The sequence below is a fragment of the Kitasatospora sp. NPDC002543 genome, from assembly GCF_053594915.1.
Map to the genome: position 1 here is coordinate 51,180 of NZ_JBSFWR010000022.1, position 46,611 is coordinate 97,790.

37 protein-coding genes (1 of these 37 cut by a window edge) are annotated in these 46,611 nt (G+C 74.0%); 18 read left to right on the forward strand and 19 right to left on the reverse strand.

Features of this window, described 5'->3' with window-relative positions; all coding sequences use genetic code 11:
- The 4 genes from ACWD4P_RS12920 to ACWD4P_RS12935 form a co-directional block, all read right to left on the reverse strand.
- On the reverse strand, window positions 1-153 hold the 5' portion of the coding sequence (locus ACWD4P_RS12920) for a hypothetical protein (RefSeq protein ID WP_449779608.1). 51 nt of this gene lie to the left of the window's left edge; only the first 153 of its 204 coding nucleotides appear in the window; the start codon lies at window positions 151-153; its stop codon lies off the left edge, out of view.
- Window positions 102-287: a hypothetical protein gene (locus ACWD4P_RS12925; protein WP_449779609.1), complete on the reverse strand. Its 186-nt coding sequence runs from the start codon at window positions 285-287 to the stop codon at window positions 102-104. Before ACWD4P_RS12925 ends, ACWD4P_RS12920 begins: the two co-directional genes overlap by 52 nt.
- Before the next feature lie 50 nt (window positions 288-337).
- Complete coding sequence (locus ACWD4P_RS12930; RefSeq protein ID WP_449779610.1) at window positions 338-1,111, reverse strand: methyltransferase domain-containing protein; 774 nt, start codon at window positions 1,109-1,111, stop codon at window positions 338-340.
- Between the two features lie 436 nt (window positions 1,112-1,547).
- Complete coding sequence (locus ACWD4P_RS12935; RefSeq protein WP_449779611.1) at window positions 1,548-5,420, reverse strand: ricin-type beta-trefoil lectin domain protein; 3,873 nt, start codon at window positions 5,418-5,420, stop codon at window positions 1,548-1,550.
- Window positions 5,421-5,764: 344 nt separating this feature from the next.
- Between ACWD4P_RS12935 and ACWD4P_RS12940 the strand changes: the two genes are divergently transcribed.
- Entirely contained in the window at window positions 5,765-12,490 is a 6,726-nt protein-coding gene (locus ACWD4P_RS12940; RefSeq protein WP_449779612.1) for an RHS repeat-associated core domain-containing protein, read from the forward strand.
- Between the two features lie 178 nt (window positions 12,491-12,668).
- On the opposite strand, the gene ACWD4P_RS12945 is transcribed toward ACWD4P_RS12940, so the two are convergent.
- The 3 genes from ACWD4P_RS12945 to ACWD4P_RS12955 all read right to left on the reverse strand — a co-directional run bounded on the left by ACWD4P_RS12945 (window position 12,669) and on the right by ACWD4P_RS12955 (window position 15,873).
- The gene (locus tag ACWD4P_RS12945) at window positions 12,669-13,334 is read right to left on the reverse strand and encodes a hypothetical protein (RefSeq protein ID WP_449779613.1); all 666 of its coding nucleotides are present in this window, start codon (window positions 13,332-13,334) and stop codon (window positions 12,669-12,671) included.
- A gap of 26 nt (window positions 13,335-13,360) precedes the next feature.
- Window positions 13,361-14,002 (reverse strand): hypothetical protein, encoded by a 642-nt coding sequence (locus tag ACWD4P_RS12950; protein ID WP_449779614.1) that lies wholly within the window; start codon window positions 14,000-14,002, stop codon window positions 13,361-13,363.
- A gap of 269 nt (window positions 14,003-14,271) precedes the next feature.
- Complete coding sequence (locus ACWD4P_RS12955) at window positions 14,272-15,873, reverse strand: ABC-F family ATP-binding cassette domain-containing protein (protein WP_449779615.1); 1,602 nt, start codon at window positions 15,871-15,873, stop codon at window positions 14,272-14,274.
- Window positions 15,874-16,123: 250 nt separating this feature from the next.
- On the opposite strand from ACWD4P_RS12955, the gene ACWD4P_RS12960 reads away from it, so the two are divergent.
- The gene (locus ACWD4P_RS12960) at window positions 16,124-17,059 is read left to right on the forward strand and encodes an ATP-grasp domain-containing protein (RefSeq protein WP_449779616.1); all 936 of its coding nucleotides are present in this window, start codon (window positions 16,124-16,126) and stop codon (window positions 17,057-17,059) included.
- 13 nt (window positions 17,060-17,072) lie between these two features.
- On the opposite strand, the gene ACWD4P_RS12965 is transcribed toward ACWD4P_RS12960, so the two are convergent.
- The gene (locus ACWD4P_RS12965; RefSeq protein ID WP_449779617.1) at window positions 17,073-18,407 is read right to left on the reverse strand and encodes an NAD(P)/FAD-dependent oxidoreductase; all 1,335 of its coding nucleotides are present in this window, start codon (window positions 18,405-18,407) and stop codon (window positions 17,073-17,075) included.
- Window positions 18,408-18,923: 516 nt separating this feature from the next.
- Between ACWD4P_RS12965 and ACWD4P_RS12970 the strand changes: the two genes are divergently transcribed.
- Window positions 18,924-20,087: a magnesium and cobalt transport protein CorA gene (locus tag ACWD4P_RS12970; RefSeq protein WP_359825075.1), complete on the forward strand. Its 1,164-nt coding sequence runs from the start codon at window positions 18,924-18,926 to the stop codon at window positions 20,085-20,087.
- 92 nt (window positions 20,088-20,179) lie between these two features.
- Here ACWD4P_RS12970 and ACWD4P_RS12975 read toward each other — a convergent pair whose 3' ends face one another.
- A complete protein-coding gene (locus ACWD4P_RS12975) occupies window positions 20,180-20,578 on the reverse strand; it encodes a hypothetical protein (protein WP_449779618.1) in 399 nt (132 codons plus the stop codon).
- A gap of 108 nt (window positions 20,579-20,686) precedes the next feature.
- On the opposite strand from ACWD4P_RS12975, the gene ACWD4P_RS12980 reads away from it, so the two are divergent.
- From ACWD4P_RS12980 to ACWD4P_RS12995, 4 genes are all read left to right on the forward strand, one after another.
- Window positions 20,687-21,283, forward strand: coding sequence for a helix-turn-helix domain-containing protein (locus ACWD4P_RS12980; RefSeq protein WP_359825081.1), 597 nt, complete (start codon window positions 20,687-20,689; stop codon window positions 21,281-21,283).
- 62 nt (window positions 21,284-21,345) lie between these two features.
- Window positions 21,346-22,344, forward strand: a complete 999-nt coding sequence (gene lepB / locus ACWD4P_RS12985) for a signal peptidase I (protein WP_449779619.1) — start codon at window positions 21,346-21,348, stop codon at window positions 22,342-22,344.
- 201 nt (window positions 22,345-22,545) lie between these two features.
- Entirely contained in the window at window positions 22,546-22,809 is a 264-nt protein-coding gene (locus ACWD4P_RS12990) for a hypothetical protein (protein ID WP_359825086.1), read from the forward strand.
- Window positions 22,810-22,904: 95 nt separating this feature from the next.
- A complete protein-coding gene (locus ACWD4P_RS12995; RefSeq protein WP_359825088.1) occupies window positions 22,905-23,564 on the forward strand; it encodes a double zinc ribbon domain-containing protein in 660 nt (219 codons plus the stop codon).
- Between the two features lie 85 nt (window positions 23,565-23,649).
- On the opposite strand, the gene ACWD4P_RS13000 is transcribed toward ACWD4P_RS12995, so the two are convergent.
- Complete coding sequence (locus tag ACWD4P_RS13000) at window positions 23,650-25,134, reverse strand: LCP family protein (RefSeq protein ID WP_449779620.1); 1,485 nt, start codon at window positions 25,132-25,134, stop codon at window positions 23,650-23,652.
- A 393-nt stretch (window positions 25,135-25,527) separates the two neighbouring features.
- Here ACWD4P_RS13000 and ACWD4P_RS13005 point away from each other — a divergent pair, with 393 nt between their 5' ends.
- Window positions 25,528-25,926, forward strand: a complete 399-nt coding sequence (locus tag ACWD4P_RS13005) for a hypothetical protein (RefSeq protein ID WP_449779621.1) — start codon at window positions 25,528-25,530, stop codon at window positions 25,924-25,926.
- Between the two features lie 184 nt (window positions 25,927-26,110).
- Complete coding sequence (locus ACWD4P_RS13010; protein ID WP_359831893.1) at window positions 26,111-27,355, forward strand: trans-sulfuration enzyme family protein; 1,245 nt, start codon at window positions 26,111-26,113, stop codon at window positions 27,353-27,355.
- 82 nt (window positions 27,356-27,437) lie between these two features.
- Here the strand turns inward: ACWD4P_RS13010 and ACWD4P_RS13015 are convergent, their stop codons facing one another.
- Window positions 27,438-29,192, reverse strand: a complete 1,755-nt coding sequence (locus ACWD4P_RS13015) for a SpoIIE family protein phosphatase (protein WP_449779622.1) — start codon at window positions 29,190-29,192, stop codon at window positions 27,438-27,440.
- A 317-nt stretch (window positions 29,193-29,509) separates the two neighbouring features.
- Here ACWD4P_RS13015 and ACWD4P_RS13020 point away from each other — a divergent pair, with 317 nt between their 5' ends.
- Window positions 29,510-30,736, forward strand: coding sequence for an ROK family protein (locus ACWD4P_RS13020; RefSeq protein WP_449779623.1), 1,227 nt, complete (start codon window positions 29,510-29,512; stop codon window positions 30,734-30,736).
- Between the two features lie 106 nt (window positions 30,737-30,842).
- Here the strand turns inward: ACWD4P_RS13020 and ACWD4P_RS13025 are convergent, their stop codons facing one another.
- Entirely contained in the window at window positions 30,843-32,015 is a 1,173-nt protein-coding gene (locus ACWD4P_RS13025) for a S1 family peptidase (protein WP_449779624.1), read from the reverse strand.
- A 275-nt stretch (window positions 32,016-32,290) separates the two neighbouring features.
- Here ACWD4P_RS13025 and ACWD4P_RS13030 point away from each other — a divergent pair, with 275 nt between their 5' ends.
- Window positions 32,291-32,767: a hypothetical protein gene (locus ACWD4P_RS13030; protein ID WP_449779625.1), complete on the forward strand. Its 477-nt coding sequence runs from the start codon at window positions 32,291-32,293 to the stop codon at window positions 32,765-32,767.
- A 168-nt stretch (window positions 32,768-32,935) separates the two neighbouring features.
- On the opposite strand, the gene ACWD4P_RS13035 is transcribed toward ACWD4P_RS13030, so the two are convergent.
- The 4 genes from ACWD4P_RS13035 to ACWD4P_RS13050 form a co-directional block, all read right to left on the reverse strand.
- Window positions 32,936-33,595, reverse strand: coding sequence for a thiaminase II/PqqC family protein (locus ACWD4P_RS13035; protein WP_449779626.1), 660 nt, complete (start codon window positions 33,593-33,595; stop codon window positions 32,936-32,938).
- A gap of 192 nt (window positions 33,596-33,787) precedes the next feature.
- Complete coding sequence (locus tag ACWD4P_RS13040) at window positions 33,788-34,183, reverse strand: hypothetical protein (protein ID WP_449779627.1); 396 nt, start codon at window positions 34,181-34,183, stop codon at window positions 33,788-33,790.
- 132 nt (window positions 34,184-34,315) lie between these two features.
- Window positions 34,316-35,221: a ketopantoate reductase family protein gene (locus ACWD4P_RS13045; protein WP_449779628.1), complete on the reverse strand. Its 906-nt coding sequence runs from the start codon at window positions 35,219-35,221 to the stop codon at window positions 34,316-34,318.
- A 183-nt stretch (window positions 35,222-35,404) separates the two neighbouring features.
- Window positions 35,405-35,953 (reverse strand): hypothetical protein, encoded by a 549-nt coding sequence (locus ACWD4P_RS13050; protein ID WP_449779629.1) that lies wholly within the window; start codon window positions 35,951-35,953, stop codon window positions 35,405-35,407.
- Between the two features lie 206 nt (window positions 35,954-36,159).
- Here ACWD4P_RS13050 and ACWD4P_RS13055 point away from each other — a divergent pair, with 206 nt between their 5' ends.
- From ACWD4P_RS13055 to ACWD4P_RS13065, 3 genes are all read left to right on the forward strand, one after another.
- The gene (locus ACWD4P_RS13055; protein WP_449779638.1) at window positions 36,160-36,924 is read left to right on the forward strand and encodes an ABC transporter ATP-binding protein; all 765 of its coding nucleotides are present in this window, start codon (window positions 36,160-36,162) and stop codon (window positions 36,922-36,924) included.
- A gap of 5 nt (window positions 36,925-36,929) precedes the next feature.
- Window positions 36,930-38,321, forward strand: a complete 1,392-nt coding sequence (locus ACWD4P_RS13060) for an FtsX-like permease family protein (RefSeq protein WP_449779630.1) — start codon at window positions 36,930-36,932, stop codon at window positions 38,319-38,321.
- 143 nt (window positions 38,322-38,464) lie between these two features.
- Entirely contained in the window at window positions 38,465-39,763 is a 1,299-nt protein-coding gene (locus ACWD4P_RS13065) for a sensor histidine kinase (protein ID WP_449779631.1), read from the forward strand.
- A 77-nt stretch (window positions 39,764-39,840) separates the two neighbouring features.
- On the opposite strand, the gene ACWD4P_RS13070 is transcribed toward ACWD4P_RS13065, so the two are convergent.
- A complete protein-coding gene (locus tag ACWD4P_RS13070) occupies window positions 39,841-40,509 on the reverse strand; it encodes a response regulator (RefSeq protein ID WP_449779632.1) in 669 nt (222 codons plus the stop codon).
- A gap of 83 nt (window positions 40,510-40,592) precedes the next feature.
- Between ACWD4P_RS13070 and ACWD4P_RS13075 the strand changes: the two genes are divergently transcribed.
- Window positions 40,593-41,153: a MarR family winged helix-turn-helix transcriptional regulator gene (locus tag ACWD4P_RS13075; protein ID WP_449779633.1), complete on the forward strand. Its 561-nt coding sequence runs from the start codon at window positions 40,593-40,595 to the stop codon at window positions 41,151-41,153.
- Window positions 41,150-42,682, forward strand: a complete 1,533-nt coding sequence (locus ACWD4P_RS13080) for an MFS transporter (protein ID WP_449779634.1) — start codon at window positions 41,150-41,152, stop codon at window positions 42,680-42,682. Before ACWD4P_RS13075 ends, ACWD4P_RS13080 begins: the two co-directional genes overlap by 4 nt.
- Window positions 42,683-42,689: 7 nt before the next feature.
- Here ACWD4P_RS13080 and ACWD4P_RS13085 read toward each other — a convergent pair whose 3' ends face one another.
- Together ACWD4P_RS13085 and ACWD4P_RS13090 are read right to left on the reverse strand one after the other, a co-directional pair.
- Window positions 42,690-43,256 (reverse strand): DUF5959 family protein, encoded by a 567-nt coding sequence (locus ACWD4P_RS13085; RefSeq protein WP_359827172.1) that lies wholly within the window; start codon window positions 43,254-43,256, stop codon window positions 42,690-42,692.
- A 357-nt stretch (window positions 43,257-43,613) separates the two neighbouring features.
- A complete protein-coding gene (locus tag ACWD4P_RS13090; RefSeq protein WP_359827175.1) occupies window positions 43,614-44,612 on the reverse strand; it encodes a ScbA/BarX family gamma-butyrolactone biosynthesis protein in 999 nt (332 codons plus the stop codon).
- Between the two features lie 457 nt (window positions 44,613-45,069).
- Between ACWD4P_RS13090 and ACWD4P_RS13095 the strand changes: the two genes are divergently transcribed.
- On the forward strand, window positions 45,070-45,774 hold the full coding sequence (locus ACWD4P_RS13095; RefSeq protein ID WP_449779635.1) for a ScbR family autoregulator-binding transcription factor: 705 nt from the start codon (window positions 45,070-45,072) through the stop codon (window positions 45,772-45,774).
- A gap of 254 nt (window positions 45,775-46,028) precedes the next feature.
- A partial coding sequence (locus ACWD4P_RS13100) for an AfsR/SARP family transcriptional regulator (protein WP_449779639.1) occupies window positions 46,029-46,611 on the forward strand: 583 nt, incomplete at its 3' end.

Sequence of the window (46,611 nt, forward strand, 5' to 3'; positions counted from 1 at the left end):
CGGAGCGGCGATCACCGGCAGGCTCAGGTTCATGGCCGCCGGGGCGGCGTCGACGGGAAGGAGGTATGCGAAGGAGACGGCGAGCGGGAGGAGGAGATTGATCAGCAGGGGTAACAGGACGGCGGCTCGGCGAGGGGAGGCGTGAAGGGGCACTTGGTCTCCTCGTTCCTGCTCGCGAAGGCGAACAGGGTGACCGGCTCAGGCCCGTAGGCGCGGGCGTCGAAGTCGTCCCCGGCGGACAGCCGGTTGGCGGCCGCATCGATCGCGGCGCGGATCGCCGTGGCCATAGCCAGGCCGTCAGCCGGTGTGTTCGTCAGCCGGCCGGGCCGTCAACCGGTCAGGCCCTGCGGGCGATCAGGACGGGCTGGAAGAAGCCGGTGTCGACGGGCTGCTCCCAGCGGGTGCCGGTCAGGCCCGCCTCGGCGGCGAAGGCGCTCAGCTGGTCCCGGGTGAGCGCCCAGTAGGTGGCGCGCCGGACGGCGACGTCCCACTGCCCGGCCTCGTCCGGCAGGAGTCGGAAAAGCTCCAGGTCGTACCGTTCCCCGTCCTCGTGCCACTGCCAGAGCTGGAAGAGGACGGACCGCCGGCCGCCGTGTTCGGCGGTCTGCGGCAGAGTGGAGGCGGGGCGGGTGCGGAGCAGTTCGTCGTACGGGCGGGTGGTGACCAGCAGCAGTCCACCGGGGCGCAGGACCCGTCGCATCTCGCCGAGTGCGGCGCGGACGTCCTCGGCCGTGAGCAGGTGGGGTAGCGCGTTGTCGGCGCAGACGACGACGTCGAAGTGCCTGTCAGGGAAGGGGAGTCCACGCATGTCGGCGGCGGTGACGGGCAGCCGGAGCCCGCGCGAGGCGGCCTCGGCGGCGGCGCGGGCGGCGGAGGCCGGACTCAGGTCGGTGCCGGTGACGCGGTGCCCGAGCGCGGTCAGACCGATCGCTTGGGTGCCGATGCCGCAGGCGCAGTCCAGCACCTCGGCGGGGCGGTCGCCGAGGCCGGCGCGGATCAGGGTGTCCAGCGCGGCGCCCTGGCGGGCGAGCGAGGCGTTCCAGTCGGGGTAGAGGAGGTGGTAGTCGTCGGCGAAATCGTCGTAGAAGCGGCCGAGTGCGGACTGGCTCATGGCGGCAGGGTCTCCTCGGGGGTCTGAGCAGCTGAGGGGGGTGCCGACCGGACCTGGGAATCGGCGGGCGGGCCAGGCGTTCCAGTCGGGGCGGGCAGGCGGGGCGGGCGAAGGCCGGCGGATCGCCGGACCGTCCGTCACAGCGCCATCCTCGCCCGCGGGTGCCACCGCGGAGTACCGGTTTTCGGGGCCGGGCCCCGCGGCCCGTTTCGCGGACCGGCGGCGCGGACGGGGATGCCGTCGCGACCGGGCAGCGTCGGAGTGCCGGCGCGCGATCGTGCCCGGGGACCGAGGGACGGAGGGGCCGGAAGACCGCTGCGGCCGAGGGCCGAGGGGTCGAGGGGTCGAGGGACCGGATGGTGCCGGGAAACGCGGTCGGGCCCGGGCGTGATGCCCGGGCCCGACGTTCAGCAACCCCTGGGGTTCCGGTGACGCGTCAGGGGGTGCGTTCCGGGTTGATGGTCCACTGCTGGTTGGCCTGCAAGCCGGGGCAGTTCCAGATGCCCAGGCGGGTGCCCTGGTCCGTCGCCCAGGCGGGCAGCTCCAGGCACCGGCCTCCGGGGTTCCCGGCGTCGACCGTTGCGGGCAGGTAGATGCGGCCGTCGGGTCGAACGCTCCACTTCTGGCCGGTGGCGCCCGTGCACGTCGAGAGGACGACGCGGGTTCCGTTGCCGAGGCCGTTGTCCTGGGTGGAGAGGCAGTAGCTGCCGGCGCGGACCGAGCCGTCGGTGGCGAAGTTGAAGCGCTGGTTGACCGAGTTCCAGCAGCCGTAGATGGCGACCTCGGCGCCGTTGCGGGGGCCGTTGACGGCGTCCATGCACTGCCAGCTCACGCTGTTGGGGTGGACGGAGACGCTGGCGTCTGCGTAGCCGAGGGATTGCCAGGCGTCGAACCCGTCGACCTTGCTCTTCGCGCCCGTGCCGCTCTTGCCGGGGAAGGCGGTGATGGCGTTGCTGTTGTTGATGGCCCAGAGGTCCGGGTAGCCGTCGTTGTTGAGGTCCGCCGCTCCGACGCGCGGCTGGGCCGAGACGGTCCAGTCGGCTCCGGTGAGGATGGGGACTCCGCTGCCCGGCTTGGTGAGGGCCGTGTAGTCGACGGTCGGGACGCCGTACTCGTCCTTCTTCCAGGTGATCGGGTAGGCGTAGATGTTGCCGTTGGTGCGGTGCCGGGCCCAGACGGTGGCCTGGTAGGTGGTGTCGGTGGTGCCGGGAACCGTGGTGGCGCCGTTGGCCGCTCCGGGGTTCAGGATCTCGTAGTCGGCCCAGGAGGCGCCGTCGACGGTGGGGATCAGTTTGGCGGTGTCGTCGACGTCGTCGGCGAGGCCCGGGGTGAGGAGGTACAGGCTGGTTCCGGAGGCGGTGGTCTCGACCGACAGGATGGAGGTGCGGGTCATCATGACGGTCTTGGAGGTGTCGACCGGGTCCTTCCCGACGGCCTGTCCCTCGGGGGTGCCGATGGCCACGGTCTGGACGGCGTTGGCCCAGTTGCCGTTGGCCTGCCAGTTCGGGCACGCGGCGTGGGTGTCGATGGTCTCGCACGTGCTGGGCCGGGTGACGACGCCCGGGGTGATGGTGTCGTAGCGTCCGGTGCCGTCGTTGGTGACGACGTAGAGGTACTTCTTGAGCTCCTGGTTCGTGGTGTTGTGCGCGATGATCTGGTCGACGGCCTGGCCGTCGCGCAGGGTGCCGTGGTGGCTGATCTGGTAGTCGGACCAGGTGACGCCGAACTCGCGGTTGCGGGGGGCGGCGGCGGCCGGTGCGGCGAGGGACGTGGACGGGTCCACGGTGCCGCCGATGATGCGCAGGTCGCCGTTCCGGTCGGGGGTGACGAGGTCGGGCTTCTGGTCGTTGTCCACGTCACCGAAGAGGGGCTGGGTGCCGGGCTTCCACGGGACGTAGAAGTTGTAGACGGCCGGCTGGCTGTAGTTGCCGGCGTTGTCCATGGCCCAGGCGTAGAGCGTGTTGGTGCCCCACTGGCGCGGCTGGAAGCCGTACGGCTGGCCGGGGGAGGAGGTTCCGCTCTGGCCGCAGCGCCAGCCGACGACCGGGGTCGGGTCGGTGCTCACCCGGACGCAGGCGATGCCCGAGGCCTGGAGGCCGGGGCCCGGTGCGGGGTCCTCGGCGTTGATGGAGAAGCTGCCCCAGTCGTTCATGTACTTGGCCGGGCTGGGGTTGGGGGTGCCGGAGGGCGGGAAGTCGGTCGAGCTGATGCTGACCCGCGGGTTGGTCTTGTCGACGCGGAAGTAGCACCAGGCGCTGTCGGGCGAGGTGAGGATCTCGTCCGTCGCGCGGGCGACCCAGCCGTACTGGTGGCCGTCGGACAGCGAGCCGACGCTGACCGACGGGCCGGGGTCGTTGTAGGTCCCTCCCCAGGAGCCCGGCACCGCACTGAAGTTGGGGTCGTTGTCGTCCCACATGTGGTAGCCGGTGTAGAGGTTCTGGCCGGCGGGGGACCAGCTGTTGGCGGTCAGCCAGATGGTCTGGTTGCTTCCGACCCAACCGGGGTTGTCCCAGGGGTGGGCGCCTCCGCTGCTGCACTCGGCGGTGCTGCCGTTGGCGGCGAAGCCCGGTGCGGGGCTGGTGCGCGGGTACCAGACGGTGGGGGTGATGTCGTAGGTGGTGGTGATGCTCGGGTTGTTGCCGATGTTGTGGCGGTAGCTCTTGTCCCACTCACTGCTCTGCGGGGCGATGCCGACGGTCCACCAGGGCCAGTGCTCGGCCGCCGCCTGCTTCATCATGCCGGTGACGTCGATGGCGAGCGGGCCGGTGCCGGTGAGCCACTGACCGTTGACCGCCGGGCAGTTCTCCATGACGAGGTTGCCGTTGGTGCCGCAGGGCTGGTCGTTCCAGCTGGTGTGCTCGTGGATGGGCCTGGGGGCCGAGTACACGACGAAGGGCGTGTTGGTGCCGGGGCTGGAGGCGCTGGTGACCTGGGCGTTGAGGACGGAGCTGGAGATCGTCGGAGGGCTCTGGGCGCCGTTCGGCACGGTGTAGAGGGCGGGGTTGATGCCGAACTGGAAGTAGGCGCGCTGGCGGCCCTCGGAGCCGCAGTCCAGGTTCGGGTCACTGCTGTGGTAGCCGCAGTACCCGGTGGCCAGGTTGGACTTCTTGTTGAAGTTCTCGGCCGTCTTGTGGTTCTCCTGGACCTCGACCGATCCCTGCACCGAGCTGGTGGCGGCGATCAGTGACGGATCCAGGTACCACGGTCCGCTGCCCGAGCCGAGGGAGTCCTGGTCCGGGGTCAGTTCGATGGCCGAGGCGGTGACCTTGGTGGCCATGGCCGCGACGTTCGCGCCGTCGCCCGGTTCTTCGGCGCTGGACGGGATGCCGGACGGTCCGCCCGCCGGTGCGGAGGAGGCCGCGGAAGGAGCGGCGGAAGGAACGGCCGAAGTTACGGCGGAAGGAACGGCGGAAGGAGCCGCGGCCAGGGCGGTGCGGGGCGTCGAGCGGGAAGAGCGTTCCGCCGGAGCGGCCGTCCCGGAGGCGGGCTTGCTGGAGTCCCACTGGAGCGGCGCCGGCGCGCGGAACCGTGCGGTGCCGCTCTCGTCGGCGACGGTGATGGCACCGCTCGCGTCGGAGGTCACGGTGAGGCCGTGCGCGGAGAGCGGGAACGTCAGGGACTTCAGGGCCGGGCTCTCGGCGGCCGCGCGGGTGCGGACGACGATTACGTCGCGCCAGCCGCCCTGGGGCAGTGAGGTCAGCTGGAGGTCGACGTCCGGCAGGACGTCGCGGTAGGTGGCGGTCGCCCCGTCGAGGACGGGCTTGGGCAGCGGGAACGGGGCGCCGATCGCCAGGCTCTTGCCGTCGTCGGTGGCCACGGTGGCCATCGGCCCGTCGCCTCCGCCCGAGAACGTCAGCTTGGTGCCGGCGACTGCCGGGCTGAGCGTGCCGTCGCCGTTCGGCCGCAGGGTGGGGTCCAGGTCGGCCCATGCGCCGTTCTGCCTGGTCCGTACCGCCTGGGCGTTGTCGGTGCTGGTCAACGTGCCGTCAGGGTTGGCCGTCGTCCTGGACGTCCCGGTGGTGAGGGCGTCGACGACGACCGGCTTGCGGGTGCTCTTCGCCTGGGCCCGGGCGTTGAGCACGGCCTGCTGTTCGTGGGTGCGGGCGGGGTCCGGGCCGTTGGGGACGACGGGCTTGATCCCGCCCGACGGGCCGTGGGGCGGTGTCGGGTCGGCTGCGGTGGCGGCGGGAGCGCCGAGCGACGCCAGGCCGAGGACGGTGGTGAGGGCGAACGTCGCGAGGCGTGCGGGAGCGCGCCGGGGCCTTCGGGCGCGTGTGCCGCCCGGTCGCCGTGACGAGGTGGAGTTCATGGGGGTGGTGCTGTTCCTTCGAGATGTCCGCTCCATGCGCGAGCGGTGTTCGGGACGGAACGATGCGCCGTGACCTGCGAAAACGTCAAACGCCGGGCGCCGTCGGTCCCATGTGCCCGAATTAAACCTATCTTAATGTAAGGATTTTATAAAGATCGCCCCAGTTGATGGGTGATCTGGTAAGAGCCCCCTCCGGCCGCCCTCTAGTGTCGCGCTCGAACCATGGCGTGGCCATGTCCGCATGACGTTGTGTCGATGAACTGAGAGGACCTCCTGTGGGGGTTTGGCCTGCCCGGATACGGGCCGCAAGAGAACGAGCGGGGGGCCGGTGGCACGCACCCGCGGTGGCGGCACTCCTCGCCCTGGCGATGACGGGAGCAGCGGTCCCGCCCGCGGCCGCGTGGACGTTCCCCACGCCGGAGGGCGAGGTCTGGACGCCTCCGACGACGCCGCTGGGCGAGAAGACGCCCACCGTCACCGGGCACGACGTGCGGCCGCCGGCCGCCACCCCGGCGAGCCGGCCCGAGGACTGGAAGCCGCAGCCGGCCCAGCCCGTGGTGACCGGCACCACGACGGTCACGGTCGGAGCCGACAGCGCCGAGGCGGAGGCCGCACGGAAGGCGACCGGCGGCGGGTCGCCCGCTTCCGGCGGGGCGACCGGCTCGAAGGCCGGCGACCTCGCGGTGACGGTCGCACCCGGAACCGGACACGGCGAGAGCGTGCACACCGTCACCGTCCAGGTCACCGACGCCGACAAGGGCCGGAAGGCCGGGAGCCCCGGCCCGCTGGTCGCACTGACCGATGCCGGGGGCCCGGCGGGCGGCGAGGGCCGCACGGCGAAGGTGACGCTCGACCTCAAGGCGCTCCAGGGCGCCGGATGGTCGGACCGGGCCGCGCTGGTCACGCTGCCCGCCTGCGCGCTGACCACCCCCGAGCGGGCCGAGTGCCGTACCAGGACACCGGTGGCCTCCACGATCGACGCCGCGGCGGGGAAGGTCACGGCGGACCTCGCACTTCCCGCCGCCCCGGCGGCGGCTCCCGGCCGGACCGGCGCCGTGAAGGCGTCGTACACCACCGGCGCCGTGAAGGAGCCGTACACCACCAGCGCCGTGAAGGAGCCGTACACCACCGGCGCCGTACCCGCCTCCGTCGGGGCGACGGATGCGGGCGGCCCGGTCGTGCTGGCGGCGGCGCCCTCGCCGTCCGGGGCCGGCGGCACCTACACCGCGACCCCGCTCTCCCCGTCCGCCGAGTGGTCGGCCGGGTCGAACGCGGGGAACTTCACCTACAGCTACCCGATCCAGCTGCCGCCCGCCCTCGCGGGCAGCGCGCCGACGGTGGCGCTGGGCTACAACTCGGCTGCGGTCGACGGCAAGACGTCCGCGACGAACTCCCAGTCCTCGTGGATCGGCGACGGCTGGGACTACGAGCCGGGCTTCATCGAGCGCTCCTACAAGAGCTGCGACAAGGCCGGCATCACCGGTTCGGCGGACCAGTGCTGGGGCGGCCAGAACGCCACCCTGTTCCTGGGGAACCACTCCGGCACCATCGTGCGCGACGACGCGAGCGGCGTGTGGCACCTCCAGGACGACGACGGCTCGAAGATCGAGCAGCTCACCGGGGCCCCCAGGGCGGCCGGCGACGTCGACCACCGGGACGCGGAGTACTGGCGGATCACCACGCCGGACGGCATCGAGTACTACTTCGGCCGCAACCACCTGCCCGGCGGTGACGGGAGCGACCCGGCCGCCAACTCCGTGCTGAGCGTGCCGGTGTACTCGCCGAACAGCGGCGACCCCTGCTACAACGCGGCCACGGGCAAGGCCTCGTGGTGCCAGATGGCCTGGCGCTGGCAGCTGGACTACGTGGTCGATCCCCACGGGAACCTGACGACGTACACCTACGCCACCGAAGGCAACAAGTACAACCGCGGCGGTGCCCAGAACTTCGGCGACGGCACCCTCACCGACTACCAGCGTGCCGTCTACCTCAAGGAGATCGGCTACGGGCAGCGCCTGGACGAGCAGAAGGCCGCCAAGGGGACCGCGAACCCCGCCGCCAAGGTGGTCTTCGGCACCACCGAGCGGTGCCAGCCGTCCGGAACGATCACCTGCACGGAGGCCCAGCGCACCGCCGCCAACGCGGACGCCTGGCCCGACGTGCCGATCGACCAGATCTGCTCCGGCACCGGCACCTGCGCCAACTACGCGCCGACCTACTTCACCACCAAGCGCCTGACGTCCGTCACCACCAAGGTGCTCGTCGACTCGGCGTACCGCGACGTCGACACCTGGGCGCTGTCCCAGTCGCTCGCCGACCCCGGCGACGGCACCAAGCGCACCCTGCGGTTGGACTCCGTCCAGCGCACGGGCTCGAACGGGCAGACGCCGGCCAGCGTGCCGGCCGTCCAGTTCACCTACGTGATGATGGCCAACCGGGTCGACGGCCTGGTGCCCGCGTCCCCGATGTTCATGCGGCCGCGCCTGCAGGGCGTCACCACCGAGACGGGCGGCCGCGTCAACGTCGTCTACACGAGCCCCGAGTGCTCGCGGGTCGACAAGCGGATGCCGGCGTCCGAGGACTCCAACACGATGGCCTGCATGCCGGTCAAGTGGTACCTGCCCGGCCAGTCCTCACCGGACCCGGTCAACGACTGGTTCAACAAGCCCCTCGTCAGGACCGTCACCGTCCAGGACCTGGTGTCCAGCCCCTCGACCGGCATGGTCACCGAGTACACCTACAACGGCGGGGCCGCCTGGCACCGCAACGACGCCGAGTTCATCGACCCCAAGACCCGTACCTGGAGCCAGTTCCGCGGCTACCAGTCGGTCACCACGACCAACGGCAACGCCGATCCCGGTGAGGCCCCGAAGACCCAGCGAACCGTCACCTACCTGCGCGGCATGGACGGCGACTACCTCGCCAACGGGACCCAGCGCAGCGTCCAGGTCGCCAGTCCGCTCGGCGGCAGCGTGACCGACAGCGACTGGCTCAGCGGACGGACCGTCGCCACCGAGGGCTTCGACAGGGCCGGCGGCACCGTCCAGACCGTCACCGGAAGCACCTACAACGGCCAGCAGACGACCGCGACCCACGTCCAGGGCGCGGGCGCGCCGAAGATCTACGCCCGGTACGGGTCCTCGGAGGTCACGGCGGCCACGAAGGCCAGGCTGGCGGACGGCAGCTGGCGCACCGTCTCCACCGTGACCACCAGCGACCCCGCCCACGGCAACCGCGTCACCAAGGTCGACGACAGGGGCGACGGCACCGCCGCCACCCCCGAGACCTGCACCGTGACCGACTACGTGACCGACCCCAACCCGCAGCGTTCCACGCTCGTCTCCGGCACGGTCACCGTCCAGGGCTCGTGCGACGCCGCTCCGACCGGGGCCAACACGGTGTCCGGCGGGCGGTTCCTCTACGACGGGAAGCCGTTCGGACAGGCCGGCGCCGCCGGCGACGTGACCGGCACCCAGGTGCTCGACCGCTACGACGCGAACGGGAACCCCGTCTACGCCGACAGCGGCGCCACGACCTACGACGGCTACGGGCGCGTCCTCACGACGTCGACGACCGACGGGTCCGCCTACGACCGCTCGGGCAACCAGGTCAACGGTCCGCAGAAGGCACGGGCGGTCACCACGACGGCCTTCACCCCGGCCACCGGCGCCCTGCCGACCCAGGTGAGCACGACCGGGCCGATGGGCACCGGCTGGACCACCACGGTCACCCAGGACCCGGCCAGGGGCTCGGTGCTGGCCAGCCGGGACGTCAACGACCGCGTGACCACCGCGCAGTTCGACGCGCTGGGCCGCGTCACCAAGGTGTGGGCGCCCGACCGGCCCACCGACCAGAACCCCAGCCAGAAGTTCACGTACAAGGTGAACGGCACCAGCGGGCCGTCCACGGTCACCACCGAGTCCATCCGGGAGGACAACGGGTACTCGGCGGTCGTCGACCTCCTCGACGGCCTGGCCCGGCCGCGGCAGAGCCAGCGCACCAGCGACGCCAAGCCGACCGGGCGCCTGATCACCGACACCGTGTACGACTCGCACGGCTGGGTGATCAAGACGTCCGCGCCGTACTACGAGGAGTCCTCGTTCCCCGGCGAGTCGGTCTTCGTGCCGTCCGGTGACGGGCAGGTGCCCGGTCAGACCTGGAACACCTACGACGGCCAGGGGCGCGTGGTGCGCACCGAGGCCCGTTCCTACGGCAACCTCCAGTGGAGCACCACGACCGCCTACCCGGGCGCGGACCGCACCGACGTGACGCCGCCCGCCGGGGCGAACCCGGCCTCGACCGTGACCGACGCCCGCGGGCGCACCGTCGCCACCTGGCAGTACCGCACCCCCACCGCGACCGGGAACGCCGCGGACGCGGACGTCACCAGCTACGCCTACACGAGTGCGGGCCTGGCCTCCCGGCGCACCGACAGCAGCGGCAACAGCTGGAGCTACACGTTCGACCTCCGCGGGCGGCAGGTCTCCGCCTCCGACCCGGACACCGGCACCAGCCGGACGTTCTACGACGCCGACTCCCGCGTCGACCACACCGTCGACGCCAGGGGCACGACCCTGGCCTACAGCTACGACCTGCTCGGGCGGAAGACCGGCCTGTTCGACGGCAGCGTCGCACCGGCGCACCAACTCGTCGGCTGGACGTACGACACGCTGCTCAAGGGGGAGCCGACCGCCTCGACCCGCTACGTCGGCGGAGCCTCCGGGTCGGCCTACACCAAGGCCGTCACCGGGTACGACACCGCGTACCGGCCGACCGGGAACTCCGTCACCGTTCCCGCTGCGGAGGGGGCGCTCGCCGGGACCTACACGGCGAGCAACAGCTACACCCCGGTGCTGGGCGCGCAGAAGACCCTGACCATTCCGGCGGCGGGCGGACTGCCCGCCGAGACGGTCAGTTACGGGCGGACCGTCACCGGCCTGCTCACCTCCTCGATGAGCCAGGGCAAGGCCGTGGTCGCCGCGATGGCGTACGACGCGCTCGCCCGTCCGACCCGCACCACGGTGGGCCAGTACGGCAGCCAGGTCGTGTCGACCCAGCAGTACGACTGGGCCACCGGAAGGGTGATCAACTCCTTCCTCGACCGCCAGCTCGGCACCACCTCCGTCGACCAGACCAGCTACACGTACCTCCCCTCGGGCCGGATCTCCTCCGTCACCGACGTCCAGGACGCCGCCGCGACCGACACCCAGTGCTTCGCCTACGACTACCTGGGACGGCTGACCGGCGCCTGGACCGACACCGGGGGCACGGCCACCACCGCGGACTGGACCGACAGTTCCGGGGTGGTGCACGGCACCGGGAGCTCCACCGCCGTCCCGGGCACCGGCGCCTGCCGGAACGCGTCGGGCCCCGCCGTCACCGGACCGGGCGCCAGCACGGTCGGAGGCCCCGCGCCCTACTGGAACACCTACTCCTACGACGCCACCGGCAACCGCACCGGCCTGGTCCAGCACGACATCACCGGCAACAGCGCCAACGACACCGTCACCACCCAGACCTTCGGAGCCGCGCGGGCCGTCAACACGGCCACCGGTTCCGCCGGTACGGGCGGCGCAACCGGCGGCCCGCACGCCCTGCTGACCTCCACCACGGCCGGGCCCGCAGGCGGCAGGACCGTCAGCTACCAGTACGACGCCAAGGGCCGCACCACCTCCGTCACCGACGCGGCGGGCACCACCACGCTGAGCTGGAACGGTGAGGACAGGCTCGACTCCCTCACCAAGGCCGGCCAGGCGGACGCCACCACCTACCTCTACGACGCGGACGGCAACCAGCTGATCCGCCGCAGTCCCGGCAGGACCACCCTGAACCTGCCGACCGACGAACTGGTCCTCGACACCGCCTCCGGCTCGATGACCAACACCCGCTCCATCGCCGCCCCCGGCGGTCTCACCTACACCCGCGTCACCGCCCCCATCGGCGGCGGACGGGTGCTCGTCCAGGCCTCCGATCCCCACGGCACCAACGGCGTGGAGATCAACACGACGGCCGGCCAGCCCGTCACCCGGCGCGGCACCGACCCCTTCGGCAACGCCCGCGGCACCCAGCCCGCGGCCGGCGCCTGGGCAGGGACCAAGGGGTTCGTCGGCGGAACCAAGGACGACACCACCGGCCTCACCAACCTCGGAGCACGCCAGTACGACCCCACCACGGGCCGGTTCATCAGCCCCGACCCGATCATCGACGCGGGCAGTCCACAGCAGTGGAACTCCTACGCCTACAGCAACAACGATCCGGTCAACCTGTCGGATCCGACCGGGAAGCTGCCGACCTCGGACCCGGGCTGGAGCATCGTCCGGGACCCCTCCTGGGGCGAGCAGATCCTGACCGACGGTGACTACGCCACGGACGAGCAGATCATCGCGGCCGGTCGTGACGACGGCACCAAGTTCAAGCCCGTGAGCGGGGTCAGCGGGAGGTTCGCCCAGATCCTGGCCCGGGACCAGAAGGCCGACGGGACCTGGGACTGCTGGCGCTGCGGCTACAACTTCTCCGACTCCAGGGACCTGAACGCCGGACACCGGATCATTCCCCGGAGCAAGGGCGGCAACCTGTCGGAATCGAACCTGTGCGTCGAGGGCTGGGCCTGCAACAGCAGTGCCCAGGACCGGGGACGGCCGAGCGCCGGCATGTCCTGCCGGGAACGCTACGCGTGCAACAGCGCCAAGCCGGCCAAGCCGTACCGGCTCAACCGGAACCGGAACTGGCTCTCGCGCGTCGCCGCGGCCCGCGGAGACCGGGGGAGCGTGTCCCTCGGCGGAGCCCTCGGTGCGGCCGGGCTGGCGGTCAGCGCGGTTGCGATCGTCGAGGACGTCAAGGCCGCCCCGCCGGGAGAGAAGGTGAGTACGGCGGTGGTCGACACCGCGACCTTCATCGGGGGTGTCGCCGGGAGCATCTACGGTGCCGAAACCGGCGCCGCCATCGGAACGATGATCATGCCAGGCGTCGGAACGGTGGTGGGTGGAGCCGTCGGAGCCGTCGTCGGCGGCGTCATCGGCAGTGGCATCGCGCGCAACACCGTCAAATCGATCAAGAAGTGGTTCTTCTAGCGTGACGGCACCCGCATGACGGGGTGACGACAGCACAGGGCCGGCCATCACGGACGTGATGGCCGGCCCTGTGCATTGCCGTCGGGCTTTCCCGTCGCGCCTTCCCCCGGGTGCTTTCCCCCGGGTGCCTTCCCGGGCGGGCGGGCGGCGGGGGAGGGGAGGCGGGTCGGTCGCGTGACTACGGATATCCGATGGCGTGCAACTGCGACGCCACTGCCGCGACGTCGCAGCCCGGGTTCAGAACCGCCGCGAACCGCTCGACCGGGCCCGCGAGGTCGAGCACACCGCGAACAGCCGCGGCGACCTCACCCGTCGGAGCGAGGCCGAGCCGCGGAACGTGGAAACCGGGTTCGAACCGCGTGAGTTCGTCGAGGATCACCGCAGCCCCGTCGGGGTCGGAGTGGGCCGGCGGGAACCGCAGGCCGGAACCCGTGTTCCACGACGGTTCCGAACGGGACCTCCACGTGCAGCTGGTGGCGAGGACGGCATCGTCGTCCAGGAACTCGGGAATCTCCGACAGGATCCACGAGAGGCTGTCCGGAACCTCGTCGAGGACTCCGGGCCAGGTCCGCATCGGGTCGGCGGCGTAGGGGCTCATCGGGGATTCGTGGTCGAACCCGATCAGCAAGGCGCCCTGCTCGCAGAAACCGATGAAGTAGCCGTCGCCACCGCCCTCCAGCACCGCGGCTTCCAGCCCGGGACGCCACAGCGGCTCGAACGAGTGCTCGCGCGCCCAGGCGTTCTCCGGCTCGCGGATGATGTCGAAGGCCGCGAGCGCGATGGAATGCCGTCGGAGCGCCTCCACGTCCGGCAGCAGCCGGGCCACATCGACGATCGAGGACAATGCGGGTCCCTTTCCGGAAGAGGTGGTCACGGCAGAAGGGGCGCCCGCACCCCGAGCGCCATCGCCTCGGCGGCGGCGGCGACGCGGGCGGCCTCCGTCGCGGGTGCCTGCGTGGTGACGACGACGCAGGAGTCCGCGGACAGCGTGGTGCGGATCAGTATCTGCCGCCACTCCGCGCCCTCGAATTCGTAGCCGAATTCGACGAGGTCGAGGCCTTCCGCGGACGCCTCGCGAACGACCCGCTGGCCGGGGGCGGCCATTGCGGAAAGGCGTTCCGCGTGACGCGCCCGGACGGGCCCCTGGATGTAGATCACCGAGGAATTGTCCCCGAAGAGATAGAACGGCGCGCTGTTGTCGCCCGGGGGCGGCGAATCAAGGGCGAATCCCGCGGGCCAGGGGCTCGAGTAGCTTGTCGTCTCGATCAGCCAGGCCTGCTGTGAACCGCCCTTCCCGACCTCGATGACGTCGTCCAGCGATCCGACTCCGACCAGGCGCGCCTCGACGTTGTCCGGGAACCCCTGGAGGTCGACCCCGCGGCGGGCGGAGCCCGGCGCGTGACGGGTCACGGAGAGATCGGATTCCGAACCTCCCGCCCGTTCGACAGTGTACGGGGATTTCGGTGTGATCGATACGCCGAATCCGGACAGGCGGGCGAAAGAGTGGGCCATTTTTCCTGGAATTTTCTTGTCGGGTTCGTCGCGGCTTGGAGCGGGCTGATTGTAGCAAGTCAAACGTGAGGGATATTCGGGCCTTCCTGGCGGTCCTCCCGGCGGCCTTCCCGGCCTTCCCGCCCGACTCGGCGGTGAGCCGCGCGGTCCGCGCGGTCCGCGCGGTCCGGGCGGTCCGGGCGGTCCGGGCGGTCCGGGCGGTCCGGCGGACGGCGGACGTGCCCGCGGGTGGCGGGCACATCCGCGACGTCGGCGGAGTGCGCCGGACCTCAGCTCTGTGCGACCAGGTCCAGGTACGCGTCGTGCCAGAGGTCCTCGTCGCCGTCCGGCAGGAGGAGCACGCGGTCCGGCCGCAAGGCTTCGATGGCGCCCGGGTCGTGGGTGACCATCACGATCGCGCCCGGGTAGGTGCCGACCGCCGCCAGGACCTCCGTGCGGGAGGCCGGGTCGAGGTTGTTGGTCGGTTCGTCGAGCAGCAGGACGTTGGCGCCGGAGTGCACCAGGGCGGCCAGGGCGAGGCGGGTCTTCTCGCCGCCGGACAGCACCCCGGCGGGCTTGTCGGCGTCGTCGCCCCGGAAGAGGAACGCGCCGAGCACGTGCCGGAGTTCGCCGTCCGTCAGACCGGGCGCGGCCGCCGCGAGGTTGTCCCGCACGCTGAGCGCCGGGTCCAGGGTGTCGTGCTCCTGGGCGAAGTAGCCGAGCCGCAGGCCGGTGCCGGGGACGACCCGGCCGGAGTCCGGGGTCTCCCGGCCGGCCAGGAGGCGCAGCAGGGTGGTCTTGCCGGCTCCGTTCAGGCCGAGCACGACCAGTCGGCTGCCGCGGTCCACGGCCAGGTCCAGGCCGGTCAGCACCGGTCGGCCTCCGTAGGACTTGGCGAGACTGATCGCGCCGAGCGGCATCCGGCCGCACGGGGCGGGCTCCGGCAGCCGGATCCGGGCGGTGCGTTCGGCCTGCCGGACGGGTTCGAGCTCGGCGAGCATCCGGTCGGCCCGCCGGGCCATGCTGCGGGCGGTGGTCGCGGTGGCGACGTTGGACCGCATCCGGTCGGCCTGGGCGTGCAGGCTCGCGGCCTTACGCTCGGCGTTGGCCCGCTCACGGGTCCGGCGGCGCTCGTCGGCGGCGCGCTGGGTGAGGTAGGCCTGCCAGCCGGTGTTGTGGACGTCGATCGTGGCCCGCTGCGGATCCAGGTGGAAGACCCGGTTGACGGTCTCCGCGAGCAGCCCCACGTCGTGGCTGATCAGTACGAGCCCGCCCTGGTGGGTGGCGAGGAAGCCGCGCAGCCAGGCGACGGAGTCGGCGTCCAGGTGGTTGGTCGGCTCGTCCAGCAGCAGGGTGCCGTGGTCCGCGAACAGGATGCGGGCCAGTTCGACCCGGCGGCGCTGACCGCCGGAGAGCGTGCCGACGGGGGAGTCCATCACCCGGGTGGGCAGGCCGAGGCCGGCCGCGACCCGGGCCGCCTCGGCCTCGGCGGCGTAGCCGCCCCGGGCCTGGAAGCCGGCCTCGGCCCGGACGTACGCGTCCATCGCCCGGCGTTCCTCGGCCGGCGATCCGGCCCGGGCCATCGCCGCCTCGGCGGCCCGCAGTGCGCGGACGGCGGCGTCCAGGCCGCGGGCGGACAGGATGCGGTCGGTGACGGTGACGGACGGGTCGGCGGCGCGGGAGTCCTGCGGGAGGTAGCCGACGGCTCCCGTCCGGGTGACGGTGCCGGCGGCGGGCGCCAGCTGCCCGGCCAGGGTGGCGAGCAGGGTGGTCTTGCCGGCGCCGTTGCGGCCGACCAGGCCGATCCGGTCGCCGGGGGCGACGTGCAGGGTGATGTCGGACAGCAGCAGGCGGGCACCGACGCGTACGTCGACACCACGGGTGGTGATCACGGGAGAACGCTCCGAAACGGCTAGCGGACAGACGGGTGGCGTGGAAGCGGGTCCGTCGGCTAGGAGATTCGGGGCGTGGACATGGGGGAACGGTAGCGCGCGGGGCGGGGCGGGCGCACCCGAATTAACGGGCACGGGCACGGGCACGGGGATGCGGGAGGCCGGGCGGCGGGGTTTCGGACACGGTCCGAGGCGGTTGGCGCACGGGGCCGCCTTGTCGTGGCCGCGGCGCCGTCGCTTGCATGTCCGCATGGCCCGACGCGACCTCGTACTCCTGACCGATCACAGCTCGACCGAGGGCAGTCGGCGGGTGCTCGCCGCCGCCGCGCGGACCCTGACCGGGCGGGAGCCCGTCCAGCTGGACGCCCGGCACTTCCTGGCCGGTGGCGGCGGCCGGATCGAGGCCGACGACGGGGGAGGGCTCCGCTTGGAGGCGGGTGGGCGCTCGGTGGTCGCCGACACGGTGATCGTCTACGAGGTCCCGCCGCACCGGCGCCGCGCGTTCGAGGGCTGCCAGCGGCGGCTGCGCGCCCTCGGCGCCCGCTCGCTGGGCACCGGCGCCGAGGCGTGGCGGGCGGCCACCGAGAGGGACCTCACCGCCGCCCGGTTCGCCCGGGACGGCGTGCCGCACCTGCCCGGCATCGCGCTCTCCGGGCCGAGCCCGGAGACCGCCGCCGACGCCTTCGCGGCCCTCGGCGGCGACGTCTGGGCCCGGCCCCGCGTCGGGACCGGCGGCGGCGACGTCTTCCACATCACCACCCGTGCCCAACTGGACGCCGTCGTACGGCATTTCGCTCGGGCCGGCGCGGACTGGCTGATCGTCCGTGACGCCCGGAACCTGCTCCCGGACGGGCGCCGCCACCAGTACCGGGTCGTGGTGCTGCAGGGGCGCGTGGTCCGGGTGGTCGAGCACGTCCAGGCGGATCCGGACGCACCCTGCGAGGAGAGCAGGGGCGCCGCCTGCACCCAGCTCGACTACACCGAACTGCCGGACGGGCTCGCGGAGTCGGCCGTCGCGGCGGCCGCCTCCCTGGGGCTCGACCTCGCCGCGGTGGACCTCGTGGCGGAGAGCGGCGGGGTGGTCTTCGAGGTCGACGTCCACCCCGCCTTCGGCCGGCGGGGGCTGGAGCAGGTGGCGCTGCCGTACGTCGCCGCGCACCTCGGCGAGCAGTTCCTCCGGGAGTGACGCCCGGGCCCCGTCAGGCCCGCAGGATCGCGGCGAGCACCGGTGGCCGGAACAGCAGCGACGGCGGCGCCACCAGCGACATCACCTCGTGGAACGCCGCGGTGACGGCCGGGTCCCGGGTGCTGGCGGCCAGCACCTTGTCGAAGAAGCGGTGCTGGAGCCCGACCGCGGCGCCGGCGGGCGCGCCGGTGGTGGCGCGGAAACGGGCGTCCTCGGCGCAGGAGATCATCCACGGGATCGCGGACGCGGTGGCGACGCCGCGCCGCGCGGTCCGCGTGGTGGCGTGCCCGATGCCGCCGTGCCGCTTCACGGCGCGGCGCAGCTCCCGGGCGCAGAACAGGGCGACGGTGACGCCCTGCCCGTACACCGGGTTGAAGGTGCCGGCGGCGTCGCCGACCACCACCAGACCGCCCGGGCAACTGCGCTCGTAGTGCCGGCGCACGCCCGGGCCGGGGTGGAAGCCGCGTACCTCGCCCGCCGGTTCGGCGTCCCGCAGCACCTCGTGGAGGAGCGGGTCGCGCAGCCGGCGCAGGTGCTCGGTGAACCCCTCCTCGCCGGCCCCCGGTTCGGCGCCGCGCATCCCGGCGAGGCTGACGATCCACCGGTCGCCCTCGACCGGCAGCAGCACGCCCATCCGCCGTTCGTCCGGGGCCTTGGTCTGGAGGTAGATCGCCCGGTCGCCGAGGTCGGCCCCGGCGGGCCGGTGGAAGAGCCGGGAGGCGTACGCGACACCCGCGTCCACCCGCTCCTCGGGGACCGGCGGGCAGCCCAGTTCGGCGAGCCACTTCGGCACCGAGGTCGACCGGCCGGCCGCGTCCACCACCAACTCCGCCGGTATCTCCCGCACTCCGCCGCGCTCCTGGCCGCGTTCGCGGACCCGAACCCCGGTGACCGCGGCCGCCGAGCCGAGCAGCCCGACCACGTCCGTCCCCTCCAGGAACTCGATCGCGGGGTGGGTGCGGACCCGGTCCAGCACGAGCTTGTCCAGCACCGGCCGGGTGCAGGAGAGGAAGGCCATCCGCGCCGGGTACTCGGCCAGCCAGCCGGCGGAGCAGAGCCACCTGACGTCCGAGGCGGTCACCCGCCGCGCGCCCGCGGCCGTCAGCTCCCGCTTGATGCCGGGCATCATCTCCTCCAGCAGCCGGTGTCCGGCCTCCAGGACGAGGTGCGCGTGCCGGCCCTGCGGCACCCCGGCCCGGAACTCGGCCTCCGCGGGGTACCGGTCCCGCTCGACCACGACGATCCGCTCGGCGAACCCGCGCAGCGCCCACGCGGCCGCCAGCCCCGCCAGTCCGCCGCCGATCACCACCGCCGTACCCCGCCCCGGGGCCCTGTCCGAAGAAGTCATGACACGTAGCGTAGTGGGGTGACCGCCGCTCCGTGATCGGTTCGCCCGGGTGAAAGGGCCTGACCGGCAGGTCCGTTGGCGTCGCGCGGGACGGCGCCCGGCGTACCGCGGAGCGAGGACGGAGCGAGGACAGAGCGTGGGCGGAGCGCGCAAGGGGTGCCGGAACGAGGGGTGGACACGGCCCGTGGCGCGGCCATGGTCGGAATCCGGGTCGTGCGGGTACTAGACTCGGCCGGGTTGTGCTGGCGCCTCTCCCGGTGCGCGAGCGCGCGGAGGCGAGGAGGTGAGAGCCGTGGAGTGCAGTAGTACGGGTCGAAGTCGGCCCCGCCCCCGGTTGTCCCGCACCACTCGCGGCCCCCGGCACACCTCCTCCCGTACGGCTCCCGCGCGGCACTGATCTCGTCCTCCCGGCGAGGCGCCGCCGGTCGCGCCGTGCGCGTGGCGGCCGGCCGGGCGCCTCCGGTCCGTCGTCCTCCGGTACGGCGGCCGGGCACCCACCCGTGGAGGTCTCCCGCCATGTCCGACTGGCGTGTGCGCGCCGTGCGCGCGAGCAAGCGTCCGTTCTCCCGTTCCGTCGTCCGGCCCGTGGACACCCAGCCGGCGCCCGAGCACTCGATGGACCCGCGCCCCGACCAGCCCGCCGAGCCGGTCACGCTGGAACGTTCCGTCGTGGACGCGGCGGTCTACCGGGACGGCCGCCGGATAGCGGCACCCACCGACCTCGCCGACATCTACCGCAACCTGCCCGGCCGGCCGGGCACGATGGCCTGGATCGGCCTGTACCGGCCCGCCGAGGCGCAGCTGCTGGAGGCCGCCGACCGGTTCAACCTGCACGAACTGGCCGTCGAGGACGCCATCGTCGCCCACCAGCGGCCGAAGCTGGAGCGCTACGGCGACACCCTGTTCGTGGTGCTGCGCGCCGCCCGCTACCTCGACGAGGCGGAGGAGGTCGACTTCGGCGAGATCCACCTCTTCGTCGGCCCCGACTTCGTGCTCACCGTCCGCCACTCCCAGGCCCCGGACCTGTCGGCGGTGCGCCGCCGCCTGGAGGACGACCCGGAGCTGCTCGCGCTCGGCCCGGAGGCGGTGCTGTACGCGGTGCTGGACGCCGTGGTCGACGGCTACGCGCCGGTGATCGCCGGCCTCCAGCACGACATCGACGAGATCGAGACCGAGGTGTTCGGCGGCGACCCGCAGGTCTCCCGCCGCATCTACGAGCTGTCCCGCGAGGTGATCGAGTTCCAGCGGGCCACCCGTCCGCTGCTGGAGATCATGAAGAGCCTGGAGGCGGGCTTCGGCAAGTACGGCACCGACGACGAGCTCCAGCGCTACCTGCGCGACGTCACCGACCACGCCACCTACGCCGCCGAGCGGGTGGACGGCTTCCGGCAGATGCTGCAGAACATCCTGACCGTCAACGCGACGCTGGTCTCGCAGCGGCAGAACGAGGAGATGAAGCAGCTCGCCGAGGCGGGGCACGCGCAGAACGACGAGATCAAGAAGATCTCCTCCTGGGCGGCCATCCTCTTCGCGCCGACGCTGATCGGCACGGTGTACGGGATGAACTTCGAGACGATGCCGGAGCTCAAGTGGGTCTTCGGCTACCCGTTCGCGATCGGGTTGATGGCGCTGGTGTGCACCGGGCTGTACCTGGTGTTCAAGAAGCGGGACTGGCTGTAGGCGGCGGCTCCGGGGCGGCTTCCTCGACGGGGCGCCCGTTCCTCACCGGGTGGTGACGACTCGGCGTCGGTCCATGCGCGAATCCGGGCCCTTCATCCGGTTCCTCGGCGCGCCCCGGCCGGCCGGGGTCGGCCCTGACCGGCCGACAGCAGCCGGTACTCGGCCTCCGGATCCCGCTGGCGCCGGTACTCGAGGTGCAGCCGGACGGTGCCGTCGGCTCCGGCCGGGAGGTCGAGCGGGCCCCGGCCGGCCGGGAGCGGCCGGGGCCGCGGCCACTGCTGGGCGAGGACGGCGAGCGCGGTGCCGTCCTCGCCGCGCAGTATCCAGGTGGCCCGGCCGCCGCCGATCAACGGCAGCCGGGGGCGGGGGAGTCCGAGTGCGGTGAGCGCGGCCGGGAGGCCCAGGCCGTCGGGGAGCGTGACGGCCTCGGTGTGCGGGGCGTCGGTGTCGTCGCCGGCCGAGACGCTGTCGCGGGTGAGGAGGATGCGCATGACGGGAGGATAGGCGGGAGCCGCGGAGGTGACCCGTGGGGATGGTGGCCGGGCCTCACCCGTGTGCCGGATTGACAAGCAGCCTTGCCGTACCGGCAAATGGCAGGCATGGCCGACGAAGAGTTCGAGAACGTCCTCACCACGGTGGGCCCGAGGCTGCGGGCGCTGCGCCGGGAACGCGGCACCACACTCGCCAAACTGGCCGCCGCCACCGGCATCTCGCTCAGCACGCTGTCGCGGCTGGAGTCCGGGCAGCGCAAGCCGACGCTGGAACTGCTGCTTCCGCTGGCCCGGGAGTACCGGGTGCCGCTGGACGAGCTGGTCGGCGCCCCGGCCACCGGCGACCCGCGGATCCACCCGCGCCCGGTGACCAGGAACGGCCAGACGATCGTCCCGCTCACCCGCCACCTGGGCGGCCTGCACGCCTACAAGCACATCGTGCCGCCGGGCCGGAACGCCGGGCCGGAGCTGGAGTTGAAGGTCCACGAGGGCTACGAGTGGCTGTACGTGCTGTCCGGACGGCTGCGGCTGGTGCTCGGCACCCACGACCTGGTGCTGGCGGCGGGTGAGGCCGCCGAGTTCGACACCCGCACCCCGCACGCCTTCGGCAACGCCGGGCCGCAGCCGGTGGAGTTCCTGAGCCTGTTCGGTCCGCAGGGCGAGCGCATCCACGTCAGGGCACGCCCGGGAACCTCTGTTCGGTAGGTTCGTTCCTGACAGGGGGTCTTCGTACCGGCTCCCGCCAGGCCGTCGGAGGGGCCGAGGAGATGAGTGTGCAGCAGAGCGCGGAGTCCGGTGAGAGCGGCGGAGCCGGGGAACGCGGGGAGGCCGGGCCGGAGCGCCGGGCGCGGCCGGGCGCGGGCACCGCGGTGACGGAGGGCGCGGGCGGCGCCGCTCCCGGGGCGGCCGGTGCTCCGGGGCAGTCCGAGGAGAAGGCCGGGCCTCCCCGGAAGAAGCGCCCGTTCTGGCAGGAGCTGCCGATCCTCGTGGTGATCGCGCTGCTGCTCTCCCTCGGAATCAAGACCTTCTTCGTGCAGGCCTTCTCCATTCCGTCCGGCTCGATGGAGCAGACCCTCGCGATCGGCGACCGGGTGCTGGTCGACAAGTTCACCCCCTGGTTCGGCGCCGAGCCCGAGCGCGGTGAGGTGGTGGTGTTCCGGGATCCGGGCGGTTGGCTGGAGGGTGTGCCGACCGACTCCGGCGGCTCCGTGTCGGGCACCGTCCAGAAGGTGCTGAGCACCGTCGGCCTGATGCCCTCGGCGGACGAGAAGGACCTGATCAAGCGGGTCATCGCGGTCGGCGGGGACACCGTCGACTGCGAGGCGGGCGCGCCGCTGAGGGTCAACGGGATGGCGCTGGACGAGCCGTACCTGTTCCCCGGCGCGACGCCCTGCGACGACGACCCGGTGGGCACCGTCACCGTGCCCAAGGGCAAGCTGTGGGTGATGGGCGACCACCGCAACAACTCGCGGGACTCCCGCTGGCACCACAACCAGACCGGCGACGGCTTCGTGCCGGTGGACAACGTGGTCGGCCGGGCCTTCGTGGTGGCCTGGCCGGTCTCGGACTGGTCCACCCTGCCCGTTCCGGGCACCTTCGACAAGGTGCCGGCCGGGGCGGCGGGCGCGGCCGGATCGCCGGTCGACGAGCCGCCGGCGCCGGCGGCCGCCGCACTGGCCGGGATCGTGCCGCTGGCCCTGTGGCAGCGGCGGCGGTCGGCGCGCGAGGCGGTGTCGGGCAGGGTGTCGGGGCGGAGGGCGCGCTGAGACCGCTTCGGTCCCGCCGGAGCCCGTCGAGGCCCGTGCGCCCCGTTCTCCCGGCTGCCGGCCGGGGCCGATCGTCTTCGACGGAATTCCTCCCACCGGTCTCTACACGCCTGTAGAGTTCGAGAGGTGAGCTGCACCCCCGGCCGCCGGGCCGCCCCGAGCGGGCGTCCGGCGGCCGGGTCCGGGTCGGGAGGCGGAGCCGTGATGGAGAGTCAGTGCAGTCCCGCGGGCGCCGCCGCTCCGGCAGGAGCGGAGCCGGCGGACCGGGACGTCCGATGGGTCTACCAGCCGGTCGAGGTGGACCTCGGGGGCGGAGCCTGGGCGCTCGGCCGGATCAGCGGCTGGTGGCAGGACGACACGGGGGAGCGCTGGTGCCGGCTGCGGATCGGCCGCAGCGGGCAGCCCGCGCTGTGGCAGCGGTTCGACCCGGCACGGGTGCTGCTGCTGCCGGTCTCCGGGCTCTGAACGGGCCGAGCGGAGAAATCCTGGCGGAACCGATCAGCGGGCCCTATCGTCCCTGGGAGCGACCGCTGACAGGCCTTTTAGCGACCGGGGACGACGTGACTTCGGAGATCTACTTCAGCAACAACTACCGCGACCTGTGCGAGCAGCACGGCACCGGCGCGGGCTTCCAGTTCGAGTTCTCCTGCTCCCGGTGCTCGGACACCTGGCGATCCGCCTTCGAGCCGTTCCGGACCGGTCAGATGGCCGGCTGGATAGGCAAGGGCGTCAGCGCGGCCTGGAACCTGATCGGCGGCAACGCCAACACCATCAGCAACGCCGCCGACGGGCTGGCCGGCCAGACCTGGGGCACCTCCCGGGACGCGGCCTTCCAACGGGCCATCGGCAACGCCCAGTCGCACTTCAACCGCTGTGCCCGGTGCACCCACTACGTCTGCGGGCGCTGCTTCGACCCGGCCCAGGGCCTGTGCCACACCTGCGCCCCGGACACCGCGGCCGAGGCGGTGGCGGCCCAGCGCCGCGGCCTCAACGACAGCGTCACCGAGCGCGCGTACAACGCCGGGCAGCAGTCCGGTGCCGGGTTCGACGTCAACACGCCGCGCCAGCTGGTCTGCCCGCAGTGCCACACCGAGACCCACGGCACGCCGTTCTGCCCGGGCTGCGGCTTCCGGCTGGCGCAGCCCGTCCAGTGCACGGGCTGTCAGCGGGACGTCCCGGACGGCGCCGCGTTCTGCCCGTCCTGCGGGACGAGGCGCTGACACCCCCTCGGCCACGCCGACGGCGGGGCGCCCCCGGAGCGATCGGCCCGGGAGCGTCCCGCCGTCGTGCGGGCGGGGGAGCGGCTCAGCCGTAGGAGAGGTTGGCGCAGGGGTCGTCGTCGGCCGAGCGGGCGCTGCCGCTGATGCTGCTGGGCAGCGGGGCCGGTGCGGTGGCGGCGCCGCCCGGGGCCGCCGCGGTGGGGCTCGCCGGGTTGGCGGCGGCGAAGTCGTGGCCGAGGACGACGCTGACGCCGCGGCCGCCGGGCTGGACGGTCGCACCGGGGAAGAGCTTGGCGACCGCTTCGGCGGCGGTGCGCTCGCCGCTGCCGTACTCGACGACGGTGGTGCCGCGGGGCTTGCCGGCGGCGTTGCCGACGGTGGTGACGGTGTAGCCGGCGCCCTTGACGGTCTCCGCGGCCCGGCCGCCGAGCCCGGTCTCACCGGTGCTGTTGAGCACGGAGACCTTCACCTCGGCGGCCTTGGCGTCCTGGGCGGGCGTCGGGGCGGTCTCGGCGGGGGCGGCGGGGGGAGTCGCGGCGGGGGTCGAGCCGGCGTCGGCCGGGGCGCTCGCGTCCTGGCCGTCTATGGTGCGATCGGCCTTGAGGGCCGCCCACAGCTGGTCCACGTCGGGGTGCACCAGGGCGACCCGGGGGCCCTCGTAACGCCAGGGCACGGTCAGGAACTTGATGTCGTGCAGGTCGACGTCCTTGAGTTCCATGGCGAAGGAGAGCAGCTTGGCGGCGGAGCCGAGGCCGGGGTCGACGGTCAGTGACTTGGTGGCGGCGTCGGCGAGCGGCAGCAGCGTGGTCGGGTCCATGCCGCGGGACTTGACCTCCTTGATGAGGGAGGAGAGGAAGGCCTGCTGACGCTTGGTGCGGCCGATGTCGGAGCCGTCGCCGATCCCGTGCCGCACCCGGACGTAGTCCAGCGCGGACTGGCCCTCGACCTTCTGCTTGCCCTTGGGGAAGATCAGCTTGCCCTTGCGGCCGAGGTTGGGGTTGAGGTCCCCCTCGTGGATGTCGGCGGGCAGGCAGACCTCGACGCCGCCGACCGCCTTGGTCATCGACGCGAAGCCGCTGAAGTCCACCACGATGGTGTGGTCGACGCGCAGGTTGGTCAGCTTCTCGACGGCGTTCTGGGTGCAGGCCGGGTTGCCCTGGTCGCTGTCGCCCACCGAGAAGGCGCTGTTGAACATCACATTGTTCTGCTCCTTGGTCCACTTGCCGTTCGGGAGCTTGCACGGCGGGATGGTGACCAGGGAGTCGCGGGGGATGGATATGCCGACGGCGTGCTTGTGGTCGGCGTAGACGTGCAGCAGGATCGCCGTGTCCGAACGGGCGCCGCCGTCCCCGCCGCCGCCCAGGTCGCTGTTGCCGTTGCCCCGGCTGTCCGAGCCGATCAGCAGGACGTTGACCGGGGTGCGCCCCTGGGCGTCCGGGGCCGCGGCCTCCGGGCGGTCCTTGCTGAGGGCGTCGCCGTCGAAGGTGCTGATGTTGCTGTTCAGCCGGTAGTAGAGGGCGCCGCCGCCGAGGATCGCCAGGGCGGTGCAGCCGGCCGTCACCCAGAGCACCTTCTCCTTGGTGCTGCGCTGGGGCTTCTTCCTGGCCCGGCTCGCCGGACGGCCGTCCGCTGTGCCCGTACTGTCCTGGTTCCGACCGGTTCTCCGGCCGGCCGCCCGTCGTCCGCCCGCCCGGTGCGGCGAATTCTCGGCCCCGGGGGAACTCTTGCGGCCAGACACGTCGTCATCCTCCACAGTTGCCACGCGCGCCCCCGTCGAAAGGCGGCGGGTTCGCGCGGCCCGGGGCCGGAGCCGATCCGGGCACGGCCCGTCGCTAAACTTTTACACCGCTGTAGAACTTCAGTGGAGCATACTAGGCGCGGATGGGAAAACCGGCTGGTCAGACCATGAGAAATTGGTCAGATCGGCCGGTCCGCGCTGCTCCCCACCCGTACGAGGAGCACGATGACTGATCGGATCGCACGTTCGATAGCCGGCGCCCTGGTGGCGCTGCTCGCCGCCGTCGGCCTCACCGCCGTGGCATCGGGCACGGCGGCGGTGGCCGCGCCCCGCACCGTCGCGGCCGCCGCCGCGAACCCGGGGACGCCCGACCCTGGCGCCCGGGCGGCGGGCATCACGGCAGCCGCGGCTGACGGCACGGAGGTCCGCACCGAGGCGCGCGCCGCCTCGGCCGCCGACGCCGCCCACCTCGCGGCCAAGGACGAGAAGAAGAAGAAGAAGGGTTTCTTCGCCAAACTGGGCAAGTTCCTGCTGGTCGTGGTCATCCTGATCATCCTGTTCGTCGTGCTGCTGATCGTCGGGATCATCTACGCGGCCAAGCGGATCTTCAGCCGCCGCAAGTAGCCGCCGGCCGTCCGCGGCCGGGGGCGACCACGGCCGGGGGCGATCACGGCCGCGAGCCACCGCGGCCGGACCCGGGCGTCGCCGCCGCCTCCCGGGCGGCGGGCCGGAACGACCGCCCGGGGCGGGCCACCTGACGGCGATTGGCCCTGGCCCGGGCGTCGGACCCGCCCCAAGGATGGGCGCCATGAGCGACTTCCACTCCCGCCAGGCCCCCGACTCCCGCCAGGCCCCCGACTCCCGCCGGGCCCCCGACGAGCTGCGCCCCGAGAGCCGGGTCGTCCACCCACCGCTCGCCGAGGTCACCGGCAGCCGTCCGTTGGGCGTCCCGCTGCACCAGGGCCACCTGTTCGCCTTCGACACCGGCGAGGCGCTCGCCGGGGCCCACGGGGGACCGGACGGCGCCTTCTTCTACAACCGCTTCGGCAACCCCACCGTCCGCTCGCTGGAACAGGCCGTCGCCGGGCTGGAGGGCGGCACCGGAGCCCTCGCCACCGCCTCCGGCATGGGCGCGATCAGCACCGCACTGCTCGCCCTGCTGCGCGCCGGCGACCACGTGATCGCCCAGCGCAGCCTGTACGGCGGCACCGTCGGCGCGCTGACCGACCTCACCGAGCGCTGGGGCGTCGAGGTGAGTTACGTGAGCGGCGACGACCCGGCGGAGGCGGCGGCCGCGCTGCGGCCCCGCACCCGGGTGCTGTTCCTGGAGACCGTCTCCAACCCCACCACCCGGGTCACCGACCTGCCCGGGCTGATCGCCGCGGCCCGGCGGGCCGGGGTGGTGAGCGTGGTGGACAACACCTTCGCGACGCCGCTGCTGTGCCGCCCGATCGAACACGGCGCGGACATCGTCATCCACTCCGTGACCAAGTACCTCGGCGGGCACTCGGACGTCCTCGGCGGAATCGCCGTGTTCGCCGACCCCGAACTGCGCGACCGGGTCTGGCGGCGCTCGCTCGAACTCGGCGCCTCCGCCGACCCGTTCGCCGCCTGGCTGACCCTGCGCGGCATGCAGACCCTGGCCCTGCGGGTCCGCCGCCAGTGCGAGACCGCACTGGACCTGGCCGGCCGGCTCGCCGACCACCCCTCCGTCACCGCCGTCCACTACCCGGGCCTGCCCACCCACCCCGACCACGAACGCGCCCGCCGCCTGCTGCCCGACGGCCACGGCGGCGTCCTGGCCTTCGACCTGGCCGGCGGCCGGGAGGCGGCCGCGACGTTCACCGAGTCCGTCCGGCTCGCCTCGCTGGCCCCGTCCCTGGGCGACGTGCACACCCTGGTGCTGCACCCGGCCAGTACCTCCCACCGGCAGCTGTCGGACGGGGAGTTGGCGGCGGTCGGCATCGGCCCGGGGACGGTGCGGGTGTCGGTGGGCATCGAGCACCCGGAGGACATCTGGGCGGACGTGCGGCGGGCGCTGGCGAAGGTGTGAGCCCGGGGCGCGGGGAGCCGCCGGCCGGCGGACACCGGAGCGCCGCACCCGGGGCCGGGGACGGCGCGCCCCGGCGGCCCCCTCAGCGCTGCCGGGGGCGCGCCGCCAGGAGGGCGATGTCGTCCTCGGCGGTGGCCGGGGCCGGGGCGAGGGAGCGGAGGAGGGCGTCGAGCAGCTCGTCGAGGACCCCGGTGGCGGGCAGCCGCAGCGCCGCGAGCCGCTCCAGGGAGACGTCGATGTCCTCGCCCCGGCGCTCGACCAGGCCGTCGGTGTAGAGCAGCAGGGTCTGGCCGGGGACGAGCGGGTGGGAGGTCTGTTCGTAGCCGCCGAGGCCGGTGCCGAGCGGCGGGCCGGTGGGGACGCGCAGCAGCTCGGTCGGACGGCCGGGGGCGATCAGGGCGGGCGGCAGGTGGCCCGCGCTGGAGAGGGTCCAGCGGCCGCGGCCCGGGTCGGCGAGGGCCAGCAGGCAGGTCGCCGGGCGGGCGGAGTCGTCGGCCGAGACGATGTCGTCGAGCTGACGCAGGATCCGGTGCGGGGGCAGGTCCATACCGGCGAGGTCGCGCAGCGCGGAGCGGTAGTGGGTCATGTCGACGGCGGCCTCGACGCCGTGGCCCATGACGTCGCCCATCGCCAGCAGGGTGCGCCCGAACGGCAGCCGGACCGTCTCGAACCAGTCGCCGCCGACCACCGAGGTGCTCCCGGAGGGCAGGTAGCGGGAGGCGAGGGCGAGGTTCTGGTGCGGATTTCCGGGCTCGCTGAGCAGCGCGCGCTGGAGTTCCAGGGCGATGCCCTGGGAGCGGGCGAAGCGGCGGGCGTTGTCGAGGGCGGTGGCGGCGCGGGCGGCGAGGTCGCCGAACAGGGCGGCCTCGTCCGGGGTGAAGGCCGGGCCGGCGGCGGTGCGTCCGAGGGTGAGCAGCCCGATCAGGCGGCCCCGGGCGGCCATCGGCAGCACCAGCAGCGAGGCCGTCCCGGGCGGGCAGGAGTCCTCGGGCCCGGGCTCGGTGAGCACGGCGACGCCGCCGGCCAGGCTGCGGGCGGCAGCCGAGCCCTCCCCGTGGCGAATCGATTCGCCGGGCCGGGGCAGCGCGGCGAGGGCCGAGGCCGGCAGGGGCGGTGCGGACCGGGCGCCGGCGCGGTGCAGCCGCTGGGGCACGCCGTGCCCGGCCCGGGTGGGTTCGGCCTCGGGCGGCAGCACGTCCACGGTGGCGAACTCGGCGAGCCGGGGCACGGCGAAGGCCGCGAGCTCGTCGCCGGTGGTGCCGAGGTCGAGGGTGGTGCCGATCCGCTCGGCGGCGGCGTCGAGCAGGGCGAGCCGGGCCCGGGCCTGCTCCAGCAGGCGCAGCTGCTCGCGGGCCGGGTCGGGGTCGTCCAGCACGACGACGATCACCCCGGTGGTCCGCCCGGAGCGCCGCAGCGCCCGGTAGCGCACCCGCAGGCCGGGCGGCACGGGGGCGCCCGCGCCGTCCGGGCCTCCGGTGGCCTGCTCGCGGGCGAGCCCGTCGGCGAGGACCCGGCGCAGGACGCCGAGGGCCCCGGCGAACGCGGTGGTCCCGGCGGCCCGGCCGAGCAGGTCCGCGCGGCGCAGACCGGTGGCGGTGGTGAAGGCCGCGTTCAGGTACTGCCAGCGCAGCCGCTCGTCGAGCAGGGCCACACCGACCGGGGCGGCGGCCAGCACCTCACGGAGCCGCTCCGGGTCGTCGCCGCCGTCACCCCCGCCGTCGCCTCCGGCGATCACGCCGAGCCGGGCGGCGAGGGCCGCCGCGGTCGCCGCCAGGGACCGGGAGTCCGGTGTCGCGGACCGCGGACCCTCTGCTCGGTTGCCGTGCCGGAAGTGCATGAGCCCATGATCACGCGCCCGGGCGCGGCACGCCCACCAGTGGGTGGAACGTTGACTCACCGGGGACGGTGCTGTAACGGAGCGTGCGGCGGAACCGGTGCGGCGTGCTCCGTGCGGCCGTCCACGGTGTCGTCGCGAGGCCGCCGTGGGTCCACCGCGGGTCCACCGCCGGGCGGTTCGGACACGGCCGGTGGACGCCGGATGATCACCGGTCATACTTGGGCGGCGGCGCCCGACCCCGGGCGCGGCGGGCCGGGGCCGGACCGCCCGGCCGTACGATCCGACCCGCGCCCGAAGACCCAGACCGGAGGAACCCGATGAGCGCCCACCAGCCGACCAGTCGCCCGGCGGCAGGGGCCCGCGGGGTGCCGTGGAACCGGCAGCGGCTGCGCAGCAACAACGAGTGGCTGCTGCTGGAGCTGCTGCGCACCGGCGGCGGCTCCTCGCGCGCCCAGCTGGCCCGGGACACCGGCCTGTCCAAGCCGACCGTCTCGGCCGCGCTGGCCGAGCTGGAGCGGGCCGGGCTGGTGCGGGAGGCCGGGCGACTGGCCCCGGAGCGCGGCCGCACCGCGGTGCTGTACGAGGTCGACCCGACGGCCGGGCACGTGCTCGGTGTGGACATCGGCCGGGCCCGGCTGCGGATGGCGGTGGCGGACCTGGCCGGCACGGTGGTCGCCCGCCGGGACGTGGCCAACCGGGGCCGCTCGGCGGACGCCGTCGCGGACGCCGTGGTCGCCGCCGCGCACGAGGCGATCGCGGAGGCGGGCCTCACCGCGGGGGACATCGTGCACGCGGTGATCGGCACCCCGGGGGTGTGGGACGAGCAGCGGCGCGGCGTGCGCTACGCCAGCAGCCTGCCCGGCTGGGGCAGACCGGGACTGTTCGACCGGATAGGGGAGGGGCTGGGGACGGCCGTCTCGGTGGCCAACGACGCCAACCTGGCGGCGCTCGGCGAGTACACCCTCGGAGCCGGGACGGGCAGCCGGATGTTCGCCTACCTGCTCGTCGGCACCGGTCTCGGGCTGGGCGTGGTGAAGGACGGCGAACTGCTGCTCGGCGCGCACGGCGCGCTGGGCGAGATCGGCCTGGTCCCGCTGTCCGGGCGGGCCGACGAGCCGACCGCGACCCTCGAGCAGGAGGCCGCCGCGGACGCGGTGGTGCGCGCCGCCCGGGACTTCGGGCTGGACGGCGAGAGCACCGGGCCGCGCCGGCTGACGGCGAAGCAGGTGTTCGAACGGGCCAGGGCCGGGGAGGCCGCGGCGGTCCGGGCGGTGGAACGGGAGGCCGAGCGGCTCGCCTACACGGTGGCCGTGCTGTCGGCCGTCCTGGACCCGGACCTGGTGGTGCTGGGCGGCGGGATCGGCAGCAGCGCGGACCTGCTCCTGGAGCCGCTGGAGCAGGCCCTGCACCGGCTCGCCCCGATGCGTCCGACGCTCGCGCCGAGCCTCCTGGGGGAGGAGGCGGTGCTCCTCGGCGCGGTCGCCACGGCGCTGGAGACCGCCCGTCCCGAGGTGTTCGAACGCCGGACGGCGGGACTGCGCTGACGGGCCGGTCGTCCCGGTCGTCCTGGTCGTCCTGGTCGTCCCGGTCCTCCCGGCCGGTCGTCTCGGCCGGTCGTTTCGGCCGGTCGGCCGGACGGCCCTGGTGGGATCAGCCGGTGGCCAGGGTCAGCCCGTAGGCGCCGAGGATCGGGTTGACCGGTTGGAAGTACGTCTCCCCGCCCGAGGCGCAGTCGCCGGAGCCGCCGGAGGTCACCCCCTGGGCCTGGTCGCCGGAGATGAACGACCCGCCGGAGTCTCCGGGTTCGGCGCAGACGGTGGTGCGGGTGACGCCGTAGACGCTGCCCTCCTGGTAGGTGACGGTGGCGTTCTGCTCCTCGACGGTGCCGCAGTGCCAGCCGGTGGTGGAGCCGGAGCGGCAGACCGAGCCGCCGACCGTCTGCTCGGTCGAGCCGGCCACCGTCACCGTGCCGCCCGCGTAGTCGTCCACCTGCGGCCGGGCGTACCAGCCGGGGCCGGCCGCGACCCAGGAGTAGTCGTTGCCGGGGAAGGTCGAGCCCTGGAAGGTGCCGATCGAACTGCCGTCGGCGGCGGTTGCGTTGGAGCCCGGTTGGCCGCAGTGACCGGCGCTGACGAAGCCCGGTCGGCCGTTTCGGGTGACGGGGAAGCCGATCGAGCAGCGGGCGGCGTTGTCGATGTAGTACGCGTCCCCGCCGCGCAGGTCGGCGAGCGGCCTGGGTGCGGCGGTGGCGCGTTCGATCCGGACCAGTGAGCGGTCCGCGCCGGAGTCCCGGAGGAACGCTCCGGTACGGGCGGCGTCGGTGGACCGCAGGACGACGGCGTTGGTCCGGACGTCCACGTACCAGAGCGGGGTGGCGCCGGGGGTGGCGGCCGCGGCGGCCCGGTCGAGTGCCTCCTTGGCCCGGGTCAGTTCGGCGAGGGAGTGCCGGACGACGGTGGCCCGGCCGCCGTGGGCGGTGACGGTGCGGGCGGCCGAGGCGTCGGTGGTGGCGACCACCAGGGTGGCGTCCGGCCCGTCGAGCCAGGCCCCGCCCCAGCGCTCGCCCAGCGCCCGGGCGAGCGCCGAGCGGACCTCGGCGGCCCGGCCCTCGCGGGCGAGCCGGTCGGCGGCGGCCTGTGGGGAGAGCCCGAGGTCGCGCTCCAGCGCGGGCAGCAGCGCGGCCGGAACGGCGGCCGCACGGGTGGGGGCGGCGAGCGCGGCGGCCGTCGACGGGTCGTCAGCGGGCGCGCCGACGGCGGGGGCGGCGGTGAGGGCGGCGGTCGTCAGGGCGGCGGCGGCCGCCAGGGCGCGGATGCGGAGCACGGGGATCTCCTCGATCGGCGTGGGGGTTGCCGGAACCGTAGCCATCCGGTCGATGTGATCGGAACACGTCATATTGCCCCGCGCTTCGGCGCTATCGGGCGGTGGTAGGAGGGGGCGGGCGGCGGCAGGGTGGCGGCAGGGCGGCGCGGGACGCGCGACGCCCGGTGACCGGAAGGTCTCGATCCGCCAACGAGTGGGGGTTCGGTGGACGGTACGTGTGCGACTCCTGCTTGAATCGCACGACTCGTCCAAACGGAACGGAGCGTTCTCGTCCCATGTCTTCACGGATACCCGGTCGCCGCAGGGCCGGCCTGGCCGGACTCGCCGGACTCGTCCTCACCGTCGGCCTGGCGCTGACCGGTTGCGACCCGTCGGCGGCCGACGGCGGTGCCACGGCCTCGGCCGCGCCGAGCGCCGCCGCCACCACGGCCCCGGTCGTCACCCCGCCGGCCCAGCCGGCGCCCGCGGCACCGGTCACCACGCCCCCGGCGCCGCCGGCCCAGCCCAGCGCCCCCGCGCAGCCGCCCGCGACCAAGGCGCCGCAGCCCAAGGTGACCACCGCCAAGCCGCCCACCGACCCGGAGCCCCCCGCGGCGGCCGGCGCCGGCTGCGACATCCGCTCGAACGCGGGCAACTGCTACGAGGCCGGACAGTTCTGCCGCAACGCGGACCTGGGCAAGAGCACCCATGACGCCGCCGGCCGGGTGATCTCCTGCCGGATGGTCAGCGGGAAGCCGCACTGGCAGGCGTGAGGCCCGCTCGGCCCCGGGGCGGTTCGCCGCCGGGAACGGTCTGGTCCTGAGCTGACCCGGTCCCGGGGCGGACTCGGGACCGGGACGGTTCGGCTCCGGGGCGGTTCGGTTCCGGGGAGGTTCGGTTCCTGGGGGCCCTGGGCGGTTCGGCTCCGGGACGGTCCGGTCTCAGGCGTCGATGACGCCCAGGGTGTCCCAGAACAGGTGCTCGTAGGCCTGGAGCAGCAGTCCGTGCTGGTGCGCGGCGGCCAGGGTCGGCTCGTCCAGCCGGTCCGGGCCCAGCGCGTCCGCGGCCTGCTGCTCCAGCTCGGGCGCGGGCTGGGCGAAGAAGTCGAAGAAGGCGCAGGACTCGTCGGAGAAGCCGTACTGGTGGCGCAGCGCCTGTGCGATCGTGGCGCAATAGCCGCCCCAGGCGGCGAAGTTGGTGACCAGGGCGGCGGCCGTGGCGGCGGGCTCGCCGTTCAGGGCGAGCCAGGCGAGGTAGTGGGGGTAGGCCTGGCAGCCGGGCAGCGGCGGGCGGTCCTCCAGTGCGCCGCGGTCGAGGCCGACGGCGGCGCCGAGCGCGGGCAGGGTGCGCAGCGCGGCGCTCTCGCCCTCGGCCAGGACGGCGAACCAGGCGCTGACCGGTCGGTCCGCGCAGCGGCTCGCGAGCAGCAGCAGGCTGCGGCGGTCGGAGCGGATGATCCGGAGCTGCTGGGCGGCGAGTTCGGCCAGCGCGGAGCGCGGTGCGGTGCCGTCGGCGAGCGCGGCGACCAGCGCCGGGGCGGTGTCGCCGGGCGCCAGTGCGGCGCGCAGGTCCTGGATCTGGTCGAGGATCGGGTGGTTCACCGGTACCTCCGGGGTGCGGTTCGGTCCGGTGCCATTCCTACCGCCTGGTGGGGCTGGTGCGGCGGCGACAGGCCGGGCCCGCGGCCCCGGCGACGGGACGGTAGCCCCGGGGCGGCAGCGTGCTCCCGGCCGCGGGTCGGTGGGCCCGGGCCGGGAGCCGGTGGAGCGGGCGACGGGGAGTGCCCCCGGGCGTCAGGATCCGGCGCAGGCCTTCCCGATGTCGCCGGCGGCGTCCGCGATCGGCTTGAAGTCGGGCTGCTTGTGCTTGGAAGCCTGGTCGATGGCGGTGCTGACGGCCTTGGAGAGCCGGTCCGCGGCCGCGTCGATCTTGTCCCCGCCGTCCTGGCGGATCTTCTTGGCGTCGTCGGCGACCTTCTTCAGGGCCTCGATGGTGTGGTTGCGGCGGTTCTCGTCGGCGAGCTGGCCGACGTTGGTCGCCGAGTCCGTGAGGTCCTGGACGTCGCCGGTGAGGCTGATCGCCAGTTTCCCGCAGTCCAGGGCCTTGTCGGCGTCGCACGCGGTGAGCAGTGGGGCCGCGAGGAGCAGCGCGAGCGTGGTCGCGGCCAGGCGGTACGGCTTCCTTGTCATGTATCTATCCCTCCCGTCGTACTCAACGCCGGTCCGCCGTGCGGTGGTTCCGGAAGCGCGGGTGAACCTTTGGGAAAGTCTTTGCCCTTTGCTCAGAAAGGGGGCTGCCGTTCCATCAGGTGCCGGTCCGGACTACCGGGAGGCGGGCCCGGACAGGTCGCGCACCAGACGGGCGATGGTCGGGACGGCCACCGCGTGGGCATCGGCCGCCCGCAGCACGGCGCCGCCGATGGCGTCCAGCTCGGTGGGCCGGCCGGCCTCCACGTCGCGCTGCATCGAGGACTTCATCGCCCCGGGGACGCGGTCGAAGGAGGCGAGCAGGGCCTGCGCGTCCGCCGGAGCGCCGACCGCCCGCGCGACGGCGGTGATCTCGTTCAGCACGGCGAGGAGTTCGGCCCGGTGCTCGCCGCGCACGGTGCCGACCGCGCTCGCGTGGCGGGTGGTGAGCAGCGCGAACGGCGCGAGGAAGGAGAGCTTGCTCCACAGCATCGCCGTCTCGTCCTCGCGCAGCGCGACGTCCAGCCCGGCGTGCCGGAGCCGCTCGGCGAACTCGGTTACAGGGGCGGCGGGTTCGGCGCCCGCGCCGAGTTCGACGGTGGCGAAGGGGCTGGTGTGCTCGATCCGCCCGGGCGCCGTGCGGGCCGTCTCGACCCGGATCGTGCCGGCCACCACCCGGCCGGCCGGGTAGCGCTCGCGCAACAGCGCCATGTGGTCCAGGCCGTTGAGCAGCGGCACCACGATCCCGGTGCCGAGCGCCTGCGCGGGCATCCGGTCGAGTGCGGCGGCCAGCGCCGTCTCCTTGACTGTGACGAACGCCGCGTCGACCGGCTCGCGCAACTCGGTCGCGGCCGCCACCCGGGCGGTGAACTCGCCGAACCGGGCGCTGCGGACCCGCAGTCCGTCCCGCTCGATGACGGCTGCGGTCTCCTCCCCGGCCAGGCAGACGACCCGGTGGCCGTCGCGGGCGAGCAGCCCGGCGATCAGTCCGCCGACGCCGCCCGGGCCGAGGACGGCGACGGTGAGGGGGGTGGTGGTCATGGTGAACTCCCGTGGATGGACGGATGGGTGGACGGATGGGTGGACGGACGGACGGCCGGGCGGATGGGCGAAACGGGGGGCGAGGCGGGTGGGTGAAGGGCGGGGGCGGTTGCGGGGCGCGCCGGGCGCCCTGGTGGGTCAGGGCGCCCGGGACGGGGGAGCCGTCGCCGGTCGGGAACGGGGTCACCCGACGGCCCCGGTGGGGTCGACCGGGTGGACGGGATCCGGCTCCGGCGCGTGGAGGGCGGCGGATTCGAAGACGAACGGCTCCTCGTGGCGCGGCTTGCGGCTCGGGGCGGCCGGTCGGCGACGGGTACCGGGCGCGCGACCGAGGAAGAGCGGACCGTGGCGGAGAGTGCCGCCGACGGGGTTCGGCACCGGCAGGCCCTCGGCGCGCAGCGCCTCGACGAGTTCGTGCGCGGGCCAGGCCAGCAGGTCGATCCCGTGGTAGCCGACCGGGCAGGGCGGCCGCGGGTCGCTCGGGTTCCGGCCGACGACGACGGTGCCGAGGCGGTCGTGGTCGTCCGCGCAGAGGGTGACGCCCACCCCGGGCAGCTCGAAGGCCAGCGCCCAGGAGCAGCCGCAGACGAAGGTGCTCCGCAGCCCGTCGGGGAGCAGTTCGCCGTGCGGGGCCAGCAGCGCGCGCACCTGCGCCTCGGTGAGGCCGAAGCGCAGCTCGGGCAGCGGGGCGGGCAGGCGAACGCCGTGGCCGGGCAGCAGGTCGATGGTCACCGGCTCATGATCCCCCGTCGGGCGGGCCCGCCGGGAGGCAGGGGCCGGGGCGATCCGCGACCGGGCGTCCGGTGACCGGACGTCCCGTGACCGGGCCGGGTGGACGTGGCACCACCTGCGGGGTTCGGTTTTCCGAACCCCGGATTCGGGTGCCAGCACAATCGATCTCGCCGCGCCGGACGCCCACGATGGAGGGCATGAACGGGATGACGACTGCCGCCGCCACGGCGGCGCACGACGGGGTGACGGGCGCGGCCCTGAGCGCGGCCGGGCTGCACCGGGAGTACGGACGGGGCACGGCGGCCGTACGGGCGCTGCGCGGGGTGTCGGCGGCCTTCGCACCGGGGACGTTCACGGCGGTGATGGGCCCCTCGGGCTCCGGCAAGACCACCCTGCTGCACTGCCTGGCCGGGATGGACCGCCCGACCAGGGGCACCGTGCGGTGGGGCGACGCAGAGGTGTCCGGGCTGCCCGAGCGCCGGCTGGCGGAGCTCCGGCGCACCCGGGTGGGGTTCGTGTTCCAGGCCTTCAACCTGATGCCCGCGATGACGGTCGCGCAGAACGTCGAGCTGCCCGGCCGGCTGGCCGGGCGGCCGCCCGAGCGGGCCAGGGTGCGGGAGGCGTTGGAGCGCGTCGGGCTGGCCGGGCGGGAGCGGCACCGGCCCGGGCAGCTGTCGGGCGGTCAGCAGCAGCGGGTGGCGATAGCCCGGGCCGTGGTCTCCCGGCCGGAGGTGCTGTTCGCCGACGAGCCGACCGGCGCGCTGGACCGGGCCACCGGGCAGGAGGTCCTCGGCCTGCTGCGCGCGGGTGTCGACGCTGACGGGCAGACCTGCGTGATGGTCACCCACGACCCGGTCGCCGCCGGGTACGCGGACCGCGTACTGCTGCTGGCCGACGGCCTGCTGGTCGACGAGCTGATCGGTCCGACGGCCGCACAGGTCGGCGAGCGGCTCAGCCGGCTGGGCGGGTGAGGGCGATGAGCAGTCCCGTACTGAGCCTGTCGGTGGGGCAGATCCGCCGCCGTCCGGCCTCCTTCACCGGGCTGGGGACGGCGCTGTTCCTGGCGGTGGCGGCGGTCACGCTGTTCGGCTCGCTCGTCGCCGCCCAGGTCACGGCGCCGGCCGAGGTGGCGCGGGCAGCGCCGTCCGGGCCGGGCCTGGTGCTGATCGCGGGGGCGTTCGGCGAGATCGCCGTCCTGGTCGCGCTGTTCGTCGTGGTCAACGCGCTGGGCTTCACGCTCCGCCAGCAGCACCGCGATCTGGCGCTGCTGCGCACCGTCGCGGCGACACCCCGCCAGGTGCGGCGGGTGGTGCGCGCGCAGGTGGCGGCGACGGTCCTGCTGGTGTCCGTGCCGGGCGGCCTGGTGGGCCTTCTCGCGGCCCGGGCCTTTCTCGCCGCGCTCCAGCGGCGCGGCATGGCCGCACCCGGACTGCGCATACCGGGGACGCCGGTGCCGGCGCTCGTCGGGCTCGGGGTGGCGCTGCTGGTCGGCCTGGCGGCCACCGCCGTGGCGGCCCGCAGGATCACCCGGCCCGCTCCGGCCGTCGCGCTGAGCGAGGGCGTGGGCGGGCCGCGGCGGACGGGAGTGCCGCGGCTGCTCGCCGGGGTGGCGGCGCTCGCGGGCGGCGGACTGCTGCTGAGGCTGGCGGCGACCCGGCCGGCCGGGGAACTGGACAAGGCGGGGCAGGCCTCGTTGCTCGGTTCGGTGGTGCTGCTGGTCGCGGTCGGACTGCTGGGGCCGGTGGCGGCCCGGGTGCTGGCTGCTGTGCTCGGCGCCCCGTCGCGGGTGCTCGCGCCCCGGGCGGGCTGGCTGGCGGACGCCAACCTGCGCGGCTACGCGGCCAGGCTCTCCTCCGCGGTGGTGCCGGTCGCGCTGCTGGTCGGGCTCTCCGGCACCATGCTGGTCCTAACCGGCACCGCCGAGCACGTCGTCCGGGCTACGGGTGCCACGACCACGGTCACCGCGGAGAGCGACATCTGGCTGCGCGGGGCGGAGCTCGGGCTGCTGGTCTGCTTCGCCGCGGTGTCCACGCTCAACACCCTGGTGGCGCTCACCGCGGACCGGCGCCGGGAGTTCGCGCTGCTGCGCCTGGTCGGGGCGACGCGGTGGCAACTGTTGCGGATGCTCTCCGTGGAGGCGCTCCTGACCACGGCGATCGGGGTGCTGCTGGGTGCGGTGGTGGCGGCCGCGGCCTCGGGTGCCTTCAGCCTGGCGGTGACGGGTTCGGTGGTGCCGGTGGTGCCGGGTGTCGCCTGTGCCCGGGTGGTGCTGGGGGCTGCGGCACTCACGGTGCCGGGGATCGTGGTCACCGGGCTGTGGGCGGTCGGCGGCTCGGCGGTGGAGTCGACGGGCGGGGAGCGGGGGTGAGGGCGAAGACAGGGCACGACGCGGCGTCGGTGCGATGGCTGTCCGGGTGGGCCGTGCGGACGGAAGGGCAGGTGGGTGCGGTGGTTCCGGTGGTTCCTGGTGGATGCTGGGGGCCGGTCGGCAGGTGAAGGGTGAGGTGGACGGTGGCTGAGGGACGGCGGTACCGGTCGGTGCGCGGCGGTGAACTGGCCTTCGCGGTGCTCGGGTTGCCGCTCGGGGTGCTCGGTGGGGTGTACGCCGTCGCCGTCCTCTACGCGGGGGCGCTGCTCTCGCTCACCGTGCTGGGCCTGCCGTTCGTGGTGGCCGCGCTGCGCGGGGCGAGGGGCCTCGGCGGGCCGCACCGCCGGCTGGTCGCACGGCTGCTCGGGGAGGAGGTGCCCGCGCCGCCGCCGTTGCCGCGCCCGTCCGGGGTGTTCGCCCGGGGCCGGGTGGTGCTGACCGACCCGGTGGCCTGGCGCACCCTGCTCTACCTCCTGCTGCGGCTGCCGCTCGGCGTGCTCGGCTTCCTGGCCGTGGTCGGGCTGCCGCTCGGCAGCGTCTGGCTGATGGGCTTCCCGTTCTGGGTGCGGATGATGGAACCGGGCCCGAGGTCGATCGGCCTGCTGGACCTGGGTGCGGTCCCGGTCGGCCTCGCGGTGCTGGTCGTCGTCCCCGCCCTGGTGCGGGCGCTCGGCGCAGCGGACCGTACGCTGGCGCGGACCCTGCTCGGGCCGGCGCGTTCGCAGCAGCGGGTGCGTCAGCTGGAGCAGGCCCGGGCCACCCTGCTGGCCGAGAGCACCGACCGGCTGCGGCACCTGGAGCGCGACCTGCACGACGGCACCCAGGCACAGCTCGTCGCGCTCGCCATCACGCTGTCGCTGGCCGACGACGTGCTGGCGGCGGGCGCTCCGGCCGTGGACGGGCCCGCGCTGGGCGGGCCCACTGGGGAGGCGGCGGCCGGGGGCGGCCCGGGCAGCTCGGGCGGGCCCGACCTCGGGCGGCTGCGCGCCCTGGTGGACCGGGCCCGAGGGCAGACCGAGGACACCATCACCGGACTGCGCCGACTGACCCGGGGCATCCACCCGGTGGCGCTGGACGGCGGACTGGCCGAGGCCCTGCCCGGGTTGACCGCCACCTCGCCGGTGCCGGTCGACGTCCGCCTGGACCTCCGGGAGCGTCCGGAGGAGGTGATCGAACGGGCCGTCTACTTCTGCGCGGCCGAGCTGCTGACCAATGTGGCCAAGCACAGCGGCGCGCGGTCGGCGGAGCTGAGCGTGACCGCGGCCGGGGGCAGGGTCCGGCTGACCGTGCGTGACGACGGGCACGGCGGCGCCGCGATCGGCGCGGGCACCGGTCTGGCCGGGCTGGCCGAGCGGCTCGCGGCCGTGGACGGGATGCTGCGGGTGGACAGCCCGCCCGGCGGGCCGACGGCGGTCGGCGCCGAGCTGCCCGCCCGGCTCTGAGGGACGGCCGGGGCCGAGCCGGCGGGGCCGAGCCGGCGGGGCCGAGCCGGCAGGGTCGAGTCGGCGGGGCCGCGGCCTCAGGCGGCGCCGCCCTCCGCGAGGTAGGTGAGTACGGCCTTGACCCGGCGGTTGTCGGCGTCGGTCGCGGGCAGGTCGAACTTGCCGAACACCGCGGCCACGTGCTTCTCCACCGCCCGCTCCGAGACCACCAGCCGTGCCGCGATCGACCGGTTGGAGTGCCCCTGCGCCATCAGCTCCAGCACCTCCCGCTCGCGCGGGGTGAGCGTGTCGACCCGGCTGCGCCGTCCGCTGTGCATCAGGCCGTTGACGATCTCAGGGTCGAGCGCCGTGCCGCCCGAGGCGACCCGGTGCAGGGCGTCGACGAACTCGGAGGTGCGGGCCACCCGCTCCTTCAGCAGATAGCCGATGCCGGCGGCGCCGTCGGCTAGCAGCCGGGCGGCCCAGGCGGTCTCGACGTGCTGGGAGAAGACCAGGATGCCGACCTCCGGCAGGGTGGCGCGGATCTCCACGGCGGCCCTGATGCCCTCGTCGGTGTGGGTGGGCGGCATCCGGATGTCCACCACGGCCACGTCGGGCCGGTGCTCGGCGACGGCGGCGAGCAGGTCGGGCGCCGTCCCGGCGGTGGCGACCACGGCGCACCCGCGGGCGGTGAGGAGTTCGACCATGCCGTCCCGGAGGATCACCGAGTCCTCGGCGAGGACGACGCGGAGCTGCTTGTCGATCATGCCGTCATTATCCGGGCCCGCGGCTCCGGGAAATTCTTCAGTCCAGACTGGACAGTCCAGACTGATGAAATTACCGTGGAACCGTGACCGAGAAGCGAACCGCCCGTGCCGCCGTCGCGGCCCGTCAAGTCCCGGCCGGCGCTGCCGGGTTCATGGAGCCCGCCGCTCCCGGCGAGCCCGCCGCGCCCGCCGCGCCTGCCGAGCCCGCCGATCCCGTGGTCCCCGACAGCGCGGCCCTGGCCGCCCGTGAGCTGCGCGCCGTCTACAGCCGGCTGCGCCGCACCCTCCGGGAGGCCGGCGGCGCCAGTGACCTGACCCCCTCCCAGACCGCGGTGCTCAGCAGACTGATCGGCGACGGTCCGGCCTCCGCCAGCGCGCTGGCCGCCGCCGAGCGGGTCCGTCCGCAGTCGATGGCCGCCACCCTCGCCGCGCTGGAGCAGCAGGGACTGGTCGGGCGGCGCCCGGACCCCGAGGACGGCCGCCGTCAGGTGGTCAGCCTCACCGAGGCCGGCCTGGCCCAGGTCGCGGGCCGTCGTCAGGCCCGCCAGGAATGGCTGTCCCGGGCCATGGCGGAGCACTACACCGAGGCCGAGCGCGCCACCGTGCTGGAGGCGCTGGCCCTGATGGACCGGCTGAACCGGTGACGGCGGGCCCCGCCGCCCTGCTGGCCCGGCTCCGGTCGCGCCGTCAGCGGCCCGCTCCGGCGGGCGGGTTCGACCGCCGGCTGCTCGCGCCGATGGCGCTGGGCTCCGTGCTCAACCCGATCAACTCCTCGATGATCGCGGTGGCCCTGGTGCCCGTGGGCGTCGCCTTCGGCGCGCCGCCCGCCGAGACCGCCTGGCTGGTCACCGCGCTCTACCTGGCCACCGCGGTCGGCCAGCCGGTGCTCGGGCGGCTGGTGGACACCCACGGCCCGCGCCGGCTCTACCTCGCGGGAACGGCCCTGGTCGGCGTCGCCGGACTGCTCGGTGCGCTCGCCCCGTCGCTCGGGCTGCTGATCGCCGCCCGGGTGCTGCTCGGGCTGGGCACCTCCGCCGCCTACCCCGCCGCCATGCACCTGACCCGCAGTGAGGCCGAGCGGACCGGGCAGTCCAGCCCCACCGGGGTGCTGACCGTCCTGGCCGTCGCCAACCAGACCGTGGCGGTGGTCGGACCCACCCTCGGCGGGCTGCTGATCGGCGCGGGCGGCTGGCGGACCGTCTTCGCCGTCAACGTCCCGCTGTCGCTGGCCTGTCTGGTGTTCGGTGCTGTCCGGCTGCCCGTCGCCGAGCGCGGCCCGGAACGCAGCTCCGGGAACGGCGACGGCCCCGAGCGCCCAGAGCGCCCCGAGCGCCCGGAGCGCCCAGAGCGCCCCGACCGCTCGGGCGGATCCGATCACCGCCGCGGCCCCGGCGGCCCGGGGCGGCTCGACCACGCCGGGATCGCCCTGTTCGCGGTCCTCCTGCTCGCCCTGATGCTGTTCCTGATGAAGCCCGACCCGGCGCGCTGGTACCTGCCGGTGCTCGCCGCCCTGGCCGCGGTCGCCTTCGCCGTCCGTGAGCGGCGGGCCGCGACCCCCTTCATCGACCTGCGGGCGCTCGCCGCCAACCGCCCGCTGATCGCCACCTACCTGCGCCAGGTCCTCGGCTTCACCGCCGTCTACGCCTTCCTCTACGGCTACACCCAGTGGCTGGAGGAGGGGCGCGGCCTCTCGGCCGCCACCGCCGGGCTCGTGCTGCTGCCGCTCTCGGTGGCCGCGCTCACGACCGCCGGGCTCAGCGGCCGCAGCCCGGGGGTGCGCGGCAAGCTGCTGGTCGGTTCCGTCTGCCAGATCGCGGCCTGCGCCGCCCTGCTGCTGGTGCGCGCGAACAGTCCGGGCGCCCTGCTGATCGGAGTCGGCGTGCTGGCGGGCGTCGCACAGGGGCTGATCGGCCTCGGCACCCAGACCGCCCTCTACCACCAGGCGGAACCGGCCGCCATCGCCTCGGCGGCCGGGCTGCTGCGCACCTTCATGTACCTCGGCGCCATGGCGGCCTCGGCCGCGAACGCGGCCTTCTTCCCGCACGGCGCCACCACGGGCGGGCTGCACCACCTCGCGTTGTTCATGCTCGGCGGTGCGGCCCTGCTCCTCCTCCTCACCGCGCCGGACCGCTCGCTCGGGCGGCTGGGAGTTCCCTCGCCGCACCGGACGTGACGAAAGGTCAGATCGCGCGGGGCCCGAGCGGTCTCTTCCCGGAAAGGCTCTCCCCGGTCGGGCTCTCGCGCCAGGCGTGGACGCCCGGGGAGGGTTCGACCACCTCGGCCGGGTAGGCGTCCCGGACGAGCCCGAGCAGGGTGCGCTGCTCGTCCAGCCAGCCCGGTGCGGGGGAGATCACGACGCGGAGCGTGACGCCCGACTCCTCCGCGTCGGAGACGGTCACCCAGAGCCCGCCCGGCCGCCCGGGTTCGATCCGCAGCTCCGGTCCGTGCTCCTCGTCCAGCCAGCGGACCGCGCACCCGCGCCCGAGTCGCTCCAAGGCCGTCTCCCACTGTCGGAGGTGGCGGTCGGTCACGAGTGTGACGAACTGCCCGTGCACCGAGTCCGCGGTGACGGTGATCTCGCAGTCCAGCCAGTCGTGTCCGAGCAGCGAGCCCGGCGCGTGGCGCCCGAGGACCCGCACCCGGATGTTCCGGCCGCCGGTCCGGCCGTGGCGGCCGGGGGAGTCGTCGGTGCCGGGGCGGTCGGCCAGCCGTATCAACTCGTTCTGCTGCGCAGCGACTTCACTCACGGCGTGCTCCTGTGGGCAGCGGATCCAGGGGCTGACATCCTCGCGCAGGTGTTCGCCCCGGTGCCAGCCCGGAACCGGGGTGTTCCGACGGTGTTCGGCCGGCGGGGGCCGGCGGGGGCCGGTGGTGCTGCCCGGTGGGTGTCGTCGGCAGGGGACGGCCCGGACCGTCCGGGTGCGGATCGTGGACGGCCCGCCGGACCGGGGTGGTCGGGCGGGCCGTCGGGTGGTGCGGGGGGTTGAGCGGTGGGTGGAGCGCAGTGGGTGGTGCGGTGGGTGGTGGGGGCGTCCGGTGCTCCGGCGGGCACGGACCGCGGCTCGGGCCGTACCGGCTGCCCGGTCGGTGCGGCGGCCGTCGGGTCAGCGGTGGTCCGGGTGGCCGGTGATCACGGTGGTGAAGATCGGCTCACCGTGCTGGTGGCCGGTCACCGTGGTGGTGAGGGCGTCCGGGTCCTCGCCGGGGGTGTGCCGGGCGGTGATCGTGGTGGGCGCGTCGTGTTCGGCGTACTGGTGGAAGGTGGTGGCCGCGGCGGTCGGGGTGACGGTGACCGGGCTGCTCAGCGCGTTGGCCGCCTGCCGGGCCGCTTCCAGCAGCACCATGCCCGGGATGTGGTCGCCGGCGTGGTCGAAGAGGATCGGGTGCCAGAAGTCGGGGGTGAGGTGCCAGCTTCCGGGGGCGTCCGCCGGGGTCAGCACGACGTCGCACGGGCGGAGCCGGCCGACCCGGCCCGGCGGCAGCGGCTCGGCGGTGACGGCCGGCGCGGACGGCTGTTCGGCGTGGTGGCGTCCCCGGCGCAGGCGTTGGTAGGTGGAGTCCGGGACGGTGGTGAAGCGGGTGCCTCCGGTGGCGGCCGGCTGCGGGCCCCTGCGGATGACGGTCTCCAGCGTGAAGTCGATCGTGGTGCCGGAGCGGCGGGGCCGGGCGAGGAGCCGGACTTCCAGGTTGAGGTCGGTGGGGGCCGCGCCGATCAGCAGCTGGCGCGGCCGGGTGGTGTAGTCGAGGCTCCACATCATGAACCGGTGATCGAGAGGTACGCCGAATCGGGTGTGGGCGAGGTAGAGCCCGACCTGGCGGATCGTTTCAGCAGCCTGGATCGGGTCGTGCCGGGTGCCGTCCGGAGTGCTGAAGAAGGTGTGGGCCCGCGGCCACTGCGCGGTGACGGCGAAGGTGCCGTCGATCAGTTCTTCGCTGCCGGTGAGGAAGACCTCGGCGTGGCAGGCGCGGTGGACGTACTCCTTGGCGACGGTGCTGGTCAGGCGTGGCGCCGGGGCCGCTGCCGCGGTCGGGCCCGGGAGCGTCCCGGAGCCCGTGCCGGCGGTGGTGGCGGGGGCAGGCGTGCGGAAGGCGAGCAGAGTCATGGGGAGCGCTCCAAAGGGCCGTGCGGGCGGGGTGGGCTGCTCAGGGCTCGTAAGATACGTACCTACCGGTTTGGTTTTCAAGGAGCCAGAACAAAGGTTCGTCGGCGGCCGAGCGTGGTCGGGCGGGCACGGTGGGTGGGTGTGGATCATCGCCCGGAGATCGGATCCTCGGGCTCCCCTGTTTGACCTGTGGAGATATTGACGGGAAAACTTGACAGGTTCATTACTCTTGTGCGGCCGTTCGCCACCCCTCCATTGGAAGTGGTAGTTGCCCTTCCGGTTAAGGGGCCTCGCGGTGAGATGTCGGTCATCTGTTCGTCTCGTACCGTCTATGCGGTTTTGGTTCGCTCGAGGACGGCCTCAGCGATCCGCGAGACAAGGATCTTCGTCGGCTGCGCCGGGTAAGATACGGGGTGTTTGGTTTTCTTTGCCAAGCGTTTCGGGTGGGGTGGTTGCGGTGGTGAGGCAGGAGCGGGCCGTCCGGACGCGTCGGCTGATCCTGGAGGCGGCGGCGTCGGTCTTCGACGAGTGCGGGTACGAGCGGGCGACCATCGGCGAGGTGGTGGCACGCGCCGGGGTGACCCGCGGCGCGGTGTACTTCCACTTCGCCTCCAAGCGGGAGCTCGCCCAGGGCGTCGTCGAGGAGCAGTTCGGCCGTGACGAGATTCCCGAACGCCACTGCAAGCTCCAGGAGTTCGTGGACCTCGGGATGGTGGTCGCCCACCTCATGCCGCGCGATCCGGTGCTGAGCGCGGGGGCGCGGCTCTCGCTCGGCCAGGACGTGTTCGGCGAATTCGGCGGCGGCGCGGGGCCCGGTTGGGCCCGGCGGGCCGAGAGTGCGCTGGAGGCGGCCGGCCGGCGCGGGGAGCTGCTGCCCCAGGTGGTGCCCGCCGAGACGGCGCGGCTGGTCACCGGGGCCTGGGCCGGGGTGCAGATCCAGTCCCAGAAGATGTCCGGCCGGGCGGACCTCGAGCGCCGGATCGCCGCGCTGTACCAGCATCTGATGCCCGCCATCGCGGTGCCCGGGGTGCTGGCCACGCTCGACCTCGCGGCGGACCGGGGCGGTCGGGTGGTCGCGGAACTGGCGGCGGCCCGGGCGGCGGAGGCGGGTGCGGTCGAGGTGCCGGCCCCGGGCGAGGCGTCGGCGTCGGACGGCTCCTGACCCCGGTTCGCGGGCCCCGCCGGGCGATTCGAGGTCGGACGGGCGGTTCGGTGTCCCGTCCTCGCGCTAGTGCTCCGCCCAAAAACAAACAGCGCAGTCGGTTTTGTATTGACAAACCGTCTGTCCTGTTTTTGGATAGGCGTCGGGTGCTCAATCGACCTTCCGATGGATCCACGCGGACGGTGAGCAGCGGAGCACCCGCCCGGCCGGCGGCCGTCGGGGCCGCCGATCCGTCTGGATGTGGGGTGGTCGTCGTGGAGATCCGGGTGCTGGGGTCCTTGGAGGTCCGACTGTGCGGGGTGTCGGTGGTGCCGTCGGCGCCGAAGCCTCGACAGGTGCTCGCACTACTGGCGTTACGGGCCGACCAGGTGGTTCCGGCGAGCGTCCTCGCCGAGGAACTCTGGTCCGGCCGTCCGCCGCGCAGTGCGCGCACCACCGTGCAGACGTACGTGCTCCAACTGCGGGACCTCATCGATCGGGCGCTCGCCCGGAACGAGGGCGGCCCGGGGGCCTCCTGTGCGAAGGACGTCCTGGTCACCTCGGCCGGCGGCTACATGCTGAACAGCGGCGGCGGGCTGGTCGACCTCCAGGAGTTCGACCGCCTCGCCGGGCGCGGCTACCGCGCCATGGACGGGAATGACTTCCCGCTCGCCGCCCGCCAGTTGGGCGAGGCGCTCGCGCTGTGGCGCGGTCCGGCCTTCGCCGACGTACCGGTCGGCGGCCAACTCGCCGTCGAGGCCAAGCGGTTGGAGGAGACCAGGCTCTGCGCGCTGGACCAGCGGATCGAGGCGGACCTGCGGCTGGGCCGGCACCGGGTGCTGCTGGCCGAACTCACCG

Excerpts from the sequence above, each read along its gene's own strand:
- ACWD4P_RS12925 (WP_449779609.1), bottom strand. The coding sequence starts at position 287 with ATGGCCACGGCGATCCGCGCCGCGATCGATGCGGCCGCCAACCGGCTG.
- ACWD4P_RS12930 (WP_449779610.1), bottom strand. The coding sequence starts at position 1,111 with ATGAGCCAGTCCGCACTCGGCCGCTTCTACGACGATTTCGCCGACGAC.
- ACWD4P_RS12935 (WP_449779611.1), bottom strand. The coding sequence starts at position 5,420 with ATGAACTCCACCTCGTCACGGCGACCGGGCGGCACACGCGCCCGAAGG.
- ACWD4P_RS12950 (WP_449779614.1), bottom strand. The coding sequence starts at position 14,002 with ATGGCCCACTCTTTCGCCCGCCTGTCCGGATTCGGCGTATCGATCACA.
- ACWD4P_RS12960 (WP_449779616.1), top strand. The coding sequence starts at position 16,124 with ATGGCCCGACGCGACCTCGTACTCCTGACCGATCACAGCTCGACCGAG.
- ACWD4P_RS12965 (WP_449779617.1), bottom strand. The coding sequence starts at position 18,407 with ATGACTTCTTCGGACAGGGCCCCGGGGCGGGGTACGGCGGTGGTGATC.
- ACWD4P_RS12970 (WP_359825075.1), top strand. The coding sequence starts at position 18,924 with ATGTCCGACTGGCGTGTGCGCGCCGTGCGCGCGAGCAAGCGTCCGTTC.
- ACWD4P_RS12975 (WP_449779618.1), bottom strand. The coding sequence starts at position 20,578 with ATGCGCATCCTCCTCACCCGCGACAGCGTCTCGGCCGGCGACGACACC.
- ACWD4P_RS12980 (WP_359825081.1), top strand. The coding sequence starts at position 20,687 with ATGGCCGACGAAGAGTTCGAGAACGTCCTCACCACGGTGGGCCCGAGG.
- lepB (WP_449779619.1), top strand. The coding sequence starts at position 21,346 with ATGAGTGTGCAGCAGAGCGCGGAGTCCGGTGAGAGCGGCGGAGCCGGG.
- ACWD4P_RS13005 (WP_449779621.1), top strand. The coding sequence starts at position 25,528 with ATGACTGATCGGATCGCACGTTCGATAGCCGGCGCCCTGGTGGCGCTG.
- ACWD4P_RS13010 (WP_359831893.1), top strand. The coding sequence starts at position 26,111 with ATGAGCGACTTCCACTCCCGCCAGGCCCCCGACTCCCGCCAGGCCCCC.
- ACWD4P_RS13015 (WP_449779622.1), bottom strand. The coding sequence starts at position 29,192 with ATGCACTTCCGGCACGGCAACCGAGCAGAGGGTCCGCGGTCCGCGACA.
- ACWD4P_RS13020 (WP_449779623.1), top strand. The coding sequence starts at position 29,510 with ATGAGCGCCCACCAGCCGACCAGTCGCCCGGCGGCAGGGGCCCGCGGG.
- ACWD4P_RS13030 (WP_449779625.1), top strand. The coding sequence starts at position 32,291 with ATGTCTTCACGGATACCCGGTCGCCGCAGGGCCGGCCTGGCCGGACTC.
- ACWD4P_RS13040 (WP_449779627.1), bottom strand. The coding sequence starts at position 34,183 with ATGACAAGGAAGCCGTACCGCCTGGCCGCGACCACGCTCGCGCTGCTC.
- ACWD4P_RS13045 (WP_449779628.1), bottom strand. The coding sequence starts at position 35,221 with ATGACCACCACCCCCCTCACCGTCGCCGTCCTCGGCCCGGGCGGCGTC.
- ACWD4P_RS13055 (WP_449779638.1), top strand. The coding sequence starts at position 36,160 with ATGACGACTGCCGCCGCCACGGCGGCGCACGACGGGGTGACGGGCGCG.
- ACWD4P_RS13060 (WP_449779630.1), top strand. The coding sequence starts at position 36,930 with ATGAGCAGTCCCGTACTGAGCCTGTCGGTGGGGCAGATCCGCCGCCGT.
- ACWD4P_RS13070 (WP_449779632.1), bottom strand. The coding sequence starts at position 40,509 with ATGATCGACAAGCAGCTCCGCGTCGTCCTCGCCGAGGACTCGGTGATC.
- ACWD4P_RS13090 (WP_359827175.1), bottom strand. The coding sequence starts at position 44,612 with ATGACTCTGCTCGCCTTCCGCACGCCTGCCCCCGCCACCACCGCCGGC.